At 70.3% G+C, this 53,526-nt stretch carries 59 protein-coding genes (2 of these 59 running past the window's edge); 33 read left to right on the top strand and 26 right to left on the bottom strand.

Translation table 11 applies throughout. The annotated features are described in order from the left end of the window. The 11 genes from JMJ56_RS06785 to serS all read left to right on the top strand — a co-directional run. Positions 1-878: the 3' portion of a deoxyguanosinetriphosphate triphosphohydrolase gene (locus tag JMJ56_RS06785; protein WP_202830792.1), read on the top strand. It extends 277 nt beyond the left edge of the window; the window shows 878 of its 1,155 coding nt (coding positions 278-1,155); the start codon falls outside the window, past its left edge; it ends in the stop codon at positions 876-878. Between the two features lie 48 nt (positions 879-926). Beyond that, a complete protein-coding gene (gene argS / locus JMJ56_RS06780; RefSeq protein WP_202830791.1) occupies positions 927-2,693 on the top strand; it encodes an arginine--tRNA ligase in 1,767 nt (588 codons plus the stop codon). After that, complete coding sequence (locus tag JMJ56_RS35225) at positions 2,690-3,454, top strand: SPOR domain-containing protein (RefSeq protein WP_202830790.1); 765 nt, start codon at positions 2,690-2,692, stop codon at positions 3,452-3,454. The genes argS and JMJ56_RS35225 overlap by 4 nt, the downstream gene beginning before the upstream one ends. 7 nt (positions 3,455-3,461) lie before the next feature. Then, positions 3,462-4,460: a beta-N-acetylhexosaminidase gene (nagZ, locus tag JMJ56_RS06770; RefSeq protein ID WP_202830789.1), complete on the top strand. Its 999-nt coding sequence runs from the start codon at positions 3,462-3,464 to the stop codon at positions 4,458-4,460. After that, positions 4,457-5,176 (top strand): site-2 protease family protein, encoded by a 720-nt coding sequence (locus tag JMJ56_RS06765; protein ID WP_202830788.1) that lies wholly within the window; start codon positions 4,457-4,459, stop codon positions 5,174-5,176. Before nagZ ends, JMJ56_RS06765 begins: the two co-directional genes overlap by 4 nt. Further along, entirely contained in the window at positions 5,173-5,937 is a 765-nt protein-coding gene (locus JMJ56_RS06760) for a segregation and condensation protein A (RefSeq protein WP_202830787.1), read from the top strand. The genes JMJ56_RS06765 and JMJ56_RS06760 overlap by 4 nt, the downstream gene beginning before the upstream one ends. Then, a complete protein-coding gene (gene scpB, locus JMJ56_RS06755; RefSeq protein WP_202830786.1) occupies positions 5,921-6,571 on the top strand; it encodes an SMC-Scp complex subunit ScpB in 651 nt (216 codons plus the stop codon). Before JMJ56_RS06760 ends, scpB begins: the two co-directional genes overlap by 17 nt. Continuing rightward, a complete protein-coding gene (locus JMJ56_RS06750; RefSeq protein WP_202830785.1) occupies positions 6,568-7,608 on the top strand; it encodes an ABC transporter ATP-binding protein in 1,041 nt (346 codons plus the stop codon). Before scpB ends, JMJ56_RS06750 begins: the two co-directional genes overlap by 4 nt. Before the next feature lie 66 nt (positions 7,609-7,674). Next, on the top strand, positions 7,675-8,169 hold the full coding sequence (gene tatB, locus JMJ56_RS34790; RefSeq protein WP_202830784.1) for a Sec-independent protein translocase protein TatB: 495 nt from the start codon (positions 7,675-7,677) through the stop codon (positions 8,167-8,169). A 12-nt stretch (positions 8,170-8,181) separates the two neighbouring features. Next, positions 8,182-8,973, top strand: coding sequence for a twin-arginine translocase subunit TatC (tatC, locus tag JMJ56_RS06740; protein ID WP_328702288.1), 792 nt, complete (start codon positions 8,182-8,184; stop codon positions 8,971-8,973). 3 nt (positions 8,974-8,976) lie between these two features. Beyond that, positions 8,977-10,233, top strand: coding sequence for a serine--tRNA ligase (gene serS / locus JMJ56_RS06735; RefSeq protein ID WP_202830783.1), 1,257 nt, complete (start codon positions 8,977-8,979; stop codon positions 10,231-10,233). A 66-nt stretch (positions 10,234-10,299) separates the two neighbouring features. Here serS and JMJ56_RS06730 read toward each other — a convergent pair whose 3' ends face one another. Further along, positions 10,300-11,145: an ATP-binding protein gene (locus JMJ56_RS06730; RefSeq protein ID WP_202830782.1), complete on the bottom strand. Its 846-nt coding sequence runs from the start codon at positions 11,143-11,145 to the stop codon at positions 10,300-10,302. Between the two features lie 113 nt (positions 11,146-11,258). On the opposite strand from JMJ56_RS06730, the gene yajC reads away from it, so the two are divergent. The 3 genes from yajC (at position 11,259) to JMJ56_RS06715 (ending at position 12,786) form a co-directional block, all read left to right on the top strand. Next, the gene (yajC, locus tag JMJ56_RS06725; RefSeq protein ID WP_043364135.1) at positions 11,259-11,591 is read left to right on the top strand and encodes a preprotein translocase subunit YajC; all 333 of its coding nucleotides are present in this window, start codon (positions 11,259-11,261) and stop codon (positions 11,589-11,591) included. Continuing rightward, positions 11,588-12,010: a hypothetical protein gene (locus JMJ56_RS06720; RefSeq protein ID WP_202830781.1), complete on the top strand. Its 423-nt coding sequence runs from the start codon at positions 11,588-11,590 to the stop codon at positions 12,008-12,010. The genes yajC and JMJ56_RS06720 overlap by 4 nt, the downstream gene beginning before the upstream one ends. A 179-nt stretch (positions 12,011-12,189) precedes the next feature. After that, entirely contained in the window at positions 12,190-12,786 is a 597-nt protein-coding gene (locus tag JMJ56_RS06715) for a cysteine hydrolase family protein (RefSeq protein ID WP_202830780.1), read from the top strand. Positions 12,787-12,843: 57 nt separating this feature from the next. On the opposite strand, the gene JMJ56_RS06710 is transcribed toward JMJ56_RS06715, so the two are convergent. After that, on the bottom strand, positions 12,844-13,482 hold the full coding sequence (locus JMJ56_RS06710; RefSeq protein WP_202830779.1) for a superoxide dismutase: 639 nt from the start codon (positions 13,480-13,482) through the stop codon (positions 12,844-12,846). 108 nt (positions 13,483-13,590) lie between these two features. Here JMJ56_RS06710 and JMJ56_RS06705 point away from each other — a divergent pair, with 108 nt between their 5' ends. The 4 genes from JMJ56_RS06705 (at position 13,591) to JMJ56_RS06690 (ending at position 16,722) form a co-directional block, all read left to right on the top strand. Next, positions 13,591-14,418, top strand: coding sequence for a squalene/phytoene synthase family protein (locus JMJ56_RS06705; RefSeq protein ID WP_202830778.1), 828 nt, complete (start codon positions 13,591-13,593; stop codon positions 14,416-14,418). Positions 14,419-14,564: 146 nt separating this feature from the next. Further along, positions 14,565-14,807, top strand: coding sequence for a hypothetical protein (locus JMJ56_RS06700; RefSeq protein ID WP_202830777.1), 243 nt, complete (start codon positions 14,565-14,567; stop codon positions 14,805-14,807). 54 nt (positions 14,808-14,861) lie between these two features. Next, positions 14,862-15,353 (top strand): cupin domain-containing protein, encoded by a 492-nt coding sequence (locus tag JMJ56_RS06695; RefSeq protein ID WP_202830776.1) that lies wholly within the window; start codon positions 14,862-14,864, stop codon positions 15,351-15,353. Between the two features lie 55 nt (positions 15,354-15,408). Further along, positions 15,409-16,722, top strand: a complete 1,314-nt coding sequence (locus JMJ56_RS06690) for a GDSL-type esterase/lipase family protein (protein ID WP_202830775.1) — start codon at positions 15,409-15,411, stop codon at positions 16,720-16,722. On the opposite strand, the gene JMJ56_RS06685 is transcribed toward JMJ56_RS06690, so the two are convergent. Both JMJ56_RS06685 and JMJ56_RS06680 read right to left on the bottom strand, forming a co-directional pair. Next, positions 16,719-17,270: an NUDIX domain-containing protein gene (locus JMJ56_RS06685; RefSeq protein WP_202830774.1), complete on the bottom strand. Its 552-nt coding sequence runs from the start codon at positions 17,268-17,270 to the stop codon at positions 16,719-16,721. The two genes, JMJ56_RS06690 and JMJ56_RS06685, sit on opposite strands and share 4 nt — an antisense overlap. Before the next feature lie 4 nt (positions 17,271-17,274). Further along, positions 17,275-17,598, bottom strand: a complete 324-nt coding sequence (locus JMJ56_RS06680) for a 2Fe-2S iron-sulfur cluster-binding protein (protein WP_202830773.1) — start codon at positions 17,596-17,598, stop codon at positions 17,275-17,277. Between the two features lie 72 nt (positions 17,599-17,670). On the opposite strand from JMJ56_RS06680, the gene JMJ56_RS06675 reads away from it, so the two are divergent. Both JMJ56_RS06675 and JMJ56_RS06670 read left to right on the top strand, forming a co-directional pair. After that, the gene (locus JMJ56_RS06675; protein ID WP_202830772.1) at positions 17,671-18,456 is read left to right on the top strand and encodes an SDR family NAD(P)-dependent oxidoreductase; all 786 of its coding nucleotides are present in this window, start codon (positions 17,671-17,673) and stop codon (positions 18,454-18,456) included. Between the two features lie 11 nt (positions 18,457-18,467). Then, positions 18,468-19,256 (top strand): cyclase family protein, encoded by a 789-nt coding sequence (locus JMJ56_RS06670; protein WP_202830771.1) that lies wholly within the window; start codon positions 18,468-18,470, stop codon positions 19,254-19,256. Here the strand turns inward: JMJ56_RS06670 and JMJ56_RS06665 are convergent, their stop codons facing one another. The 3 genes from JMJ56_RS06665 to JMJ56_RS06655 are packed head-to-tail and all read right to left on the bottom strand — an operon-like array spanning position 19,257 to position 20,759. Continuing rightward, on the bottom strand, positions 19,257-19,643 hold the full coding sequence (locus JMJ56_RS06665; protein WP_202830770.1) for a RidA family protein: 387 nt from the start codon (positions 19,641-19,643) through the stop codon (positions 19,257-19,259). A gap of 4 nt (positions 19,644-19,647) precedes the next feature. After that, positions 19,648-20,619 (bottom strand): Bug family tripartite tricarboxylate transporter substrate binding protein, encoded by a 972-nt coding sequence (locus tag JMJ56_RS06660; protein WP_202830769.1) that lies wholly within the window; start codon positions 20,617-20,619, stop codon positions 19,648-19,650. Continuing rightward, positions 20,616-20,759, bottom strand: a complete 144-nt coding sequence (locus JMJ56_RS06655; protein WP_202830768.1) for a hypothetical protein — start codon at positions 20,757-20,759, stop codon at positions 20,616-20,618. Before JMJ56_RS06655 ends, JMJ56_RS06660 begins: the two co-directional genes overlap by 4 nt. A gap of 98 nt (positions 20,760-20,857) precedes the next feature. On the opposite strand from JMJ56_RS06655, the gene JMJ56_RS06650 reads away from it, so the two are divergent. Further along, positions 20,858-22,060 (top strand): Zn-dependent hydrolase, encoded by a 1,203-nt coding sequence (locus tag JMJ56_RS06650; protein WP_202830767.1) that lies wholly within the window; start codon positions 20,858-20,860, stop codon positions 22,058-22,060. On the opposite strand, the gene hpxZ is transcribed toward JMJ56_RS06650, so the two are convergent. From hpxZ to JMJ56_RS06610, 8 genes are all read right to left on the bottom strand, one after another. Further along, positions 22,057-22,428 (bottom strand): oxalurate catabolism protein HpxZ, encoded by a 372-nt coding sequence (gene hpxZ / locus JMJ56_RS06645; protein WP_202830766.1) that lies wholly within the window; start codon positions 22,426-22,428, stop codon positions 22,057-22,059. The two genes, JMJ56_RS06650 and hpxZ, sit on opposite strands and share 4 nt — an antisense overlap. Continuing rightward, complete coding sequence (atzF, locus tag JMJ56_RS06640) at positions 22,428-24,206, bottom strand: allophanate hydrolase (protein WP_202830765.1); 1,779 nt, start codon at positions 24,204-24,206, stop codon at positions 22,428-22,430. Before atzF ends, hpxZ begins: the two co-directional genes overlap by 1 nt. Beyond that, positions 24,206-25,048, bottom strand: a complete 843-nt coding sequence (locus tag JMJ56_RS06635) for an alpha/beta hydrolase (protein WP_202830764.1) — start codon at positions 25,046-25,048, stop codon at positions 24,206-24,208. The genes atzF and JMJ56_RS06635 overlap by 1 nt, the downstream gene beginning before the upstream one ends. An 11-nt stretch (positions 25,049-25,059) precedes the next feature. After that, positions 25,060-25,851 (bottom strand): ABC transporter ATP-binding protein, encoded by a 792-nt coding sequence (locus JMJ56_RS06630; RefSeq protein WP_202830763.1) that lies wholly within the window; start codon positions 25,849-25,851, stop codon positions 25,060-25,062. Then, entirely contained in the window at positions 25,844-26,644 is an 801-nt protein-coding gene (locus tag JMJ56_RS06625; protein WP_202830762.1) for an ABC transporter permease, read from the bottom strand. The genes JMJ56_RS06630 and JMJ56_RS06625 overlap by 8 nt, the downstream gene beginning before the upstream one ends. Further along, positions 26,641-27,588: an ABC transporter substrate-binding protein gene (locus JMJ56_RS06620; protein ID WP_202830761.1), complete on the bottom strand. Its 948-nt coding sequence runs from the start codon at positions 27,586-27,588 to the stop codon at positions 26,641-26,643. The genes JMJ56_RS06625 and JMJ56_RS06620 overlap by 4 nt, the downstream gene beginning before the upstream one ends. Positions 27,589-27,705: 117 nt before the next feature. Further along, the gene (locus tag JMJ56_RS06615) at positions 27,706-28,683 is read right to left on the bottom strand and encodes a D-2-hydroxyacid dehydrogenase family protein (RefSeq protein ID WP_202830760.1); all 978 of its coding nucleotides are present in this window, start codon (positions 28,681-28,683) and stop codon (positions 27,706-27,708) included. A 12-nt stretch (positions 28,684-28,695) separates the two neighbouring features. After that, positions 28,696-29,145: an acyl-CoA thioesterase gene (locus tag JMJ56_RS06610; RefSeq protein WP_202830759.1), complete on the bottom strand. Its 450-nt coding sequence runs from the start codon at positions 29,143-29,145 to the stop codon at positions 28,696-28,698. Between the two features lie 203 nt (positions 29,146-29,348). Here JMJ56_RS06610 and minC point away from each other — a divergent pair, with 203 nt between their 5' ends. Genes minC through minE form a run of 3 tightly spaced genes read left to right on the top strand, consistent with a single transcriptional unit; the run spans position 29,349 to position 31,246 of the window. Further along, positions 29,349-30,101, top strand: a complete 753-nt coding sequence (gene minC / locus JMJ56_RS06605) for a septum site-determining protein MinC (RefSeq protein WP_236037432.1) — start codon at positions 29,349-29,351, stop codon at positions 30,099-30,101. A gap of 33 nt (positions 30,102-30,134) precedes the next feature. Further along, entirely contained in the window at positions 30,135-30,956 is an 822-nt protein-coding gene (gene minD / locus JMJ56_RS06600) for a septum site-determining protein MinD (RefSeq protein WP_043364100.1), read from the top strand. After that, positions 30,956-31,246 carry a cell division topological specificity factor MinE gene (gene minE, locus JMJ56_RS06595; protein ID WP_202830757.1) on the top strand — a complete coding sequence of 97 codons (291 nt, stop codon included), beginning with the start codon at positions 30,956-30,958 and terminating at the stop codon, positions 31,244-31,246. Before minD ends, minE begins: the two co-directional genes overlap by 1 nt. 17 nt (positions 31,247-31,263) lie before the next feature. On the opposite strand, the gene JMJ56_RS06590 is transcribed toward minE, so the two are convergent. Continuing rightward, positions 31,264-32,181: an FkbM family methyltransferase gene (locus JMJ56_RS06590; protein WP_202830756.1), complete on the bottom strand. Its 918-nt coding sequence runs from the start codon at positions 32,179-32,181 to the stop codon at positions 31,264-31,266. 121 nt (positions 32,182-32,302) lie between these two features. Between JMJ56_RS06590 and JMJ56_RS06585 the strand changes: the two genes are divergently transcribed. Then, positions 32,303-33,346, top strand: coding sequence for a serine hydrolase domain-containing protein (locus JMJ56_RS06585; protein WP_202830755.1), 1,044 nt, complete (start codon positions 32,303-32,305; stop codon positions 33,344-33,346). Positions 33,347-33,574: 228 nt separating this feature from the next. On the opposite strand, the gene JMJ56_RS06580 is transcribed toward JMJ56_RS06585, so the two are convergent. The 5 genes from JMJ56_RS06580 to JMJ56_RS06560 form a co-directional block, all read right to left on the bottom strand. Then, positions 33,575-34,006: a DoxX family protein gene (locus JMJ56_RS06580; protein WP_202830754.1), complete on the bottom strand. Its 432-nt coding sequence runs from the start codon at positions 34,004-34,006 to the stop codon at positions 33,575-33,577. 59 nt (positions 34,007-34,065) lie between these two features. Further along, entirely contained in the window at positions 34,066-35,601 is a 1,536-nt protein-coding gene (locus JMJ56_RS06575; RefSeq protein ID WP_202830753.1) for a SpoVR family protein, read from the bottom strand. Continuing rightward, positions 35,598-36,902 carry a YeaH/YhbH family protein gene (locus tag JMJ56_RS06570; protein WP_202830752.1) on the bottom strand — a complete coding sequence of 435 codons (1,305 nt, stop codon included), beginning with the start codon at positions 36,900-36,902 and terminating at the stop codon, positions 35,598-35,600. The genes JMJ56_RS06575 and JMJ56_RS06570 overlap by 4 nt, the downstream gene beginning before the upstream one ends. A 30-nt stretch (positions 36,903-36,932) precedes the next feature. Then, complete coding sequence (locus JMJ56_RS06565; protein WP_456318782.1) at positions 36,933-38,870, bottom strand: PrkA family serine protein kinase; 1,938 nt, start codon at positions 38,868-38,870, stop codon at positions 36,933-36,935. A 413-nt stretch (positions 38,871-39,283) separates the two neighbouring features. Beyond that, a complete protein-coding gene (locus tag JMJ56_RS06560; protein WP_202830750.1) occupies positions 39,284-40,075 on the bottom strand; it encodes an SDR family NAD(P)-dependent oxidoreductase in 792 nt (263 codons plus the stop codon). 199 nt (positions 40,076-40,274) lie between these two features. Here JMJ56_RS06560 and JMJ56_RS06555 point away from each other — a divergent pair, with 199 nt between their 5' ends. Beyond that, positions 40,275-41,024: a tyrosine-protein phosphatase gene (locus JMJ56_RS06555; protein WP_202830749.1), complete on the top strand. Its 750-nt coding sequence runs from the start codon at positions 40,275-40,277 to the stop codon at positions 41,022-41,024. Here the strand turns inward: JMJ56_RS06555 and JMJ56_RS06550 are convergent, their stop codons facing one another. Together JMJ56_RS06550 and JMJ56_RS06545 are read right to left on the bottom strand one after the other, a co-directional pair. Beyond that, positions 41,025-41,762: an SDR family NAD(P)-dependent oxidoreductase gene (locus JMJ56_RS06550; protein WP_202830748.1), complete on the bottom strand. Its 738-nt coding sequence runs from the start codon at positions 41,760-41,762 to the stop codon at positions 41,025-41,027. Between the two features lie 44 nt (positions 41,763-41,806). Next, positions 41,807-42,805 (bottom strand): TRAP transporter substrate-binding protein, encoded by a 999-nt coding sequence (locus tag JMJ56_RS06545; RefSeq protein ID WP_202830747.1) that lies wholly within the window; start codon positions 42,803-42,805, stop codon positions 41,807-41,809. Positions 42,806-42,921: 116 nt separating this feature from the next. Here JMJ56_RS06545 and JMJ56_RS06540 point away from each other — a divergent pair, with 116 nt between their 5' ends. Genes JMJ56_RS06540 through JMJ56_RS06520 form a run of 5 tightly spaced genes read left to right on the top strand, consistent with a single transcriptional unit; the run spans position 42,922 to position 48,277 of the window. Next, on the top strand, positions 42,922-43,689 hold the full coding sequence (locus tag JMJ56_RS06540; RefSeq protein ID WP_202830746.1) for an SDR family NAD(P)-dependent oxidoreductase: 768 nt from the start codon (positions 42,922-42,924) through the stop codon (positions 43,687-43,689). Positions 43,690-43,703: 14 nt separating this feature from the next. Then, positions 43,704-45,017 (top strand): histidinol dehydrogenase, encoded by a 1,314-nt coding sequence (gene hisD, locus JMJ56_RS06535; protein ID WP_202830745.1) that lies wholly within the window; start codon positions 43,704-43,706, stop codon positions 45,015-45,017. Then, complete coding sequence (locus JMJ56_RS06530) at positions 45,017-46,249, top strand: amidohydrolase family protein (protein WP_202830744.1); 1,233 nt, start codon at positions 45,017-45,019, stop codon at positions 46,247-46,249. Before hisD ends, JMJ56_RS06530 begins: the two co-directional genes overlap by 1 nt. Before the next feature lie 4 nt (positions 46,250-46,253). Continuing rightward, complete coding sequence (locus JMJ56_RS06525; RefSeq protein ID WP_202830743.1) at positions 46,254-47,123, top strand: isocitrate lyase/PEP mutase family protein; 870 nt, start codon at positions 46,254-46,256, stop codon at positions 47,121-47,123. 56 nt (positions 47,124-47,179) lie between these two features. Continuing rightward, on the top strand, positions 47,180-48,277 hold the full coding sequence (locus tag JMJ56_RS06520) for an alpha-hydroxy acid oxidase (RefSeq protein WP_202830742.1): 1,098 nt from the start codon (positions 47,180-47,182) through the stop codon (positions 48,275-48,277). On the opposite strand, the gene JMJ56_RS06515 is transcribed toward JMJ56_RS06520, so the two are convergent. After that, a complete protein-coding gene (locus tag JMJ56_RS06515; RefSeq protein ID WP_328702285.1) occupies positions 48,274-49,929 on the bottom strand; it encodes a gamma-glutamyltransferase family protein in 1,656 nt (551 codons plus the stop codon). The genes JMJ56_RS06520 and JMJ56_RS06515 overlap by 4 nt on opposite strands. After that, the gene (locus JMJ56_RS06510) at positions 49,902-50,903 is read right to left on the bottom strand and encodes a VOC family protein (protein WP_202830741.1); all 1,002 of its coding nucleotides are present in this window, start codon (positions 50,901-50,903) and stop codon (positions 49,902-49,904) included. Before JMJ56_RS06510 ends, JMJ56_RS06515 begins: the two co-directional genes overlap by 28 nt. A gap of 261 nt (positions 50,904-51,164) precedes the next feature. Between JMJ56_RS06510 and JMJ56_RS06505 the strand changes: the two genes are divergently transcribed. Together JMJ56_RS06505 and JMJ56_RS06500 are read left to right on the top strand one after the other, a co-directional pair. Then, positions 51,165-51,428: a hypothetical protein gene (locus JMJ56_RS06505; RefSeq protein WP_202830740.1), complete on the top strand. Its 264-nt coding sequence runs from the start codon at positions 51,165-51,167 to the stop codon at positions 51,426-51,428. A 9-nt stretch (positions 51,429-51,437) separates the two neighbouring features. Next, a complete protein-coding gene (locus tag JMJ56_RS06500; protein ID WP_202830739.1) occupies positions 51,438-52,022 on the top strand; it encodes a hypothetical protein in 585 nt (194 codons plus the stop codon). 195 nt (positions 52,023-52,217) lie between these two features. On the opposite strand, the gene pepN is transcribed toward JMJ56_RS06500, so the two are convergent. Then, positions 52,218-53,526, bottom strand: partial view of an aminopeptidase N gene (gene pepN / locus JMJ56_RS06495; RefSeq protein WP_236037431.1) — the 3' end only. The gene runs 1,313 nt beyond the window's last position; only the last 1,309 of its 2,622 coding nucleotides appear in the window; its start codon lies off the right edge, out of view; its stop codon occupies positions 52,218-52,220.

Here is a 53,526-nt window from a genome sequence, read left to right as displayed (position 1 = left end):
TGGCGCTCGCCCACGACCTCGGCCACCCGCCCTTCGGGCATGCGGGTGAGGAGGCGCTCGACAGCCAGATGCGTCCCTATGGCGGCTTCGACCACAACGCCCAGTCGCTGAAGGTCGTCACCACCCTCGAGGCCCGCTATGCCAGCTTCGACGGCCTCAACCTGTCCTGGGAGACGCTGGAAGGCCTCGCCAAGCATAACGGGCCCCTCCGCCGCCCCTCGGCCTTCATCGCCGAGTACGACCGCCGCCACCCTCTCGACCTGCTGACCCATGCCTCCGCCGAGGCCCAGGTCGCCGCCCTGTCCGACGATATCGCCTACAACAACCACGACCTCGATGACGGCATCCGCGCCCGCATCCTCACCGTCGAGGAGATCGCCGGCCTTCCCTTGGTCGGCGACGCCTATCGCGAGGTCCTTGCCCTCCACCCCGGAATCGCCCGCGACCGCCTGGTGACCGAGACCGTCCGCCGCGTCATCAACCTGATGATCCAGGACGTGGTGGAGGAGGCGACCCGCCGCATCGCCGCCCTCGGCCCGCGGAGCGCTGACGACATCCGCGCCGCCGCCGAGCCGGTGATCGCCTTCTCACGCCCCATGGCCGAGGCGAACCAGGTGATCCGCCACTTCCTCTTCACCCGCCTCTACCGCCACTGGCGGGTGAACCGGGCGATGCAGAAGTCGAAGCGGGTGAGCCAGCTCCTTTTCCAGCTCCTCCACGGCGGCCCGCAGATGCTGCCCGACGACTGGCGGGAGCGGGCAGGGGAGGCGGGCAGCCCGACCTGCGCCCGCGTCGTCTGCGACTACATCGCCGGCATGACCGACCGCTATGCGCTGGAGGAGCACCGCCGCCTGACGGACCCGAACATCCCCGGGTGACGCCGGTGTTTCCACTCAGGACGATCGCAGGCTAAACCGCAGCGCAGCATGACCAGCACCGACATCTTCGCGGCCCTTCGCGCCCGCGCCATCGCCGCCCTGCGGGACCTTCTGCCGGAACTGCCCGAGGACGCCTTCGCCAAGGTGCAGATGGAGCCGCCGCGCGACCCGAGCCATGGCGACATGGCGACCAACGCCGCCCTCGTCGTGGCCAAGCCCGCCCGCCAGCCCCCGCCGAAGCTGGCCGCCGCCCTCGCCGAGCGCCTCGCAGCCCTGCCCGAGGTCGAATCCGCAGCCCCCGCCGGCCCCGGCTTCGTCAACCTCCGCCTGCGCGAGGGCTTCCTCCGTGCCCAGCTCCCGGTGATCCTGGAAGCCGCCGAGGCCTATGGCGACAGCGCCATCGGCGCCGGCCGCAGGGCCGACGTCGAATACGTCTCCGCCAACCCGACCGGCCCCATGCATGTCGGCCATTGCCGCGGCGCCGTGGTGGGCGACGCGCTCGCCAACCTGCTCGACAAGGCCGGCTGGGCGGTGACCAAGGAGTACTACATCAACGATGCCGGGGCGCAGGTGCAGGCCCTCGCCTGGGCCGCCTACTGGCGCTACCTCCAGGCCCTCGGCACGATGCTGACCGAGGAGGAATACGCCGCCAACATCCCCGGCGGCCTGCAATACCGCGGCGAATACCTCATCCCCGTAGGCGAGGCGCTGAAATCCCGCTACGGCGACGCCCTCGCCCCCGGCGCTCTCCCGGCCGACCCGGCGCTCTGGCTCGACACCGTCCGCCCCTTCACGGTCGAGGCGATGATGGCCGAGATCCGTCAGGACCTCGCCGCCCTCGGCGTCCGCCACGACGTCTTCGTCAGCGAGGCGGAGCTGGTCCGCGCCGGCGTCGCCGACCGCGCCATCGCCACCCTCGCCGAGCGCGGCCTCGTCTATGAGGGCGTGCTCGAGCCCCCCAAGGGCAAGACGCCGGACGACTGGGAGCCGCGCCCGCAGACCCTCTTCGCCTCCACCCGCTTCGGCGACGACGTGGACCGCCCGCTCCGCAAGTCGGACGGCAGCAACACCTATTTCGCCAACGACATCGGCAACCATGGCGACAAGCTGGCCCGCGGCTTCGACGAGCTGGTCCATGTCTGGGGCGCCGACCATGGCGGCTACATCAAGCGCATGCAGGCCGCCGTCTCGGCCCTCTCGGCCGACCGCCCGGTCCCGCTCGACGTGGTGCTGACCCAGATCGTCAAGGTGATGAAGGGCGGCGAGCCGGTGCGGATGAGCAAGCGCGCCGGCACCTATGTCACGCTGGCCGACCTCATCGAGGAGGTCGGCCGCGACGCCGTCCGCTTCACCATGCTGACCCGCAAGGCCGATGCGCAGATGGAGTTCGACCTCGACAAGGTGGTCGAGCAGTCGCGCGAGAATCCGGTCTTCTACGTGCAGTATGCCCATGCCCGTTGCCGCAGCGTCCTCCGCAGCGCCGGCGACCCTTCTGATCTGGCCGAGGCTCCGCTCGATTCGCTGGCCGATCCGGCCGAGCTGGCCCTGATCCGCCGCCTCACCGCCTGGCCGCGCACCGTGGAATCCGCCGCGCTGGCCCGCGAGCCGCACCGCATCGCCTTCTTTCTCCATGACTTGGCCGGCGATTTTCACGTATTGTGGAACAGGGGACGAGAGGACACGACCCTCCGCTTCATCCGGGGGGATGAGCCGGAGGCGACGCGGGCGAGGCTCGCGCTGGTTGCCGCGACGGCGACGGTCATCCGCTCGGGCCTCAGGGTGATGGGGGTCACGCCCGTCGAGGAGATGCGGTGAGCGATATCACGGTTCCATCCTGGCGCGCCCGGCCGGCCGAGCCGGGCCCCAACTGGCGCATGCTGGCGGTCGCGGGCGGGTTGCTCGGCACCGTCGCCGTGGGCGGCGCGGCCTATTGGGGCATCTCCCGCATGGGGCCCCGGGTCGTGCCGACCATCGAGGCGGATGCGCGCCCGGTGAAGATCAAGCCGGACGCCCCCGGTGGCCTCGTCGTGCCGAACCAGGACCAGCTGGTGCTGGAGCCGCCCTCGGTCCGCCGCGCCGCCGAGCGCAGCGTGACGGCGACCTCCCGCCTCGATCGCGGCCCGGAAAGCCCCGCGCTCGACCTGCTTCGCCAGCAGGCCGCCCCGCCGGCGCCTACGCCCCAGGCCGCGGCACCGGAACCCGTCCCGCCGCCCGTCGCCGCCGCGCCCGTACCTGCCCCGGTCGTCGCCGCACCGATGGCGCCACCTGCGCCGCCGCGTCCTGCGCCCGTCGCCGCACCAGCCAATCCGGCCATCGCGCCGGCGGCCAATGGCCGGGCTATGGTCCAGCTTGCCGCCCTCAGCTCCGAGGAATCCGCTCGCGGCGAGTGGGAACGCCTGCAACAGCGCATCCCCGAACTGGCCGCCTTCCAGCCGGTGATCTCCCGCTTTGACCGCGATGGGAAGCCGCCTCTCTTCCGCCTTCGTGCCGGCGGCCTCGCCAATGCCGCTGCCGCCCGCGCCCTTTGCGCCGCGGTGCAGGCCAAGGCCGCTCCCTGCAACCCCATCGGGGGCTGACCTACGCATGACCCGGCCGCGCGCCGCCATCATCGGCCTTTCCGGCCATGTGCTGACGGAGGATGAGCGGGCAGTGCTGCACGCCACGCCCCCGCTCGGCGTGATCCTCTTCGCCCGTAACATCGTCGATCCCGCGCAGCTCCGTGCCCTCACGGCCTCCATACGCGAGGAGCTGGGCGAAGCCGCCCCCATCCTGGTCGACCAGGAGGGCGGCCGCGTCGCCCGCCTTCGCGCCCCGCATTGGCCCGACTTCCCGCCCGCCGCCCGCTTCGAGGGCGCCCCGGCCGAGGCCGCCCGCGCCAACGCCGCGCTCAACGGGCTGGTTTGCCGCGAGGCCGGCTTCGACGTGGTCTGCGCCCCGGTGCTCGACCTGCGGATGCCCGGCGCCCATGGCATCGTCGGCGACCGCGCCTTCAGCGACGACCCGGAGGAGGTCGCCCGCCTCGGCCTCGCCTGGGCCGAGGGCCTCCAGCAGGCCGGATGCATCCCGGTGGTGAAGCACATCCCCGGCCATGGCCGTGCCATGGTCGACAGCCATTACGAGTTGCCCCGCGTCACCGCCCCGCGCGAGATGCTGGTCGAGGATTGCGGCCCCTTCGCCGCCCTGGCCGACATCGCCGCCTGGGCCATGACCGCGCATATCGTCTATGAGGAGCTGGACCCGGAGCGCCCGGCCACCCTCTCGCCGCTGGTCATCGGCCAGGTAATCCGCCGCGCCATCGGCTTCCAGGGCGTGTTGGTCACCGACGACCTCTGCATGAAGGCGCTGGAGGGCGAGCCCGGCGAGCTTGCCGCCGCCTCGATCACCGCCGGCTGCGACCTCGTCCTCCACTGCAACGGCGTGCTGGAGGACAGCGCCGCCGTCCTCGCCGGCTGCCCGGCGCTTAGCGATGCGGCCGAGGCCCGGCTGGCCGAGACCCGCGCCCGGGTCCTGGCCACCCGTCAGTCCCTCGATCCCGCCGGCCTGCTCGCCCTCCGGGACGCCCGGCTCACGGCCGCCGCGTGACCGAGGGCTTCGGCTGGCTGCCGGAGCTGGTGGCCGCGGTGCTCGCCTCGGTCCTGGCGATCACCCTGCACGAGGCGGCGCATGGCTATGCAGCGCTTGCGCTCGGCGACCCGACGGCGAAGCTGGCCGGGCGCCTCAGCCTCAACCCGCTCCGCCATGTCGACCCGGTCGGCACCGTGCTGCTTCCCGGCATCCTGCTGCTCGGCCAGTTGCTGACCCTCGGCCGCGTCGAGTTCATGTTCGGCTGGGCGAAGCCGGTGCCGGTGAACATCCGGGCGCTGCGCCACCCGCGGCAGGGGATGATGCTGGTGGCCGCCGCCGGCCCGCTGATGAATTTCGGCCTGGCCCTCATTGCCGGCCTGCTGATCCACCCGCTGGTCGCGCTCGACGGCACGGCGCCGCGCGAGGCTCTCTTCGCGGGCCTGCGCTTCGTGCAGTATGCGATCCTCGCCAATCTGGTCCTCGGCCTGTTCAACCTGCTGCCCATCCCGCCGCTCGATGGCGGGCGGATCGTCACGGGCCTGTTGCCCCGGGCCCTGGCGCTGCCCTACATGCGGCTGGAGCGCTGGGGCATCCTCATCGTACTCTTCGCCGTCTTCCTGCTGCCCCGGGTCGCGGAAGGCTACGACCCGGTCGGCTGGGCACTGCGCCATGTCGTCGCCCAGGCCTTCGACCTCGTGCTGACGCTCACGGGCAATGGGGGAGGGGGCGAATGACCCAGCCGGTCCTGCATCTCCGCCTCGACGGATTCGAAGGGCCGCTCGACCTGCTGCTCGATTTGGCACGGGCGCAGAAGGTCGATCTCGAGAAGATCTCCATCATCGCCCTCGTCGACCAGTTCCTCGCCGTGCTGGAGCAGGCCCGCCGCGTCCGCCTGGAGCTGGCCGCCGATTGGTTGGTGATGGCCGCCTGGCTCGCCTGGCTGAAGTCGCGCCTGCTGGTCCCGCCCGACCCGGCCGAGGAGGTCGATGCCGAAGCCCTCGCCTCCGCGCTCACCGACCGCCTCGCCGAGCTGGAGCGGATGCGCCTCGCCGCCGCTTGGCTCGCCCGGCGCGACCAGCTCGGCCGCGAGGTCTTCGGCCGCGGCGCCGCTGAGCAGCTTCGCATCGAGGACCGCAGCGGCATCAACGCCGACCTGCCCGCCCTGCTCCAGGCCTATGCCGCCGCCCGCCGCCGGGCGCTCGCCCGCCGCCCCTACACGCCGAAGCACCGTAAGCTCTGGACGGTGCAGGATGCGCTCGCCCGGCTCGGCCGGCTGATCGGCGCCCTGCCGGACTGGGCAGTGCTGCACCGCTTCCTTCCCGAAGGCCTGACCGATCCCGTCGAGCAGCGCGCCGCTCTCGCCAGCACCCTCATCGCCGCCCTTGAGACCGCCCGCGGCGGCGCCATCGAATTGCAGCAGGACCGGGCCTTCGGCCCCATCCTGGTCCGCCGCGCCGCCCCGACCGAAGCGATCCCCGATGTCCGAGCCGCCTGAGCCCGCCGAGCCTTCAGCCGAGCCCCCGGCCGAAGCCTTGCCCGAATCCCTGGCCGAACCCCTGGCCGAACCTACCGCCGAGCCGGTTGCGGAGGCGGACCCGGCCCTCTTCGCCCATGCGCTGCGCATCGCCGAGGCGCTGATCTTCGCCAGCGACCGCCCCGTCGCGCCCGCCCGGCTGGCCCAGGCCCTACCCCCTGGCATCGACCCCCGTGCCGTCATTACCTCGTTGATGGCGACCACCGCCGGCCGTCCGGTCGGATTGGTCGAGGTCGCCGGCGGCGTCGCCTTCCGCACCGCGCCCGAGCTGGCGCCCGCGATCACCAAGGTGGTCGAGGTTCCCCGCCGCCTGCCACGGGTGGCGATGGAGACGCTCGCCATCATCGCCTACCACCAGCCCGCGACCCGCGCCGAGATCGAGGAAATTCGGGGCGCTTCCCTCTCGCAATCGACGCTTGAAGCCCTGCTGGAGATGGGGTTCATCGCCCCACGCGGCCGCAAGGAGGTCCCCGGCCGCCCGAGCCTCTGGGGCACCACCCCCCGCTTCCTCGAGCAGTTCGGCCTGAAGACGCTGACCGACCTGCCGCGCCGCGAGGAGTTAGTGAGCGAGCCGGCCCCGCCGCTCTCCGCATGAGCCTCCGCCTCAGCGGCATCCGCCACGCCTATGGGGCGCGGAAGGTCCTGCGCGGCATCGACCTGGAGGTCGCAGCCGGCGAGATCCTCTGCCTCCTCGGCCCCTCGGGTGACGGCAAGACGACGCTGCTCCGCCTCGTCGCCGGGCTTGAGCCGCTCCAGGCCGGGCGCATCGCCCTGGACGACACCCAGCTGGCGGAGCCGGGCCGCGAACTGCCGCCCGAGGCCCGGCGGGTCGGCTTCGTCTTCCAGGACTACGCGCTCTTCCCCCACCTGACCGTCGCCGGCAACGTCGCCTTCGGCCTCGGCGCCACCCCGCGTGGCGAGCGCGCCTGGCAGGTGGCCGAGGCCCTGGCCCGGGTTGGGCTGGAGGCGCTCGCCAACGCCTATCCCCACACGCTCTCCGGCGGCCAGCAGCAGCGGGTGGCGCTTGCCCGGGCGCTCGCCCCCCGCCCGCGCGCCCTGCTGCTCGACGAGGCCTTCGCCAGCCTCGACGCAAGGCTCCGCGAGCAGGTGCGGGACGACACGCTGCATGTCCTGCAATCCGCCGGCATCCCCGCCCTCATCGTCACCCATGACGCGGAGGAAGCGATGTTTCTCGCCGACCGCATCGCCATCATGCAGGAGGGCAGGGTGGTCCAGCTCGGCACGCCGGAGGATCTCTATCTCCGCCCCGCCAACCCCTTTGTCGCCACCTTCCTCGGCGAGGTGAACCGCCTGCCCGCCCAGGTCCGCGCCGGCCGGGCCGAGACCGCCCTCGGCCCGCTTCCCTGCACCATGCCCGATGGCCCGGCCGAACTCCTCCTCCGCCCCGAAGGCCTCTGCCTCGGCGCTGCCGAAGGCCCCACGGCCCGCATCGAGGCCTGCCGCCTGCTCGGCGCCACCAGCCTCGCCCATCTCGCCCTGCCGGACGGGGCGGGTGGCACGCTCCATCTGCATGCCCGGCTGCCGCCCGGCCTGTGGCTCCGGCGTGGAGAGGAGGTGAAGCTCGCGTTGGATCCCGAACGGGCCTTCGTATTCCCGGCCCCCGCTCCCTAGATTGGCGTGGCCGGGCTATCCTGCTAACGGAGGCGGCCCGCGCGACGAGGCGGAGCCGGAGACACGATGTTCGATCTAGCCTGGTCCGAGATTGCCCTGATCGGCGTGGTGGCGCTCGTCGTCATCGGCCCGAAGGACCTGCCCGAGGCCATCCGCGGCATCGCACGCGGCATCGCCAAGCTGCGCCGCATGGCCAGCGAGTTCCAGGGCCAGGCCGACGAGCTGGTCCGCGAGGCCAATCTCGACGAGGTGCGGCAGTCGATCAACGAGATCCGCCGCTTCAACGTCCGCGACGAGCTCACCAGGGCAGTGGACAAGGACGGCTCCATCCGGAAGACCTTCACCGAGGACCCGCTGAAGCCGAGCTACACGCCGCCGCCAGCGCCAACTCCGGCGCCGGCCGCCGAGAGCTTCGGCCCGCCGGCCCCCGAGCCGCCGCGCCCGGCCGCCCCGGCCTTCATCCCGCCGGGTGCCGTGCCCACGGCCGCTGCGCCGCCGGCCCCGCCCGCCTTCGTGCCGCCGGCCGACCCGGCCCCGGCCCAACCGCCCCAACAGAGCTGAGCACCCACGCCCGTGCCGCGCGACCCGGACGATTCCATCGACGACAAGCCGATGCCGCTGCTCGATCACCTGATGGAGCTGCGCACGCGGCTGCTCTGGTCGGTCGGCGCCTTCGCCATCGCCTTCGCCGTCTGCTACTACTTCTCTGCCCAGATCTACGGCTTCCTCGCCCGCCCGCTCGCCGACATCCTGCAGAACCAGGGCGGCGGCGAGCGGCGGATGATCTTCACCGCCCTCTACGAGGCCTTCTTCACCTATCTGAAGGTCGCCTTCTTCGGCGCGGTCTTCTTCAGCTTCCCGATGTGGGCGACGCAGGTCTGGCTGTTCGTGGCACCTGGCCTCTACCGTAGCGAGAAGCGGGCGATCACGCCCTTCCTCGTCGCCTCGCCCTTCCTCTTCGTCATGGGCGCGGCGCTGGCCTACTACTTCATCTTCCCGCTCGCCTGGCACTTCTTCATCACCTTCGAGACGCCGCCGGGCGAGGGTGCGCTGCCGATCCAGCTCGAGGCCAAGGTCAGCGAGTACCTCTCGCTGGTCATGCAGATGATCCTCGCCTTCGGCATCGCCTTCCAGCTGCCGGTGCTGCTGACGCTGCTCTGCCGTGTCGGCATCCTGAGCGTCGAGACGCTGAGGAAGGGCCGCCGCTACGCCATCGTCGGGATGTTCGTGTTCGCCGCGGTGATCACGCCGCCCGATGTCATCAGCCAGATCGGCCTCGCGGTGCCGATGATCGCCCTTTACGAGATCTCAATCCTCGCCGCGACCTGGATGGGGCGAAAGAAGGACGGCGGGACGAAGACCTGACCCATGCATGACATCCGTGCCCTTCGCGCCGACCCGGCCGGGTTCGACGCCGCCATGGCCCGCCGGGGCCTCGCCCCGGTGAGTGCCGAACTCCTCGCCCTGGATGCAGTCCGCCGTGAGGAGCTGACGCGCCAGCAGGAGGCACTTTCCCGCCGCAACGAGCTGGCGAAGCAGATCGGCCTGCGGAAGCGCAAGGGCGAGGACACCGCCGCGTTGGAGGAGGAGGCCCGCGACCTACGCCAGCGCCTCGAAGCCTTCGAGACCCAGCGCTTCGAGATCGACGACCGCCTCGCCTCCCTCCCCGGTATCCTCGATGCGGACGTCCCCGATGGCCGCGACGAGTCGGACAACGTCGTCCTGCACCAGCATGGCGAGCCGCCACGGCCGAATTTCACGCCGAAGCAACACTTCGAGCTGGGCGAGGCCCTCGGCCTGATGGATTTCGCCGCCGCCTCCAAGCTGGCCGGCGCCCGCTTCACCGTGCTCCGCGGCGCCCTCGCCCGGCTGGAGCGCGCCCTCGGTCAGTGGATGCTGACGCTCCATGCGACGGAGCACGGCTATACCGAGACGTCGGTGCCGTATCTCGTCAACGCCGCCAGCATGTACGGCACCAGCCAGCTGCCGAAATTCGAGGAAGACCTCTTCAAGACGACCGATGGCCGCTACCTCATCCCGACCGCCGAGGTGCCGCTGACCAACCTGGTCCGCGACGAGATCGTCCCCGAGGCGGCGCTGCCCTTCCGCTACACCGCGCTCTCGCCGAGCTTCCGCTCCGAGGCCGGCAGCGCCGGGCGGGACACGCGCGGCATGCTCCGCCAGCACCAGTTCCACAAGGTCGAGATGGTCTCCGTCACCCGCCCCGAGGACAGCGCCGCCGAGCATGAGCGGATGACACGCTGCGCGGAGCGGGTGCTGACCGAGCTTGGGCTTACATGGCGCCGCGTGGTGCTATGCGCCGGCGATACTGGCTTCAGCGCGGCGAAGACCTATGACCTCGAGGTCTGGCTGCCGGGCCAGGGGGCGTGGCGGGAGATTTCCTCCTGCTCCAATTGCCGCGACTTCCAGGCCCGCCGCATGAACGCGCGCATGAAGCCGAGCGAGGGCAAAGGCAACGTCTTCCTGCACACGCTGAACGGCAGCGGCGTCGCCGTCGGCCGCGCGCTGATCGCGGTGATGGAGACGCACCAGCAGGCGGATGGCAGCGTTGTCATCCCCGAGGTACTGTGCCCCGGAATGGGTGGCCTGGACCGCATCTCTTGACTCGTGGTTTCCAAAAGCCTTTCGGCCTTTGGTGAGGGAGCTTGAGGGGGCAAGGCCCCCTCAAGCTCAGGCCGCGACGCCCATCCTCCCCGCCAGATCCTGGATGAACTGCCAGGCCACCCGCCCCGACCGCCCGCCGCGCGTCACCGACCACTCATTCGCCTGCCGCCTGATCTCCTCCTCACCGACCTCGAGCCCCAGCGCCCGCGCATAGCCCTCGACCATGGCGAAGTAGGTCGGCTGGTCGCAATTGTGGAAGCCGAGCCACAGCCCGAACCGGTCGCTGAGCGAGACCTTCTCCTCCACCGCCTCGCCCGGGTTGATGGCGGTGCTGCGCTCGTTCTCGATCATGTCTCGCGACATCAGGTGGCGCCGGTTGCTGGTCGCGTAGAACAGCACATTCGCCGGCCGCCCCTCGATCCCGCCATCGAGCACGCTCTTCAGCGCCTTGTAGTCGGCATCCTCCCGCTCGAAGGAAAGGTCGTCGCAGAAGACGAGGCAGCGTCGCGCCTGCCCGCGCAGGATATTCAGCAGCGCCGGCAGGCTGCGGATATCCTCCCGCTGGATCTCGATCAGCGCGAGGCTCCCTGGCCGCTCCGCCAGCGCCGCGGCATGGGCGGCCTTGACGAGGGAGGACTTCCCCATCCCGCGCGCGCCCCAGAGCATCACGTTGTTGGCCGGGAAGCCGCGGGCGAAGCGCAGCGTGTTCTCGAGCAGGATGCCCTTCTGCCGGTCGACGCCCTGCAACAGCCCGATCTCGACCCGCGCCACCTTTGCCACCGGCGCCAGCCGCGCCACCGGCTCCGGATGCCAGACGAAGGCATCCGCGCCCTCCAGCGAGGGCGCGGGCGGCGGCGGCGGCGCCAGGCGCTCCAGCGCTTCGGCGATGCGGGCGAGCAGGGCGGTGTCCATGGGGTATTCCAGTCAGGAGGGGCCGATACGGGGAAGGCTTGACGGGCGGGGGGCGAAAGCTAGTTTGCGCCCGCCGCATACGGCAAGCCGGCCCAACAAGGAAATCGCCCGGGATGCTGATCTCCCCCGCCTATGCCCAGGACGCCGCCGGCGCCGTTGGGCTTGTCACCCAGCTCGCGCCGCTGCTGCTGATCTTCGGCGTTTTCTACTTCATGCTGATCCGCCCGCAGCAGAAGAAGCAGCGCGAGCACCGTGCCCTGCTCGCCTCGCTCAAGCGCGGCGACCGCGTGCTGACCGCCGGCGGCATCATCGCCAAGGTCGTCACCGTGAAGGAGGGCGTGGACGAGGTGGAGGTGGAGATCGCCCCCAATGTCCGCGTCAGCGTGCTGCGCCAGACCATCGGCGACGTGCTGAAGCCGATCGGGGCCGAGGCGCCCAAGGCGTGATCCCGCGCCGGGCGCTGGCGGCGCTGCTGCTGCCCGCGCCCGGCCTCGCGGCCGAGCCTGGCGTGCGCCGCGCCGAGGGCGGCACGCTCGTCCAGCTCGCCGCCGAGCCCGCCGTTTCTCTGTCCTTGCGCGGTGCCGCCCGCGGCCGCCAGCAATCGGTCTACGAGGGGCTGCGCCTGCCGGGACCCCCGGTCACCCTGGTCGCCGAACGCTGGCTGGTCGGCTGGGGGAGGGATGGTGATCGCGGCCTCTTCCTCGCCTTCGACTGGCAGGCCGAGCAGCTCTTCCTCCTGCTGTTGATCGACGGCGAGGCGGTCTATCTCGCCCCCTCCCGTCACTCCCGCTGGCCCGAGGGGCTGGCCGAGCCCTTTGGCCGCTTCGCCCCCGGCCTTGCCCGGCCTCCGGCATTCGCGGACTAAAGCAGCCTCCGTTCAGGTCGAAGCACCTAAGCGGAGTTTGCTCGCTCAAACAGCAGGCTAGATCGGGGTCCGTGAGCCGACGCAAACGGAATCCGCTCCGTGGGAGCCGTCCCGCGCCCTCGGCAGAGGTCAGGCCCGCCCCATTTTGGCATGGTCGCCCAACAACCGAGGAACCGCCGATGTCCGACCCCAAGACCCTGCTGCAGATGGCGGGCGCCCCGCTCGCGCCACCGCCCCTCGCCGAGGCCGTCCTCGTCGTCGTCGATGCCCAGAGCGAGTACCGCACCGGCAAGCTTTCGCTGGAGGGCATCGAGCCCGCGCTCGAACGCCTCGCCGCCCTGCTGCGCGCTGCCCGTGCCGCTGGCACGCCGGTCATCCACGTCGCCCATAAGGGCCGCGCCGGCAGCCTCTTCGATCGCGAGGCGGAAGGCGGCGCCATTGTCGATGAAGCCGCGCCGCAGGCCGGCGAGCGGGTGATCGAGAAGCCCCTGCCGAACGCCTTCGCCCAGACCGGCCTCGGCGAGGCGCTGGCCGCGCTCGGCCGCCGCGAGCTCGTCCTCGCCGGCTTCCAGACCCATATGTGCATCAGCAGCACCGCCCGCGCGGCACTCGATCTCGGCTACCGGGTGACGATCGCGGGCGATGCCGCGGCGACCCGCCCCCTGCCGGACCCGCTCGGCGGCCCCGCCCTCAGCGGCGCCGAGATCCACCGCATCGCGCTCGCCGAACTGGCCGACCGCTTCGCCGTGGTGGTGCCGGTCTCGGCGCTGGGCTGAGACCGGCAGAGCCTTCCGCGGCATGCCGCGGAAGGTACGCCCGCCCGATCTGCGGCGTTACGCGCTCTGGCCGGACTTCAGGCCACCATTCTTCAGCAGCGTCTCGACCACTTCCCAATCGACGAGCTTGTTGAGGAAGTTGTCGAGGTAGTTCGGTCGCACGTTGCGGAAGTCGAGGTAGTAGGCGTGCTCCCACACGTCGACGCCGAGGATGGGCGTGCCCTCGCCGGTGGCGACCGGGTTGGAGCCGTTCGGCGTCTTCGTCACCTTCAGCTTGCCGTCGGCGCCGACGATCAGCCAGGCCCAGCCGGAGCCGAACTGCGTCACGCCCGCCTGCTTGAAGGCTTCCTTGAACTGCGCAAGCCCGCCGAGATCCTGGTCGATCTTCGCGGCGAGCGTCCCCGGCAGCTTGTCCCCGCCGCCCTTCGGCGACATCACCTGCCAGAACAGGATGTGGTTCCAGTGCTGTCCCGCCTGGTTGAGCACCGGCAGCCCGTCGGCCCCGGCCTTGCCCGCCTCGGCGACGATCTGCTCAAGCGACTTGCCGGCGAGGCCCTTGCTTTCGATCAGCCCGTTGAGCGCGGTGACATAGGCGTTGTGGTGCTTGCCATGGTGCAACTCGAGCGTCTCCTGGCACATGCCCTGGGCGGCGAGCGCGCTGGTGTCGTATGGCAGCGGCGGCAGGCTGAAGGCCATTGGATCTCTCCCGTTTATGTGGGCTACGGCACCCGGCAGGTCCGGGAGCTAGGGCGAGAGCTAGGCGGCGGCTTCCCGCCCGTCAAGCAAGCGGGCATGAAGCCTGCGATGCCCGACACCATCCCGCCCCAAGCCCTGTCCCCCCTTGGCGCCTTCGCCCGCGCGCATGACCCGGACCGCTTTCTCTGCGCGCTCTTCGCGCCTGCGGAGCGGCGGGAGGCGCTCTTCACCCTGATCGCCTACAACCACGAGCTGGCCCGGGCGCGGGAGGCCGCCCGCACCCCGATGATCGCCCTGATTCGCCTGCAATGGTGGCGCGACGCGGTGGAGGAGGCGGCGACCGGCAAGCCCCCCCGCCGCCACGAGGTCGCGGGCCCGCTGCATGCGGCGATCACCGCCAACCTGTTGGACCCCGCCGGCCTCCAGGCCATGGCCGATGCCCGCGAGGCCGAGGCGGAGGAGGAGGGCATCCCGACCGAGGCCGCCTTCGCCGCCTATTGCCGTGCCAGCGCCGGCGGCTTCGCCGTCACCGCCGGCCGCCTGCTCGGCGCCACCGGCCCCGTGCTCGCCGCCTTGCAGGAGGCCGGCGCCGCCTATGGGCTCGCCGGCATCCTCCGCAGCACCGCCGCCCTGGCCAGCCAGGGCCGCTGCCTGCTCCCCGCCGACGCCCTCGCCGCCGCGGGGCTCACTGCCGAGGAGGTGATCGCCGACCCGGCCACCGCCACCCCGGTCATCGCCACCCTGGCCGGGAGTGGCCTCCGCCAGGCCCAGGCCCTCCGCGCCCGCCCGCCGCGCCGGGCCATTGCCGCCGCCCTGCCGCTGGTGCTGGCCCGCCGCGACCTACGCCGCCTCGCCCGCGGTCAGACCGTCCCGCCGACCCGAGGCCTCGGCGACCGGCTCGCGGTCACCCTCGCCGGCCTGCTCGGCCGGACCTGACCGGCTTCCAGCGCGCATGGCGGAAACAAGACCGTGCTGCCACGAAACCGTCCCGTCCTGGCCGCGCTCGGGCCATGGTTCCTGTCTTTCATGTCATGCAGGAGGAAGGCTCGCCCCCCAACCGCCAATCCTCCAGGGAGGTCGCCATGGCCCGCCGGTTGATGAAGATTCTGGCCTTGCTTACCCTCACCGGTAGCCTCGGCGGTTGCGTCGCCTATACGGGCGGCTACGGCTACCGTCATCAGGGCTCTGGCTACGGCTACGGCGGTCAGCCGCGCTACGCCTACGGCGGCGGCTACGGCAACCGGGGCTACTACGGCGGTGGTTACGGCAACCGGGGCTATTACGGTGGCGGTTACGGCGGCGGCTACCACCGCGGCTGGCGCTGAAGCGCTGGACGCCCGTCACCGCTCCCTGGATCATGGCGGGGGAGGAGCCCCGCCATGCCCGAGACCGCTGCCCGCCTCGTGATCCGCCAGCCCGGCGAAGCGCCGGGCTTCTGGCAACCCGTCCCTGCCAACGGCTTCGTCCGCTGCCTGCTCGACCCGGCCGTGACCGGAGCCGAGAACCCTTTCGCCATGGGCACCCAGACGGTGGACCCTGGCTGCCACATCCGCGAGCACCTGCACGACGCGCATGAAGAGGTGATCCTGGTCCAGGAGGGAGAGGGCGAGGCTCGCATCGACGGCGCGGCCCATCCGATGCGCCCTGGCACCTGCCTCTTCCTCCCTCGCAACCTGCCGCACAGCTTCCACAATACAGGGCAGGGGCCGCTAACCCTGCTCTGGCTTATCTTGCCCGGCGGGCTCGAGACCTTCTTCGCCCGCATCGGCCGCCCCCGCGCCGAGGGCGAACCGCCACCCGCGCCCTTTCCCCGCCCGGCGGATGTCGCCCGGATCGAGGCCGAAACCGTCTTCGGGCGTCTTCCCGCGTGACTGGACGCACCTCCGGCCGCCCCGCAGACTGGCCCCCACGCCAGGAGAGACCCGGATGCGCCTCGTCGCCGCGCTGCTCGTTGCCATGAGTCTCGCCACGCCCGCGGGGGCCCAAGGCTGGGCCACGAGCTGGGCCGCCTCCGTCCAGGGGCCCTATCCTACCGGCAACCCCTCCGCCCAACCCGACCAGCGCTTCGCCTTTCCCGACCCGGCCCGCGGCGCGAGCGACCAGACCTTACGCCTCGTCCTGCGCCCGAGCCTCTGGGGCAGGGAAGTCCGCCTGCGCTTCTCCAACGCCTTCGGCACCAGGCCGTTGACACTGGACGGCGTCCAGATCGGCCTGCAACTCGGTGGTGCCACGCTGGTCCCCGGCAGCAACCAACCGGTCCGCTTCGCCGGCCGCGACTCGCTCACCCTGCCACCGGGCGACAGCGCCTGGAGCGACCCGGTCGCCCTGGCCTTCGTCCCGGAGGCGGGTGCCGGGACGATGCAGGGGCGCAAGCTCGCCGTCAGCCTGCATGTCGCCGGCGAGAGCGGGCCGATGACCTGGCACGCCAAGGCCCTGCAGACCTCCTACGCCACCCCGCCCGGCGCCGGCTCGGTCGGCCATGAGGAAGGCGAGGGGGCCTTTCCCTTCAGCACGGCGAGCTGGTTCTTCCTCGACGCGCTCGATGTCCGTGCGCCGGCCGGCACGCCCGTCGTGCTCTGCTTCGGTGACAGCATCACCGATGGCACCGCCAGCACGCTGAACGGCGACGACCGCTGGCCCGACGTGCTCAACCGCCGCCTCGTCGCCCGCTTCGGCAACCGCGTCGCCGTGGTCAATGCCGGAATCGGCGGCAACCAGATCGCCGGTCCCGCCGAATACTCGCCGCAGCGGCCCTTCCCCGGCGGCCCCGCCGCGGGCCAGCGGCTGGAGCGCGACGTGCTCTCTCTCTCCGGCGTCACCACGGTGGTCTGGCTGGAGGGCATCAACGACTTCAGCCGCAACGGTAATGCGGAGGTGGGGACGGTGCAGGCCGCCATGCGCGACACCGTTGCCAGGCTCCGCGCCGGCGTCCCCGGCGTCCGGGTGATCGGCGCGACAGTCACCTCCGCCCTCGGCACCGAGGGCCAGGCGCACGGCTTTCGCGAGCAGGACGAGAAGCGCAGTGCTCTCAACGACTTCATCCGCAACGGCGGGGTCTTCGACGCGGTGATCGACTTCGACGCCGCGACCCTAGACCCGGCGACCGGCGGCCTTCGCCCGGAAATGGTGCCGGACAGCACCACCGGCGGCCCCGGCGACCGCCTCCACCCCAACCGCGCCGGCTACCTGGCGATGGGGAACAGCATCGACCTCGGGGCGCTGCTGCCCGGCCTGCGCTAGATCATCCCCTTCGCCCGCAGCAGCGCCACCACGGCGAGCGTCGTCGAGTCGCCGATCTCGCCCTCGCGCAGCATGCGCTCGAACTCAGCGGCCGGGACGCAGCGCGTCACCAGCCCCTGCTCCTCCGCCTCCAGCGCCGCCTCGCCCCGGCTCAAACCCTCGGCGACGAAGACGTGGCAGATCTGCGTCGAGTGGCCGTAGCCCTGGAAGAAATCTCCTGCATGGGTCATCCGGGCGGCGGACAGGCCCGTCTCCTCGCGCAACTCGCCCCGCGCCACCTCCAGGGGATCCGCTGCCGGCATCTGCTCCCAGGCGCCCTGCGGCAGCTCCCAGACTCGGCGCCCGATCGGGTAGCGGTACTGCTCCACCAGATGCACCGCGCCATCCGCTTCCCGCGCCAGGATGGCAGCAAAATCCGCCTTCTCCATCACGCCGTAGATGCCGTGCGAGCCGTCCCGGCGCCGGATCGCATCCTCCCGCACCCGCATCCAGCGATTCTCGTAGACCACCCTGGTGCTGAGGGTGACGATTTCCGGCTCTTCCGCCATCGGTTCAGCCCTGCCGCCCGGGGATTCGGACGACCAGCCCATCCACCTCCGGCGTCACCGCGATTTGGCAGCAGAGCCGCCGCCCCTCAGGCACGCTGCCGATCGTATCCTCGATCATGTCCAGCTCATCCGGCGAGGGCGCTGGCAGCCGCCCGCGCCACGCCTCCGCCACATCGACCATGCAGGTCGCGCAGGCGAGCTGCCCGCCGCATTCCGCCGGCATCCCGGGCAGGTCGTGGCGGATCGCCAGATGCATCACCGTCGGCGCATCCCCCGCTTCCAGGGTCTGCGTGCCCCCACCGGGCAGGAGGAAGGTGATCTGCGGCATGACGGGGCCCTCCTTGGCGCCCCCCGGCAGAGGGTGCAACCTGCGGACCCTATCCCGGGGAGGAAATCCAGCATGGCCTACGCGCCCTTCGACCTGACAGGCAAGGTGGCGCTCGTCACCGGCGGCAATGGCGGCATCGGCCTCGGCCTGGCCGAGGCGCTCGCCCAGGCCGGTGCCGACATCGCCATCTGGGGCACCAACGAGGCGAAGAACGAGGCCGCCCGCGCCCGCCTCGCCGCCACCGGCCGCCGCGTCCTGGCGCTCCGCTGCGATGTCGGCGAGGAAGCCGAGGTGGAGGCCGCCTTCGCCGAAACGCTGGCGCAGCTCGGCCGCGTCGATGGCTGCTTCGCCAATGCCGGCATCTCCGGCGGCCGCTCCGGCCCCTTCACCGAGCGCACGAAGGAACAGTGGGACCGGGTGATCCGTGTGAACCTCACCGGCGCCTTCCTCACCTTCCGCGCCGCCGTCCGTCACATGCGCGCCCGCGGCGAGGCGGGCGACAAGGGCGGCGTCCTGGTCGGCACCGCCTCGCTCGCCGCGATCGAGGGCGCGGCGCGCAACGAGCATTACGGCGCCTCGAAGGGCGGCATGGTCTCGATGATCCGCGCGCTGGCGGTCGAGCAGGCCCGCCAAGGCATCCGCGCCCACGCGATCCTCCCCGGCTGGATCGAGACGGACATGACCGCCCGCTCCGTCGCCGACCCGAAATTCGCCGGCAACGTCCTGCCCCGCGTGCCGATGCGCCGCTGGGGCACGGGCGAGGATTTCGGCGGCATCGGCGTCTACCTGATGAGCGCCGCCAGCGCCTTCCACACCGGCGACAGCTTCGTCATCGACGGCGGCTACTCGCTCTTCTAGGGAGACCTCGCATGCCCCGCCGCTTCATCGACATCTCCGTCCCGCTCAAGGCGGGCATCCGCTCCGACCCGCCGGAGATGCTGCCGAAGATCGAGTATGTCGACCACCACATGTCCGCCCCGCGCATGGCGGCCTATATGGGCGTCCCCGTCTCCGCCCTGCCCAATGGCGAGTACGCCGCCGTCGAGCGCGTCGAGATCAGCACCCACAACGGCACCCATCTCGACGCGCCCTACCACTACTTCTCGCGCATGAACGAGCGCCTGGTGCCCGGCGGCGAGCCCTCCTGGCGCATCGACGAGGTGCCGCTGGAGTGGTGCTTCAACCCCGCCGTGAAGCTCGACTTCCGGCACATGGAGGACGGCTATGTCGTCCAGCCCGGCGATGTCGAGGCGGAGCTGAAGCGCATCGGCCACGAGTTGAGGCCACTCGAGATCGTCGTCGTCAACACCGCGGCCGGCATCCGCTATGGCGAGGATGACTACATCGACCGCGGCTGCGGCATGGGCAAGGCGGCAACCCTCTGGCTGCTGGAGCAGGGCATCCGCCTGGTCGGCACCGATGCCTGGTCCTGGGACGCCCCCTTCAGCCACACGAAGCGCAAGATCGCCGAGGGCGGCGACGCCTCGCTCATCTGGGAAGGCCACCGCGCCGGCCGCGAGGTCGGCTACTCGCACCTCGAGAAGCTGCACAACCTGGAAGCCCTGCCCGCGGACGGCTTCCAGGTCGTCTGCTTCCCGGTCAAGGTCCATCGCGGCTCTGCCGGCTGGACGCGGGCGGTCGCCATCATCGACGACTAGCTAGAGAACGGCGATGCACTCGATCTCCAGCAGGAAGTTGGGCCGCGGCAGCGAATAGACGATCGCCGTGGTCCGTGCCGGGTATTTCCCCTCGGGGAAGTGCCCGGCGTAGATCCGGTTCATCTCGGCGAAGTCCTCGCGCCGCGTCAGCAACACGTTGACCTTCGCCACCCGGTCCCAGCCCGCGCCGGCCGCGGCCAGGATGCCGGTGATGTTCGCCATGGTCTGCGTCATCTGCGCGGTGAAGTCGCCGACGGCCAGCGTCCCACCCGCCGCATAGGCCGGGATGCCGGAGACGAAGAGCAGATTGCCGACCTTCACCGCCGGCGAGAGCGGCGCCGGGACCTCGTGCTGTCCCTCGGGAAAGATGTGCTCTAGCGGTTCCATTCCCTTACTCCACCTTGATGCCATTGGCGCGGATCACCTCCGCATAGGTTCTGGTATAGCGCAGGATCTCCTCGCCGAACTGCGCGCCGGGCCGGGCCAGCACGGTGAAGCCCAGCTCCTCCAGCCGCCCCCTCACCTCCGGCCGGTTCAGCGCCTCGATCCAGGCGGCCTCCAGCCGCGCCCGCGCCGGCGCCGCCACGTCGGCGCGCAGGACCAGCCCGAACCAGCTGTCGGAGAGCACCAGCGGGAAGCCGAGCTCCGCCATCGTCGGCACATCGGGAAGCTCCTTGACCCGCGCCTCGGCCGAGATGGCCACGGCCCGCATCTGCCCGAGCTGCGCCGGCTGGATCACGTCCGGCAGGTTGGCGAACATGAATTGCAGCCGGTTGCCGATCAGGTCCGTCGTCGCCTGTGGCGCGCCGTTGTAGGGCACATGCGTCGCGTTGAGCTTCGCCACCTCGCGGAATTGCTCACCGCCGAGGTGGTTCGAGGTGCCGATGCCATAGGAGCCGAAGGCGAAGCCCGGCCCCGGCTTGCGCCCGGCCTCGAGGAAGTTGACGAAATCCCGCGCGACGGAGGGATGCACCACCAGCACATGCGGCACCACGGTCGCCATCACCAGCGGCGCGAAATCCGTCAGCGGCTTGTAGGGCATGCTCGGCCGCAGCGTGACATTCGCCGCGAAGCTGTTGGCGACCATGATCATGGTGTGGCCGTCGGGGGCGGAACGCGCCACCTCCTGCGTGCCGATCACCGTCGCCCCGCCCGGCCGGTGCTCGATCACCACCGGCTGCCCGAGCGATTGCGACAGCAGGTTCTGCACGATGCGCACCACCGGATCCATCGTCCCGCCGGGCGTGAAGGGGATGATCACCCGCACCGGCTGGCTCGGCGCCCAGCCCTGCGCCCGCGCGAGGGTAGGGGTGGCGAGCAACGCGGCGAGCGCGGCGCGGCGCGTCGGGGCGAAGGCGGTCATCGGCGGCTCTCCTGCGGCGATGTGCCGATGGTCGCGGCTGCCCCCGTCCCCGGCAAGGCCGCGGCATCGGGGAAACCGCCGCCACGAGACAGCGCCTGCCCAAGCGGCAGGCAGATGCCCGGCCGAGCCGCCACCGGCATGGTCCATACAAGCTCCTCAGGCGATATCAGCCCTCCTCCGCCCCGTTGCATGCCCCCGGCTCCGGCGCCAGCATGCGGCGCCGCAACCGGGGACCACCATGCCGCAGATCGACGCCGACCGCTTCCTCCGCGACCTCAACGAGCTGCGCAGGATCGGCGCGTACAAAACCGGCGTCCATCGCCCGACCTACTCGCCCGAGGATATGGAAAGCCGCCACTGGCTGATGGAGCGCATGGCGGAGATCGGCCTGGAGCCGAGCATCGACGGCATCGGCAATGTCTATGGGCGCCATCGCGGCCCGGGCCCGCATCTCCTCGCCGGCAGCCACATCGAGAGCCAGAACCAGGCCGGCTGGCTCGACGGCGCGCTCGGCGTCATGGCCGCGCTCGCCCTGGCCCGCGCCGGCCTGCCCGTCGACGTCGCCGCCTTCGCCGATGAGGAGGGGCATTTCGAGGGCGGCTTCCTCGGCAGCAAGTCGATCATCGGCGCCCTTCCGGAGGAGGAGATCGACCGCAGCCGCAGCCGCAACGACGGCACGCCGCTGCGCGAGGCGCTGGCCGCCGCCGGCCTCGCGGGCAAGCCGCGGATGCAACTGGAGCCCGGCCGCCACAAGGGCTTCTTCGAGATGCATATCGAGCAGGGCACGCAGCTGGAGAAGGCCGGCCTCCGCGCCGGCGTGGTCACCGGCATCGTAGCCATCTGGCAGTGGCGCATCACCATCGCAGGCATGCAGGACCATGCCGGCGGCACGACGATGGCCGAGCGCCGCGATGCCGGCCTCACCGCCGTCCGCCTGCTCTCGATGATCGACCAGGAGATGCCCAAGGCCTGCGGCACCCGCAGCACCTGGACCACCGGCCGCATCGCGGTCGAGCCCGGCGCGCCGAGCATCATCCCCGGCCGCGCCGACATCCTCTTCCAGTTCCGCGACATCGACGTGCCAACGCTCGACCGCATGGAGGCCTGCCTCCGCGCCTGCGTGCAGGAGAGCAACCGCCGCGAGCGCTGCGAGGCGACGCTGACCAACATCAGCAAGTCGCTTCCCGCGCCCTGCGATACGGCGATGATGGCCGCCCTCGACACATCGGCCGAGCGCCACGCCCCCGGCCTCTGGCAGCGCATGCCGAGCGGCGCAGGGCACGATGCGCAGTACATCGCCCGCGTCATGCCCGTCTCGATGCTCTTCACCCCCTCCATCGGCGGCATCAGCCACCACTGGGCCGAGGACACCAAGGAGGAGGACCTCGCCCTCTGCTGCCAGATCCTCGCCGACGCTGCTGAGACCTACCTGAAGGGCTAACCTATCAAGGACACATGGGCGGCGACGATCCGCCAGCCATCCTCGGGGAAGCGCACCCAGGTCTGGCTCTGCCGCCCGCGCTTCCCCGCCCGGATGAATTCCGTGTTGGCCACGGCGAAGTCGCGCCCGAAGGTGGTGATGACAGTATTCTCCAGCTCCCGCGCCAGCCCGACCGGCGAGCGCCCGCTGCGGAAGGCGGCAATCGCCTCCCAGCCATAGAGGCATTCCGCCGGCCCATAGCGCAGCGTCCGCCCGTCGCGCCGGAACAGCGCCTGCAGCACCGGCACATCGTTGGTGACGAGCGCCCGTTCGTACTCGGCGAAGGCCGCCTGCATCTCGGCCAGTACATCCGGCAGATCGACTTCCATCACGCTCCCTCCTTCGCTGCCAGGTAAGCCCGCCATCCGCCCATCGCCGAGATGTCCGGCATCCCCGCGACACCTGCCGCCTCGCAGAGGAAGCCGAGCGGCCGCGACCCGTCCGCCATCTCCACCCGCCCGAAGCCGAGCGGCGGCGGAACCTCGGCCAGGAACGGCCCCACAGAAGCGGCCGGCACCGCCCAGACCTCGCCCGCAACCGCGACGCCACCCTCGCCGACCCGCACCATCCCCGGCCGTCCGCCGAGGTCGTGCAACCGATAAACCGCTGCCGTCCGCGCCTCGCCAAGAAACCGTCCGCCATGCCGCACAAGCTGCGGATTGAGCGGCAACCCCCCCATATGCGCGCCGATGGCCAGCAGCGGCAGTTCGTCGGAGGCGAGGGCAGGGGGCTCCGGCGCCGCCGGCACAGCCCCGCCAATGGCGCCGAGCCCCACACCGGCCCCGGCATGCAGCCTGGCCCCCAGCCCCGCCAGCCGCGCCTCGGAAAAAGCCGGCCCCACCAGCGTCACGCCGAAAGGCCGTCCATCCCCGCGGAACCCCACCGGCACAGCGAGCGCCGCCAGGTCGCAGATATTGACGAAGTTGGTGTAGGTCCCGAGCCGGCTGTTCGCCGCCACCGGCTCGGCGGCGAGATCGGCGAGCGCCGGCACCCCCGGCGCCGTCGGCAGCACCAGCGCATCCACACTGGCGAAGAGCAGCCGCGCCAACCGCTTGGCCTCGGCGGCGGCGTGAAAATCCTCCCAGGCATCGACGGTCAGCCTGCCGAGCCCCGCCTCCAGGATGCCCCGCGTCACCGGATGCACGCTCCCCGGCCGCTCGGCGAGGAAGCCCCGCAGCGCCGCCGTCCGCTCCGCCACCCAGGCCCCGTCGTAGAGCCGCCGCGCGACATCGAGGAAGGGCGCGATATCCACCCGTCGCACGGGCCCGAGCCGCGCCAGCGCCGCCTCATGGAGCGCCGCATCATCCCCCGTATCGAAGACCAGCTGCCCCGGCAGCGGCGCTGCCAGCCGCCAATGGGGCTGCCCCACCGGCCCCGCTCGCCAGCCGGCCGGGGCAGGGCGCCCATACCGGTCCCCCCCCGCCACCCCCGCCATCACCTCCAGCACGGCAGAGGCATCCGCGACGGTCAGCGCAAAGACCGAGACGCAATCGAGCGACCGGCAGGCCGGCACCACCCCTGCGGTTGGCACCAGCCCGAGGCTCGGCTTCAGCCCGACGATGTTGCACGCCATGGCCGGCACCCGCCCCGAGCCCGCCGTATCCGTCCCGAGCGAGAAGGCCGCGATCCCTGCCGCCACCGCCGCGGCCGAGCCGGAGGAGGAGCCGCCCGGGATGCAGTCCGGCACCACCGGGTTGCGCGGCGTGCCATGCGGGCTCCGCGTCCCGTTCAGCCCCGTGGCGAATTGGTCGAGATTGACCTTGCCCAGCAGCACCGCCCCCGCCGCCAGCAGCCGGGCGACCGCCGGCGCGTCCGCCGCCGGCGTATAGGCATAGTCCGGGCAGGCCGCCGTCGTCGGCAGCCCCGCGCAATCGATATTGTCCTTCACCACGAAGGGCAGGCCGAAGAGCGGCCGCCCCTGCGGCCCCTCCGCCGCCAGCGCCGCGGCCCGCGCCAGCACGGCCTCGTCCGGCGCCCGCGCCAGGAACAGCGCCGGGTCGTCCCACTCCGCAATCCGGGCGAGCGCCGCCTCTGCCACCGCCACCGGGCTGCCGCCGTTTGCGTAGAACTCGCCGAGCGCCGGAAAGGTGAAGGCCGCCGGCACCATCAGCCGAACCTCAGCAGCTCGTCCGCCGCGCGCAGCAGCTCGCCATCCGACGCCTTCAGCGCCTCGAGGATGCGGAAATGGTCCGCTCCGCTCACCGGGATCAGGGCCCCCGGCGCATGCGCCTCGGCCCTGAGCCCGTGGAAATGCCGTGACTGCCGCCGCAACTCCGGCAGCTCCCCCGTTCCATAGGCGACGGCGAGCGGCTTCCGCACGACCGGCAGCCGCATCGGCGAGAGCGAGGCCAACTCCGCCTCGGTGAGCGACAGCTTCTCGTCGAGATCGGTATCCCGGATCGGCGCCAGCTCGAAGATGCCGGAGATGGCGAGCCCTGCCGAGACCCGCGGATGGTCGAGCGCCATCGCCGTCAGGTGCCCCCCCGCCGACCAGCCGGACAGCACCACCTTCCCCGCGATGCCATGCTCGGCGCCATGCGCGGCGAGCCAGTCCAGCGCCGCCCTGATCTCGCCCACGATCTGCGTCAGCGAGGCCTCCGGCCCCAGCGTGTAGCCCGGCAGCGCCGCAGACCACCCCCGCTCCAGCGCGCCCGCCATGAAGGCGCAGAAATCCTCCCGCCGGTTGCGCTGCCAGTAGCCGCCATGGATGAAAACCAGGCAGGGCGCCGCCGGGTCCTTCGCCGGGAACAGGTCCCAGGCCGTCCGCTCCGTCTCCCCGTAGCGCAGGTCGAGATGCCCCGCGCGCGCCGCTCGGAACGGCGCCGCCTCGGCATTGCGCGCCGCGATCAGCGCCGGGCTGTCCGCGACCGCCGTGCTGTTGTCATAGGCCGCGCTGCGCTCGGCCTTGCTGGCGCCGGCCCAGAAGGGCGGCAACGGATCATTCGCCATGGCGGAAACCCCTAATGATGGCTGCCGAGCAGCCCCGAAAGATGCCGCCTGAGCGCGTTGAACTCCACCCCCGTCGGGTCGCGCGGCCTGGGCAGGGCGATGCGCTCGTCGGCGATGATCCGCCCCGGTCCCGGCGACATCACCACCACCCGGTCGGCGAGGATGATCGCCTCCTCGATCGCATGGGTGACGAAGATGATGCTGAGCTTCGCCCGCGCCCAGATCTCCAGCAGCTCCTCCTGCAGCCGCTCGCGCGTCATCGCATCGAGCGCACCGAAGGGCTCGTCCATCAGCACCACCTCGGCATCGTTGGCGAGCACGCGGGCGATGGCGACGCGCTGCTTCATCCCCCCCGAGAGCTGGTGCGGATAGGCGTCGGCGAAGCGCGTCAGCCCCACCATCTCGACGAAGCGCCGCGCGGTCGCCGCCGCCTCCGCCTTCGGCCGCCCACGCGCGATGGGCCCGAAGGCGATGTTCTGGCTGACCGTCAGCCAGGGAAAGAGCCCATAATCTTGGAACACCATTCCCCGGTCTGGCCCCGGCCCGCTGACCGGCTTGCCCCACATCAGCAGCGCGCCGGCGCTCACCGTCTCGAACCCCGCGACCATCCGCAGCAGCGTCGACTTGCCGCAGCCCGAGGGCCCGATCAGGCAAACGAACTCCCCCTTGTCGATGCGCAGCGTCGCATCCGAGAGCGCCGTGATCGTCTCCGCCCCGAAGGCGAAGCGTTTGTCGACATGCCGGATGTCGAGGATCGGCAGTACGGTTCCCGCCGTCGCCGGCCGCTCCAGCACCTCACCCATGTTGCGGACTCCAGCGCAGCAGCCGCTGCCCGAGCAGCTGCACCATTCGGTCGGAGAGGAAACCGAGCACCCCGATCGTCACCATCCCCGAGATGACGATCTCCGTCCGCGAGAGCTGCCGCGCCTCCATGATGATGGCGCCGAGCCCGGTCTGCACCCCCGTCATCTCGCCGACGACGATGACGACCCAGGCAAAGCCCAGCCCCAGCCGCAACCCGGTGAAGATGGAGGGAAGGGAGGCCGGCAGCACCACCTTCCAGAACACCGCCTGCCGCCCGACGCCGAGCATCGCCGCCGCCTCGAACAGCCGCCCTTCGACGCTGCGCACGCCGAAGACCGTATTGAGCAGGATCGGGTAGAAGGCGCCGAGGAAGACCAGGAAAAAGGCGCTCCTCGGCCCGATGCCGAAGACGATCATGGCCAGCGGCAGCCAGGCAGTGACCGGGATCGGCCGCAGGATTTGCAGCGACGGGTCGAGCAGGTCCCGCACCACCGCAATCCGCCCGATGAGCATCCCCATCGGCAGCGCGACAAGCGCGGCCAGCGCGAAGCCGCCATAGACCCGCCCGAGGCTGGCCATGGCATGCGTGAAGAGCGTCGCCGAATAGAGATCGTCCCAGACGCCGCCGAAGGCGAGGTCCCACCACTGCACCGCGACATCGGCGGGCGGCGGGATCAGGTGATAGCCCGGCCCGCTCGTCGTCACATGCCAGGCGAGCAGGCCGAGCACCGGCGCCGCCACCGCCAGCAGCGCCTGACGCGAGGCGGCGGCACGCACCGCCAGCGCCGTCATGCCGCCGTCTTCGCCAACTCGTCCGAGAACCTCGCATCGAAGAAGCCGGCGAAATCCGGCATCGCGCGGATCTGCTTCAGGCTCAGCATCTGCTCGGCATAGGTCTTCGCCCGCGTCACCATCTCGGGCGTCATCTGCCAGTTCAGCTCGACATTCGGCAGGCTGACCTCCAGCGCGTCCCGCCGCATCCCAAGCTTCGCCACCGCCGTCTCGATGGTGACGTCGCGGTTCGCCATGCCGAACTCGCTCGCCTGCCGGTGCACCTTCAGCATCGCCCGCACGAGGTCCGGCCGTTGCGCGACGGTCTCGGGGTGCGTCGCGAAGATCATGTTCAGCGAGCCCATCGGCGTCGAATAGGGATACTCGACGACCTTCCCGACGCCGGAGGCGATGGAGACGCCCGGCCCCGGCTCCGCCCCGACATAGGCATCGACATCGCCGCGGGCCAGCGCGATCGGCATCTCGGAGAAAGAGACCCGCACCGACTGCACGTCGCGGATGCTCATCCCCTCCATCCTGAGCCGCTCGAGGATGAAGACCTCCTGCGTCGAGCCCGGCCAGATGCCGACGCGCTTGCCGCGCAAATCGGCCAGCTTGTCGATTCCCGAGTCCTTCTTTGCCACCACCGCCATGCCGCGGTCGCAGCAGGAGCCGACCACCGTCACCGGCTCCCGCGCCGCGGCGCCGAGGATGCCGGCCGCGATGCCGAAGGCGCCGAAATCGACCGACTTCGTGACGACGGCATTCTTGCCCTCGGTCGGGCTCTCGAAGGGAATGACCTCGATCCGCATCCCCACCGGCTGGAAGCGCTCATAGAGATAGGGCGCGATGGAATGGATCAGCCGCAACGCCCCCATCCTCACCGTGACGCCTTGCGCTTGCAGCGCCGGGGCAGCGAGGGCAGCGGACGCGGCGCCAAGCAACGCGCGACGGGCAATGGCCATAAGGCGATCCTCCGGGGACGGGATGTTTCGCCCGCCCATGCAACGCCCATGCCGCCGCCGCGCGCCGCCTCGACTCTCATCCCCGGACCCGGGTTGCCACCGAAAGCGGCAACCTGTTCAGCCTGTGCGCAGCTCCCGGATCGGCCGCCCCGCCAGGAAGGCCTCCACCGCCTCGACGGCGCCCAGGAAGTATTGCGCGTAATTCTCCTCGGTGACGTAGCCAAGATGCGGGGTGAGCACCGTGTTCGGCGCCGCCAGCAGCGGATGCCCGGGTGGCAGCGGCTCCCGATCGAAGACATCGATCCCGGCGCCGGCGATCCGCCCTTCGGTCAGCGCGGCGACCAGCGCCTCCTGCTCGATGAGCGGCCCCCGGCTGGTATTGACGATGAAGGCGGAGCGCTTCATCCGCCCCAGCTCCTCCGTCCCCACGATTCCCCGCGACCGCTCGGAGAGGATGAGATGAAGGCTCACCACATCCGCCTCCTCCATCAGCCGCTGCTTCTCGACCAGCCTCGCTCCCGCCGCCGCCGCCTTCTCGGCCGTGAGGTTCTGGCTCCAGGCGATCACCTCCATCCCGAAGGCCTGCCCCACCTTGGCAACCCGGCTGCCGAGATTGCCGAGCCCCATCACCCCGAGCACCTTCCCCTCGAGCGTCGAGCCGATGCTCCCCCCGGGTGCGATCTGCCACCCGCCCGCACGCAGCGAGGCCTGCTGCTCCGGGATGCGCCGCATGAGCGAGAGGATCAGCCCCCAGGTCAGGTCGACGGTCGGATGCCCGAAACTCGGCGTCCCGCAGACCATCACCCCCCGCTCGGCCGCCGCCTCCAGGTCGACGCTTCGGTTCCGCGCCCCGGTGGTGACCAGCAGGCGCAGATTCGGCAGGCGCTCCAGCAGCGCCCGCGGGAAGGGCGTGCGCTCCCGCATGATGAGGATGGCGTCGAAGGGCAGGAGCCGCGCCACCAGCGCCTCCATGTCGGTGACGGTATCCCGGAACACCTCGATCGTCAGCGCCTCGGGCAGCCGGTCCCAGGGGCCGCGCGTCAGCGCCACCCCCTGGTAGTCATCGAGGATGGCCAGGCGGCTCAATCCAGGCATCGGTACTCTCCCTTATCTGTTCGGCGGCAGCAGCAGCCGCGTCGCCGCCTCGCGCAGCCGGGCGGGGAGGGGCACGCTCCGCCCCTGCTCGGCCCGTGCCACATAGACATGGACGAAATGCGCCTCGGCGCTCGCCCGCTCCTCCGCATTGCGGAAGATGCCGACCTCGTAGCGGATGGAGCTGGTCCCGAGCCGCCCGCACCGCACCCCGCAGGTCACGGAATCGGGGAAGGCGACCGGCGCGAAGTAGCGGCAGCCGGTATCCACCACCAGCCCGACCTCGCTACTGGCCTTCAGGTCGAGCACGCCCTGTTCGATCAGGAACTGCGCCACCGCCGTATCGACCCAGCTGTAGTAGGTGACGTTGTTCACATGGCCATAGACATCGTTGTCCATCCAGCGGGTCGGGATGGCGGTGAACCAGCGGTAGTCCGCGCGGGTGCCGATGGGCGGCCGGCTCATGCCGTGACCCCGTCGAGTCGGCAGGTTTCGGTGAGGACAGAAGGCGGCACGTCACGCTCCCGGATTGCCCCGGCATTATGAACCGGCCAGCCGCCGCGCCAATCCGTGATGCTTCGGCGTATTCGGGCTTCGCCCCTCGCCGCCGCGCCGCTATAGACGTGAGGAACCGCAACCTCCACGCCGCAGCCAGGTCCAAGAGCGCCTTGAGCAGCCAGACGCTTCCAGAAGCCTTCCGCCTCCGGGCCGGCAATTTCAACCTGCTCGTCCTGCGCCTGCTGGACCCGCGGCCGGAAGCCGTGCTGCCCGCGCTCGGGGACCAGTTCCGCCGCGCGCCAGGCTTCCTCCGCTTCGCCCCCATCGTCATCGGCCTCGCCGATCTCGAGGCGGCGCCGGAGGAGGTGAATTTCCGCGGCCTCGTCGAGGGGCTGCACAAGTTGGAGATTGTGCCCATCGGCACCTCCGGCGGCAGCCAGGCGATGAAACAGGCCGCGCAATCCGCCGGCCTCCCCCCCCTCCGCGCCGTCGGCGGCGTCGATGCCGAGCCTGCCGCCCCGCCGCCCGAGGTCGCCGCCACGCCGCCAGCTGCGGTCGAAGCCGCCCCGCGCCCCGATTTTTCCGGCTCCGGCCGCGCCGCCATGCTGGTCACCGAGCCGGTCCGCTCAGGCCAGCGAATCTACGCCCAGGGCGCCGACCTCATCGTCACCGCGACCGTCAATCCCGGTGCGGAGATCATTGCCGACGGCAACATACATGTATACGGAGCACTCCGCGGCCGCGCCGTCGCCGGCGCCGCGGACGATGCGACGGCGCGGATCTTCGCGCTGAATTTCGACCCGGAGCTCGTTGCCATCGCCGGCTTCTACGCGGTGCGCGAGGGGCTCACCGACGCGCCCATCGGCAAGCCGACGCAGGTGCGGCTCGAGGGCGAGGAGATGCGGTTCGCGCCGCTCGGGTGATGGGATGACTATGGGGATGAGGGGGATGCGTCCATGGCGCAAGTGATCGTTGTCACCTCCGGCAAGGGAGGCGTCGGCAAGACCACGACCAGCGCCGCCTTCGCCACCGGCCTCGCGCAGCGGGGCAAGAAGACGGTGGTGATCGATTTCGACGTTGGCCTGCGCAACCTCGACCTCATCATGGGCGTCGAGCGGCGCGTGGTCTTCGACATCGTCAACGTCATCCAGGGCGAGGCACGCCTCAACCAGGCGCTGATCCGCGACAAGCGCGTCGATACGCTGGCGATCCTCCCCGCCAGCCAGACCCGCGACAAGGACGCGCTGACCCGCGAGGGCGTCTCGACCATCATCGAGGAGCTCTCGGCCGACTTCGACTACATCCTCTGCGACAGCCCCGCCGGCATCGAGAAGGGCGCCCTCCTCGCCCTCTACTTCGCCGACCAGGCCATCGTCGTCACCAACCCGGAAGTCTCCTCGGTCCGCGACAGCGACCGCATCCTCGGCGTGCTGCAATCCAAGTCGAAGCGCGCCGAGGAGAAAAAGGACAAGGTCAAGGAGCACCTCCTCGTCACCCGCTACGACCCGAACCGGGTCGAGCGCGGCGAGATGCTGAAGCTCGAGGACGTGCGGGAAATCCTCGCCATCCCCCTGCTGGGCGTCGTCCCCGAGAACGAGAGCGTGCTGAAGGCGTCCAACACCGGTACGCCGGTCATCATGGATACCGAGAGCGTCGCCGGCCAGGCCTACAAGGATGCGGTCGGCCGCTTCCTCGGCGAGGACCTGCCGCACCGCTTCCTGGAGCCTGACAAGAAGCCCGGCCTGTTCAGGCGCCTGTTCGGGGGGAGGGCTGCGTGATGAGCTGGCTCGATTATTTCCGCGCCGCCCGCAAGGAGGAGGCGCCTCCCAGCGCCTCCGCCGCCAAGGAACGCCTGCAGATCGTGCTCGCCCATGAGCGCATCGGCCGCACGCGGGAGGATTTCCTGCCGAGGCTCCAGCAGGAGCTTGTGGCAGTCGTCGCCCGCTACGTGGCGATCGACCCGGGCAAGGTGAAGCTCGACCTCGACCGCGGCGGCGACATGTCGACGCTGGCCATCGAGATCGAGCTGCCCGCGCCGTCCCCCGGCCGCCAGGCCGCCGCGAGCTGACAACGGACTTGGCGCAGCTAGCGCGCCAGGTAGAGCATCACATCCCCCCCGCCCATCGCCTCGGCGGGCGTGCAGTCCTGCGCCTCGCCCTGCGCCGTCAAGCGCCGCAGCCGGAACTGCCCCGCCAGCCGCGCCAGGAAATCCGCCGGCGCCGCCGACCGCACCGGGTTGAAGCAGAGCAGCACCTGCACCGCAGGATTGGCCTCGATCACCCCCTGCATGCCGTCGAAGGCCGCCTCCTCCGCCCCGCAGAGGTCGAGCTTCACCACATCCGGCTTCACCCCGTCATGACCGTCGAGCGGCCGCGTCGGCACCAACGCCATTCCCGGGCCGCACATCGTGCCAAGCCCGCTCCCGCTGCCCGCCAGATCCTCCGGCAGCAGATGCGCGTTCATCGGGCTGCCCTCAGGCAGGGCGAAGCGCATCACTTGGCCCGCATTCGCCCCGGCCAGCGCCACCTCCTCCACCTGCGCCCGGCCTTCCAGGCCATTGAGCGCCAGGTTCCGGCGCAGCAGCCCCGCCGAGCGCGGATGCGGCTCGAAGGCGAGGACCTTTCCCGCCGGCCCAACCAGCTCCGCCGCCAGCAGGCTGAAATAACCGTAGCAGGCCCCGCCATCGACGAAGACCTGCCCCGGCTTCAATCGCTCCGCCAGGAAGCGCGTCGTCCACCACTCCCAGAACCCGTCCATGGCGAGGTGCGGCGCATGGGTGAAGTCGCCTGCATCGACCAGCATCTTGTGCCGCCCGAGCGTGCGGCAGAGCAGCGTCTCGCCCGCCATCGGCACTGCCTGGGCGAGGGCACGAACCGCCGCCTCCGCCGGCCCCGCCCGCCCTGCCAGCCGCGCCACGGGCACCAGCCGCCGCCGCGGCCTCAGCCATTCCGCGACTCGGACGAGGGTGGAGTTCGGTGCGGCGGCGGCCTGGCCCTGCGGCATGCGTAATCTCCGGTGGCGCGCCTCGCGCGACGCAGGGCCATGTACAGGAGATCACGCCGCCGTGGGAACGCGTCTCCGGCCCCCTGGCGCCCTATCCGGCAGGGCGTGATACCTTCACCGCATGCCAACCCTTCCTGCCTTCGCCCCCGCCGTCGACTTCGCCCTGTCGCACGAGTCCCCCTGGCCGCGGGACATCCGCGCCCATCTCGAAGCGGGGTTCTTCGAGCCGCCGCCGGACAACGCCATCATCGGCCCCGTCGCGTCCCGCGGTGCCCCCAACGGGCTGATCCTCCATCACGGCCGCCGCGTCGCCGAATGGGGCGACACCAGCCGCGTCGACATGACCTTCTCGGTGGCGAAATCCTACCTCGCCCTGCTCGCCGGCCTTGCCCAGGCCGACGGCCTCATCCCCGACCTCGACGCACCGGTCCGCGATCTGGTCGATGATGGCGGCTTCGACGGCCCGCAGAATGCTCCCATCACCTGGCGCCACCTGTTGACCAACACTTCCGAATGGGAGGGCACGCTCTTCGGCAAGTCCGACCTCATCGATCGCGGCCGCAACCTCGGTGTGGAAGGGCAGGGGCGGAAGGGCATCCTCCGCCCGCTCAACAAACCTGGCGAATACTGGGAATACAACGACGTCCGGGTGAACCGCCTCTCCCTTGCCCTGCTCCGCGTCTTCCGCCGCCCCCTGCCGGAGATCTTCGCTGAGCGCATCATGCGCCCCATCGGCGCTTCGCAGGAGTGGCGCTGGCTCGGCTACGAGACGTCCTGGGTCGAGGTCGAGGGCCGCCGCGTCCAGAGCGTCTCCGGCGGCGGCCATTGGGGCGGTGGCGTGTTCATCCATGCCGAGGACCAGGCGCTGATCGGCCAGCTCACCCTCCAGGACGGCATCCGGGAAGGCCGCCGGCTGCTGCCCGAAGGCTGGGTCGCCCAATGTACCATGCCCTGCGCCCTCAATCCGCATTACGGCCTGCTCTGGTGGCTGAACACCGGCCGCACCCGCTGGCCTTCCGCCAGCGCGCGCAGCTGGTGCTTCTCCGGCGCCGGCGGCAACGTCACCTGGGTCGACCCGGAGGCAGGAATCACCGCAGTGCTGCGTTGGGTCGATCAGACGAAGCTCGACGGCTTCATGGCGGCGACGCTGGCCGCATTGGGTTGAGGGGGGCCCGCTCCTCCTGAACCCGCCTCACAAGGGCCGATGGGCCCCTCGAGTCCAGGTCGGCTCCTGTCTTAGCCACCACCGCCCCGGTCATGTGGACTGGGAGGAGGCCCACAGACTCTGGGCGGGCGGGTTGCTCCACCTGCAGTGATTACCACCAGGGCTTGGTGCCAGCCGGTGAACCCGTGCAGACCCCGGGCTGATACGGCCCGGAGCCGCACCATCCGCTCAGGGCCTCGGCTGCACCGCATACTGCCCCGGCCCGATCCAGGCGAGCATCAGCAAGCCGCCGCACATCGCCAGGTTCTTGAAGAAGCTGAAGATCTGGCCCATCTGCGCCGGCCCTTCGAACTCCCAGAACCGGTGCGCGATGGCGCTGGTCCCGAGCGTATAGAGGATCAGACCGAACGCCGCCCAGCGTGTCCACAGGCCGAGGATGATGAGCAGCGGCAGCAGCGTCTCCGCCAGCACCGCCAGCACCCCGCCGAGATAAGGCAACGGCGCTCCCTGCTGCGTCAGCGTCGTGACGATGCCGGGCCAGCCGATGATCTTGAAATAGGCGCTGATCGGAAACAGCACGACCATTGCAATGCGAGCGACCAGCAGGACGACGTCGAGGTCGCCGCTCCGGGCAACGCCAGGGCTTGTATAAGCGGACATGGAAGACTCCGATGCAGGGACGGCGACGCTACCGGCACCCCTGCACCCGCCACAAGCGCCTACCGCGGCGGCGAGACTGCGTGCTCCCTGAGGCTCGCCCCCGTCGCAGGGTCGATCTCACGCAGCAGCACATCGTAGCTCCAGAGACTCGCCAGGTGCCGGAGCACCTGCCGCGCCTCCTGCTCCTCCAGCAGCCGCCCGTCCTGCACCCGGTGTTCCAGGATCAGCCGCCGGTCGCCGGCGAGGTCCACATCCACCACCTGGATGTCGGGGTCCATCCAGGCCGGGTCGTACTGCTTCGCCAGCGCCCGCCGCAGCCGTCGGTAGCCGCGCTCGTCATGCATGGCATCGACCCGTAGCACCGGCTGCGCCGCATCGTCCTTCAGGTGGAAGAACTTCATCTTCCGCATCAGGTGCGGGCTGAGGAATTGCAGGATGAAGCTCTCGTCGCGGAACTCGGACCAGCCGTAGCGCAAGGTCGGCATCGGGTCTCCGCTGCCGGCGAAATCGGGGAACCACACCCGGTCCTCCTCCGTCGGCTCGCGGCAGATCCGCTCGATATCCTCCATCATGGCGAAGCCGAGCGCATAAGGGTTGATCCCGGAGTAGCGCGGGTCGTCGAAATCCGGCTGCATGATGACGCTGGTATGCGAATGCAGCGCCTCCAGCAGCGCCCCGTCGCTCAGCTGCCCCTCGCGGTGCAGCGTGTTGAGGATGCGGTGGTGCACATAGGTCGCGCACCCCTCGTTCATCATCTTGGTCTGGCGCTGCGGGTGGAAATACTGCGCCACGTTGCGCACGATGCGGATGACCTCGCGCTGCCAGGCCGCGAGCCGAGGTGCCGACTTCTCGAGGAAGTAGAGGACATTCTCCTGCGGCAGCTGAAGCATCGCCCGCCGCTTCTCCACCTCGTCGGCGCCGATCGCATGGCTGGCCCGCTCCGGCAGCGTGCTCCACAGCACGTTGTACATGCGCTCGTCATGCGCCCGGCGCTCACGCACCCGCTGCTCCTCGGAGCGCAGGTCGATGGTTCGCCGGTGATGCCGGTGCACGCCGTAATTCATCAGCGCATGCGCCGAGTCGAGCACCCGCTCGACCGCGATCTCACCGTACCTGTCCTCGCACTCCGCGATGTAGCCCTTGGCGAATTCGAGGTAATCGAGAATCCCCTTGGCATCCGTCCACTCGCGGAAGATGCGGTTGTTCTTGAAGAAGTGGTTATGCCCGAAAGCCGCATGCGCGATCACCAGCGCCTGCAGGGTCGCGGTGTTCTCCTCCATCACGTAGGAGAGGCAGGGATCGGAGTTGATGACGATCTCATAGGCGAGGCCGCGCAGCCCCTTGCGGTACAGCGCCTCGTGCTGGGCGAATTGCTTGCCGAAGGACCAATGCCTGTAGAACAGCGGCAGGCCCGTGCTGGCATAGGCATCCAGCATCTGCTCGGCACTGATGATCTCGATCCGGTTCGGGTAGAAGTCGAGCCCGAGATCGCGGACTGCCACCTCCTCGCAGGCATCGTGGATGCGCATGAGGGTGGAAAAGTCCCAGTCCGCCCCCTCGTAGAGCAGGCCGGGCGTCGATACGGGCGCGTTCATGCCTTGGCCTCCTCCAGCAAACCGCGCTTGGCGAAGAGCTCGCGGAAGACGGGGAAGATGTCCCGCCGGTTGCGCACCTTCTTCATCGCCATCGGCGCGCCGGCGCTGACCAACTGCTCGTAGGTCCGCCAAAGGTCTGTAGGGCCCCGCGGGAAGCCCGGCATGCCATGCTCGCCGTCGCGCCCGACCTCGATATAGGCATAGTACTGGCAGGCCGGCAGAACCTCGTCGATCAGCAGGCGGGCCGTCCGCTGGCTGTCGCCCGCGGCATTATCGCCATCCGAGGCCTGCGCCGCGTAGATGTTCCAGTCGGTCGGCGGGTAGCGGTCCGCCACCACCTTCCGCATCTCCTCAAGCGCGGTCGAGACCAGCGTGCCACCAGTCTCCCGGCTGTGGAAGAAGGTCTGCTCGTCCACCTCCGCCGCCTCATGCGTGTGGCGGATGAAGACGATGTCCACATGCTTGTAGCGCCGCTGCAGGAAGATATAGAGCAGCGTGTAGAAGCGCTTGGCGAGGTCCTTCATGTCCTCGGTCATGCTGCCCGAGACGTCCATCAGGCAGAACATGACGGCGCGGGCCACCGGGCGCGGGACAGGCTCGAACCGCCGGTACCGCACGTCGATCGGGTCGATCCAGGGGATGCGCTGGCTGCGCCTGAGCTGGATCGCCAGTTCCGCCTTCAGCTTGGCGACCTGCTCCTCGCTGCCCGGCTGCCCCTCCAGCGCGGCGATCTCCGCCTCCAGCGCCGCCACCGCCTCGGGCTTCGGCCGCTTCAGCGCAATGCGACGCGACAGGCTGTTCCGCATGGTCCGGGCCAGCGACAGGTTCGAGGGCGTCCCCGCCACCGAGTAGCCCGCCCGGTGCCAGGCCGGATCCGCCCCTTCGACCAGCCTTCGCTTGGCGAGGTCGGGCAGTTCCAGGTCGTCGAGGAAGAGCGACAGGAACTCCTCCCGCGTAAGCACGAAGCGGAAGGCATCCTCTCCCCCGCCCTCAGGCGAACCCTCGGAGCCACCGCCGCCGCCGCCGCTCGGCGGCCGCTGGATCTCGTCGCCCTCGCGGTACTCCTTATTGCCCGGCAGCACATGGTCGCGGCTGCCGCCGGAGCCATGGTGGAAGCTCGGCTCGCGGATGCCATGGAGGGGGATCGAGACCTCCCCCCCCTCATCGGCGCTGCGGATATCCCGCTTCGCCGAGGCGTCCCGCACCGCCTCCTGCACCAGGGATTTCGCCCGGCGCAGGAAGCGCTGGCGGTTGGGCAGGCTACGGCCGCTTGGGTTCAGGCGGCGATCCAGGATCTGCATCGAGCAGGCGCCTCGCGGTCCAGTTCTGGGTCAGCCGGCCTGCTTCACACGCATGTACCACTCAACAAGCCGGCGGACCTGTCTTTCGGTATAACCCCGGGAGACCATGCGTTGCACGAACTCCCCGTGCTTCTTCTCGCTCTCGCCATCCTTCTTTGAGCCGAAGGAGATCACCGGCAACAGGTCTTCCACCTGGCTGAACATGCGCCGCTCGATCACCTCGCGGATCTTTTCGTAGGAGGTCCAAGAGGGGTTGCGCCCGCCCCGGTTGGCCCGGGCGCGTAGGGCAAACTTCACCACCTCGTTACGGAAATCCTTGGGGTTGGCGATGCCGGCCGGCTTCTCGATCTTGGTGAGCTCCTGGTTCAGCAGCTCCCGGTTCATCATCTGGCCGGTGTCGGGGTCCTTGAAGTCCATGTCCTCGACCCAGGCGTCGGCATAGGCGACGTAGCGGTCGAAGAGGTTCTGGCCGTAGTCGTTGTACGACTCGAGATAAGCCTTCTGGATCTCGTTGCCGATGAACTCCGCGTAGCGCGGCGCAAGCTCACCCTTGATGAACTCGAGGTAGCGCTTCTCCGTCTCGTCCGGCAGCTGCTCGCGCCGGATGGTCTGCTCCAGCACGTACATCAGGTGGACGGGGTCGGCCGCGATCTCGGTCGTGTCGTAATTGAAGGCCGCTGCCAGCACCTTGAAGGCGAAGCGGGTCGAGGCCCCCTCCATACCCTCGTCGGGCCCGGCCGCGTCCCGGTACTCCTGCAGGTTCTTCGCCCGCGGGTCGGTCTCCTTGAGCGACTCGCCGTCGTAGACCCGCATCTTGGCGTAGACGTTGGAATTCTCGTGCTTCTTCAGCCGCGAAAGCACCGTGAACCGCGCCAGCATCTCCAAGGTCGCCGGGGCGCATGGCGCGGCCGACAGCTCCGAGGAGGAGACCAGCTTATCGTAGATCTTCTGCTCCTCGGTGACCCGAAGGCAGTAGGGCACCTTGATGACGTAGATGCGGTCGATGAAGGCTTCGTTGTTCTTGTTGTTCTTGAAGCTCTGCCACTCTGACTCGTTGCTGTGGGCCAGAATGATGCCCTGGAAGGGGAGGGCGCCGATATTCTCGGTGCCGATGTAATTCCCCTCCTGCGTCGCGGTCAGCAGCGGGTGGAGCATCTTGATCGGCGCCTTGAACATCTCGACGAACTCCAGGACGCCCTGGTTCGCCCGGTTCAGCCCGCCCGAGAAGCTATAGGCATCAGGATCGTTCTGCCCGAACATCTCGAGCTTGCGGATGTCCACCTTGCCGACCAGCGAGGAGATGTCCTGGTTGTTCTCATCGCCCGGCTCGGTCTTGGCGATGGCGATCTGCCGCAGCCGCGACGGCCTGACCTTCACCACCCGGAACTGCGAGATGTCGCCGCCGAAGGCATCCAGCCGCTTCAGTGCCCAGGGGCTCATCAGCCCCGTCAGGCGCCTGCGGGGAATGCCATAGCGGTCCTCCAGCATCGGCCCCATCCGCTCCGGGTCGAAGAGGCCAAGCGGGCTTTCGAAGACCGGGCTCATCTCGTCGCCGGCCTTCAGCACGTAGATGGGCTCCTGCTCCATCAGCGCCTTCAACCGTTCGGCGAGCGAGGATTTGCCACCGCCCACCGGCCCCAGCAGGTAGAGGATCTGCTTTCGCTCCTCCAACCCCTGGGCAGCATGGCGGAAGAAGCCGACGATCCGCTCGATCGTCTCTTCCATGCCGTAGAATTCGGAGAAGGCGGGATAGACGCGGATGGTCCGGTTCAGGAAGATTCGCCCGAGCCGCACGTCCTTCGCGGTATCCACCACGGTCGGCTCGCCGATTGCCTTGAGGATACGTTCGGGGGCACTGGCGTAGTAACCCGGATCCTTCCGGCAGCCTTCCAGATATTCCGAAATGGACATGTCTGTTTCGCGCCGGGACTCATAACCCCGGGCATAATCGGCGAAGATGTCCTGCATGCTGTTCATCGGCCGCCCCTGCAAGCGCTGCCAGTTAGATGGCAACGCAGACAGTGTGCGGAATGGGCCAGCCGATTGCGGTAAACTTTTATTGCTGCGGCGCACCGCGCCCCTGTAGACTGCAAATCACGGGAAGGGGAGGGCAGGGGTTAGCCCCTCCCGGGACCATTGCCAGAGGGCTCCGCCAAGTCAAAGGCGGCGCTCGTCGCGGCTGCGGCAAATCGCCATGGGCAATGGTGTCTGTGACACTTCATGACATGGTGCCCATGGTATGAAGCCACGATTCATCAAGCTCTCGCAGGCAGCGGCAACATTTCGAAACTGAGTCGCGCTACGCCAGTCAAGGCAACCCGGCACGGTGCCTCCCGCCGCGGGGACCGCCAGGCCTGACCTAGCAATCCCCGCGCCAACCGCTAGTCTTCCGCGTTTGCCGGAGACCCGCAGGTCACCCCGCCATCGATGATCATGCTCTGCCCGGTCATGAAGCTCCCCGCGGGCGAGGCGAGAAAGACCGCCGCCCCCGCGATCTCGTCCGGCTCGCCGATCCGCTTCAGCGGCGTGTCCCGCGTCCGCTTCTTGTAGTTCGCCGGGTCCTCCCACAGCGCCCGGGCGAAGTCGGTCCTGACCAGGCCAGGTGCGATGCAATTCACCCGGATGTTCTTCGGTCCCCATTCGCAGGCCAGGTTCCGCGCCAGCTGCAGGTCCGCCGCCTTGGTGATCGCATAGGCGCCGAGATTGACCGAGCCCCGGTATCCCCCGATCGAGGAGATGATGACGATCGCGCCCCCGCCCCGCGCCTCCATGCTCGGGATGCACATATGCGACAGCCACATGTTCGACTTGATGTTGGTCGCCATCATCTTGTCGAAGACCTCGTCGGGAATGCCCATCGCCGGCCCGAAATGCGGGTTGATCGCCGCATTGCAGACCAGGATGTCGACGCCACCCCAACGGGCGATGGTCTCGTCCGCCAGCGCTTGCAGCTCCGGCTTCCGCCCGATGTTGCAGGCCATGGCGACCGCTTCGCCCCCCTTGGCCGTGATGCCGTCAACCACGACCTGGCAGGCATCGAGCTTGCGGGAGGAGACGACCACCTTCGCCCCGTGCTCCGCCATCCGCTCGGCGATGGCCCGGCCGATGCCGCGCGACCCGCCGGTGACGATGGCGACCTTGCCGCTGAGGTCGAACAGTGATGATCCGGGCATGGGCGTTCCTCCTGGTTGTTGAAGGCGAGTGTCCCTGCCGCTTTCGCCTGGCGTCAACCGCCCTTGAAGCGACATGGGAGGCAATGCCTCCAATTCCCTCGAACTCCCCACCAAAGGCCGCAGGGCCTCTCGCTGGGGAGGGGCAAGGCCCCATTCGAAACCTGCTACAACCATTCCCAACGCTGCCGAGGAACCCCCGATGACCGAAGACCTCCCCATCTCCATCCCCCTCGACGGCGCCTCCAACCTGCGCGACCTCGGCGGCTGGCAGATGGCCGATGGCCGCCGCCTCCGCCTCGGCCACCTCTACCGCTCCGCCACCCTTGCCCACCTCACTGAGCGCGACGTGGACACCATCGCCAGCCTCGGCCTGCGCACCGTCTGCGACCTCCGCGGCATCGAGGAAGCCGCCCACCGCCCCTCCCGCCTGCCAACGGGTGCCGAGCGCATCCACCTCCCCATCGAGCCGACGGTCGGCGCCTCGCTCGCCGACCTCATGCAGCGCGAGTTGTCGACGGGAGAGGATGTGGTCGACCTCCTCCGTCGCGCCTATCTCGACTACGGCACCCGCTTCATCGGCGCCTATCGCGGCCTCTTCGACCTGCTGCTGGAGCCGGAGCGACACGCGCTGCTCTTCCACTGCTCCGCCGGCAAGGACCGCACCGGCCTCGCCGCCGCGCTGATCCTCACCGCCCTCGGCGCCAGCCGCGACACGGTGATGGAGGACTACCGCGCCACCGACCGCATCTGGCGCCGCGATTTGGCGCTGCCCCCCGGCACGCCCAAGCCCCTCGCGGATGCGCTCTACGCCACCCATCCCGAACTGCTGGAAGCCGCCCTCGACGCCGCCGTGGAGGCCCATGGCGGCGCGATGCCGCTGCTGCTGGAGCGCGGCCTCGGCCTCACCGCTTCGCGCCTGGAGCGCCTCCGCAACCTGCTGCTGGAATGATCACGGCATGTAGCCGCCGCCATTGACGTGATAGACCTGCCCGGTGATCCACCCCGCTCCGGGCGAGGCCAGGAAGACGGCCATGTCGGCGATATCCTCCGGCCGCCCCAGCCGCCCGAGCGGCAGCGCCGCCCCCATCGCCCGCACTTCCTCGTCGCTGTTGCCATGGCGCGGCTGCGCCGTATCGGTCAGCCCCGGCGCAATCGCATTCACCCGGATGCCATGCGACGCCAGCGCCAGCGCCATCGACCGGGTGATGCCCACGACGCCGTTCTTCGTCGCGCTGTAATGCACCCCGACCGGCGTTCCCCGCACGGCGGAGGAGGCGAGGTTGACGATGCACCCCTTCACGCCCGCCGCCACCATCCCCCTTGCCGCCGCCTGCGCACAGAACACGCTGCCCTTCAGGTTGACGGCGAAGACCTGATCCCACTGGCCTTCCTCCATTTCGAGGAACTCGGCCCGCGGAAAGATCCCCGCATTGTTGACCAGCACCTCGACCGTCCCGAGCGCCGCCGAGGCGGCCTCGACCAGCGCCGCGCAGGCCCTGGCCCCCGCGCCGACATCTCCCTGCACGAGGGCGGCCTTGCGCTCCGCTGCCCGCACACCCTCTGCGACGGCCTCCGCCGCCGCCCGGTCATCGAGCCAGTTGATGGCGACATCATGCCCCGCCGCCGCAAGGGCGAGGGCACAGGCCCGCCCGATTCCCTGCTGCGCACCCGTCACCAATGCCACCATCGCCCGATCCTCCACCGATGCTGCGCCGCACTATGCGGCCCGACTCACCGGCTGAGTAGGGCGCGATACCGCTCCAACATCTGCCCGCCCTCGCTCCCAGCGCGGCCGAGCCATTCCCGCGTCTGCACCTCGCCGATGGCCCGAAGCTGCGCCTGCATCGCCGGCGCCACCGCGGCCACCTGCACGTCATGGCTGCGGAGCTTGCCCATCATCTCCACCTCCGCCTCCCGCGTATACCCGGCCCCGCGTGCCTCCGCCCGCTTCGCCGCCTCCATCACCGCCGCCCGCTGCGCCGCATCGAGCGTGGCCAGCGCCCGGCTATTGGCGAAGACCGCATTCCGCGGCCGCATCCCGCCCACATCGGTGAAGTGGCGCGCGAAGTCCCAGGCGCTCGCATCCACCCCCGTCTGCGCCGAGGTGAAGAGCACATTGACCACGTTGGTGGCAAAGGCCTGCGGGATCTCCGGCACCTGCACGGTGACGGGCTGCGCCCCCAGCAGCTCGGCGAAGCGGAAGGTCAGGTTGTTGAAGGCCCGCATCCGCGTCCCCTTCAGCGCCTCGACGGATTGCAGCGGCTCCCGCGTATAGAAACCCTGCCCGGTCCAGTTGACCATGTAGAGCAGGGTCAGCCCCTGCCGCTCGAAGCGCGCCCGGATATAGGGCTCCGTCGCCCGGTGCAGCGCACCCGCCGCCTCGACGGTATCGGCGAGGAAGGGCACGCTATCCACCTCGAAGAACGGGTCCTCGTTGCCATAGGCCGAGAGCAGGATCTCGCCGAGCTGCACCTGCCCGGTCTGCACCCCGCGCTTGATCTGCGGCATCGCCAGCAGCGTCCCGTTGTGGTGCGCCTGCACGGCCAGCCGCCCGCCCGTCGCCTGCTCGATATCGGCCAGGAAGGCGCGGACGTTACGCGTGTGGAAATTCGCCTCCGCATAGGGTGTCGCCATCACCCAGCGCGTCTGCGCCAGGGCGGGTGGAACCAGGGCCGATGACGCGAACAGGCCAAGCGCTGCGCCCGCGAGCGCGCTGAACAGGCGATTCATGACGACGTTCTCCCTTCGCCGCCTTATGCCGCGGCCTCGGAACGAAAGCTGTCCCAGCGCGGCCAGTCCTGGCAAGGGGGCCTGGACCGCGCCGCCGCTCGGTGTAGCCTGCCCGGATGACCGCTCTCCCCGACACCCCGAGCTTCCGCCTCGACGGTCGACGCGCTCTCGTCACCGGTGCCGGCCGCGGCATCGGCCTCGCCGCCGCCGCCGCGCTGGCCGGGGCAGGGGCCTCGGTGACGCTGGCCGCCCGCACCGGTGAGGAGATCGAAGCCGCCGCCGCCGCCATCCGCGCCCGGGGCGGTCAGGCCGAGGCGCTGGTGCTCGACATCGCCGACACCGCCGCCGTCCAGGCCGCCATCGCCGCACGCCCGGCCTTCCACGCCTTCGTCAACAATGCCGGCACCTCCCGCCACGCCCCCTTCCTCGAGGTGACGGAGGCCGATTTCGACACCGTGCTCGCCCTCAACCTCCGCGGCTGCTTCTTCGCCGCTCAAGCCGTCGCCCGCCGCATGGCCGAGGAGCGCATCCCCGGCTCCATCATCAACATCTCCTCGCAGATGGGCCATGTCGGCGGCCCCAACCGCAGCGTCTACTGCGCCAGCAAATGGGCGATGGAGGGCTGGACCAAGGCGATGGCAATCGAGCTCGCCCCTCTCGGCATCCGCGCCAACACCATCGGCCCCACCTTCATCGAGACGCCGATGACCCGGCCCTTCTTCGAGCGCCCCGAATTCGCCGACTGGGTGCTGGGCAAGATCAAGCTCGGCCGCCTCGGCCAGGTGCAGGATTTGATGGGTCCGGTCGTCTTCCTCGCCTCCGACGCCTCGGCCCTGATGACGGGCTCGGCGCTGCTCATCGACGGCGGCTGGACCGCAGAATAAGGGAACGTCTCAACATGGCCCGCTGGCTCAAGCAAAGCATCTCCGCCGCCGACAAGGCCGATGCGGACACCAAGGTCCGCGGCATCGTCGAGGGCCTCCTCGCCGACATCGCCGCCCGCGGCGACGCCGCCGTGCGCGAGTATTCGGTGAAGTTCGACGGCTGGGACCGCACCGACTACCGCCTCACCGATGCCGAGATCCGCGACTGCCTCGACCAGCTCTCCGGCCAGGACCTTGAGGACATCCGCTTCGCCCAGGCCCAGGTCCGCAACTTCGCCGAGCACCAGAAGGCGGCGCTGAAGGACATCGAGGTCGAAACCCTCCCCGGCGTGGTCCTCGGCCACAAGAACATCCCGGTGAACTCGGTCGGCTGCTACGTCCCCGGCGGCAAGTACCCGCTGCTCGCCTCCGCCCATATGTCGGTGGTGACGGCGAAGGTCGCCGGCGTCCCCCGCATCGTCACCTGCGCGCCTCCCTACAAGGGCAAGCCGGCGCCGGCCATCGTCGCCGCCCAGCACCTGGCCGGTGCGGACGTGATCTACTGCCTCGGCGGCGTCCAGGCCGTCGGCGCCATGGCCCTCGGCACCGAGAGCGTCGCCCCGGTCGACATGCTGGTCGGCCCCGGCAACGCCTTCGTCGCCGAGGCCAAGCGCCAGCTCTTCGGCCGCGTCGGCATCGACCTCTTCGCCGGTCCCACCGAGACCCTCGTCATCGCCGACGAGACGGTGGACGCCGAGCTCTGCGCCACGGACCTCCTCGGTCAGGCCGAGCACGGCCCGACCACCCCCGCCATCCTGCTGACCGACTCCGAGAAGCTGGCCCGCGAGACCATGGCCGAGGTCGAGCGCCTGCTGACCATCCTCCCGACGGCCGAGATCGCCCGTAAGGCCTGGGAGGACTACGGCGAGGTCATCGTCTGCGACGGCCTCGACGAGATGGTGCGCGAGGCCGACCGCATCGCCTCCGAGCATGTCCAGGTGATGACCCGCGACGACGACCACTTCCTGCGCCACATGACCAATTACGGCGCCCTCTTCCTCGGCCCCCGCACCAACGTCTCCTATGGCGACAAGGTCATCGGCACCAACCACACCCTGCCGACGCAGCGGGCGGCCCGCTACACCGGCGGCCTCTGGGTCGGGAAGTTCCTGAAGACCGTGACCTATCAGCGCGTCCTCACCGACGAGGCCAGCGCCATGATCGGCGAGGCCTGCTCCCGCCTCTGCATGCTGGAAGGCTTCGCCGGCCATGCCGAGCAGGCCAATATCCGCGTCCGCCGCTACGGCGGCCGCAACATCCCCTACGCCACCGCGGCGGAGAAGCTTTGATGGGCTTCGACCTCCTCCTCCGCAACGCCCGCCTGCCCGACGGCACCGCCACCGATATCGGCGTGAAGGACGGCCTCATCGCCGCCCTCGCGCCGAACCTCCAGGCCGATGCCGCGGAGGTAATCGACTGCGCCGGCCGCCTCGTCTCCCCCGGCTTCGTCGAGACGCATATCCATCTCGACAAGACCTGCACCATCGACCGCTGCGCCTGCGAGACCGCCCGCTTCCCGCACCACGCGATGGAGCGCACCAGCGCCATCAAGCACACCTTCAGCGTGGAGGACGTGACGGACCGCGCCCGCCGCACGCTGGAGAAATGCATCGGCCACGGCACCACGCTGATGCGCACCCATGCCGAGGTCGACCCCAAGGTCGGCCTGCGCGGCTTCGAGGGCGTCAAGGCCCTGGTCGATGCCTACAAATGGGCCATCGACATCGAGATCTGCGTGATGCCGCAGGAGGGGCTGCTCAACAACCCCGGCACCGACGAGCTGATGGTGGCCGCGCTGCGCAACGGCGCCCGCGTCGTCGGCGCCGCCCCCACCTATGACAGCGACCCCGCCGGCCAGATCCGCCGCGTCTTCGAACTCGCCCGCGAATACGACGCCGACATCGACATGCATGTCGACAGCGGGTCGTCGGCCGCCCATCTCGACACCCGCCTCGTCTGCGAGCTGACCGAGCAGTACCGCTGGGGCGGCCGCGTCGCCTGCGGCCACCTAACCAAGCTCTCCGTCATGCCGCTGCCGGAGTTGGACGAGATGGCGAAGCGAATGGCCGATGCCGGCGTCGCCCTCACCGTCCTGCCGGCGACCGACCTCTATCTCGGCGGCCGCGACAAGGACCACCGCATCGAGCGCAGCGTGGCCGACGCCAACCGCCTGCACCGGCAGGGCGTCACCTGCTCCATCTCGTCCAACAACATCCTGAACGCCTTCACCCCGATGGGCGACGGCCAGCTCATCCGCATGGCCAATCTCTACGCCAACGTCACCCAGCACGCGATGCCGGACGACCTGCGCGACACCTGGTCGATGTTCACCACCGAGTCAGCGAAGCTGATGCGCCGCCCGGACTACGGCATCGCCGTCGGCAACCCCGCCGACCTCGTGCTGATCGACGCGCCCGATCCGGTCGCCGCCATCCGCGAGGTCGCCCCCGTCCTCGCCGCCTTCAAGCGCGGCCGCCGCAGCGCGACGCGCCAGCCCGTCACGCTGCACCGCCCGGAGTAGCCGCATGTCCAGCATCACCGACCGCCGCCAGCGCTTCCGCGCCGTGCTCGCCGGCCCCGCCTGCATCCATCCCGGCTCGGTTTTCGACCCGATGTCGGCCCGCATCGCCGAGGATCTCGGCTTCGAGGTCGGCATGTATGCCGGCTCCACCGCCTCGCTGACGGTGCTCGGCGCGCCCGACCTCATCGTCCTGACCCTCAGCGAGTTCGCGCAGCAGGCCCGCCGCATCTGCCGCGCCGTCCGCACCCTGCCGGTGCTGGTCGATGCCGATCACGGCTACGGCAACGCGCTCAACGCCATGCGCACGGTGGAGGAGCTGGAGAATGCCGGCGTCGCCGCCATGACGTTAGAGGACACCGTCCTCCCGCGCCCCCATGGCGACGGCCGCGTGACGCTGATCTCGCTGGAAGAAGGCCTCGGCAAGGTAAAGGCGGCCCTCGCCGCCCGCGACGACCCCTCCTTCGTCATCGTCGCCCGCAGCGGCGTCGTCTCCGTCAACGGCGTCGAGGATGCCGTCGCCCGCACCAAGGCCTATACGGCCAGCGGCGCCGACGCCCTGTTCTACACGGGAATCAAGACGCGCGCCGAACTCGACGCCGTCGCCGCCGTTGCGACGCTCCCCATCATCCTCGGCGGCATCGAGGGCACCGAGCTGAAGGACCGCGACTACCTCGCCGCCCGCGGCGTCCGCATCGCGCTGCAGGGCCACCAGCCCATCATGGCCGCCCAGCAGGCCGTCTACAACACGCTCAAGGCGCTGCGCGAGGGCGTGCAGCCCGCCGACCTGCAAGGGGTCCCGGGCGCCGACTTCATGGGCCGCGTCACCCGCGACGCCGATTACAAGCGCTGGACCAAGGAGTTCCTGGGGGGCTGAGCCCGCCACCCCATCCAGCCCTGCCGCCTGACACACGCCTTCGGAGGAAACCGACAATGTCCCAACCGGAAGACAGCCCCTTCCAGACGCTGCATGAATTCGTCAAGGAGGCGAAGGGCCGCCTCAGCCCCGGCAATTGGGATTACCTGGTCGGCGCCACCGAGACCGAGACGACGATGATGCGCAACCGCGCCGCCATCGACAGCCTCGCCTTCCGCCCCCGCGTCCTCCGCGACGTCTCGAAGATCGATGTCTCCGGCCGCTTCCTCGGCAAGCCCATCACCCTGCCGGTGATGCTCGCCCCGGTCGGCGGCCTCGAGAATTTCGACCCCGAGGGCGGCGCCCCCGCCGGCCGCGCGGCCGGGGAATACGGCGTCCCCATCATGGTCTCCTCCGTCTCCATGCCGGGGCTGGAGCCGATGGCGAAGGCGGGGCAGGGGCCCAAGGTCTTCCAGCTCTATGTCCGCGGCGACTGGAACTGGATCGAGGAGGTCAGCCAGCGCGCCATCGGCGCCGGCTACGACGCCTTCTGCCTGACGGTCGACACGGCGATCTACAGCCGCCGCGAGCGCGACATCGCCAAGCGCTTCGTCAAGCCCTGGCGCGTCCGCGCCACCGGCCAGCATTTCCAGGCCGCGCTGAACTGGGACGACGTGAAGCGCTGGAAGGACCGCTTCCCCAACACCCCGCTCGCCCTCAAGGGCATCGCCACGGCCGAGGATGCCGTCATCGCCGTCGAGCACGGCGTCGAGGTGGTCTATGTCTCGAACCATGGCGGCCGCCAGCTCGACCACGGCCGCGGCTCCCTCGCCGTGCTGCCCGAGGTGGTGAAGGCGGTCGACGGCCGCGCCAAGGTCTGGATCGACGGCGGCTTCGTTCGCGGCAGCGATGTCGTGAAGGCGATCATCCTCGGCGCCGAGCTGGTCGGCATGGGCCGGATGTACTGCTACGCGCTCGCCGCCGCCGGCGAGGCCGGCGTCGCCCGCATGTTCCGCATCCTGCAGGACGAGGTGCATGGCGTGCTTGGGCTGCTCGGCGTGACGAGCTTCGGCCAGCTCGACGGCAGCTACCTCCACCCCGAGTCACCGGTGGTGCAGCCGCATGTCCACAGCTCCTTCCCGCTGACCAACCTCAGCGATCCTGGCTACCGCTAGACGCCAGCCGCATACCCATCCCGCTGCGGATCGGCGCCGCCCTCGGCGGTGCCGTCCCAGACGGCGATGCCGTGGACGCCTGCGAAGGCATAGCTCTGGTAGCTCCGCTTCGTCGCATAGCCCATCGCCTGCAGGGCCCGCTCCGTCGCGCGGGGGATGCGGTTGGACAGGTCGATGGTCTCGCTCGTCGCGGAGAAGCGCGGCGCCATCACCGACTCCTGCATCCCCATGCCCCAATCGAGAAGGTTGAGCAGCACCTGCGCGACGCCGACGGTGATCCAGGCCCCGCCCGGCGCCCCGAGCGTCGCGACGGGCTTGCCCTCCCGCAGCACGATCGTCGGCGTCATCGACGAGTAGCGCCGCTTCCCCGGCGCGATGGAGCCCGCCCGCCCCGGCCGCGGGTCCATCCAATTCATCGCCCCGTTCAGCATGAACCCCATCCCCGGCACGATGAGGCCGGAGGGCACGGCGAGGGTATGCGTCATCGATACCATCATGCCGTCGGCATCGACGCAGGAGACATGCGTGGTGTTCGGCGCATCGCTCCCCGCCCGGGTGAGGCTGGCCCGCTCCCCCCGCCGGATGCGCGCCGCGCACTCCTCGGCATAATCCTCCGAGAGCAGCCGCCCGACCGGGACCTCCTGGAAGGCCGGGTCGCCGACATGTGCTTCCTTGTCGATGCCGGCGATCTTCATCGCCTCCGCCACCACGGCGATGTAGTCCGGCGTGTTGTACCCGAGCGCGACGAGGTCGAACCGCTCGAGGATGCGCAGCATCTCGCCGACGACGACGCCGCCCGCCGGCGGCCCCGGCAGCGCCAGCTCATACCCGCGATAGGGCACGCGCAGCGGCGCCCCCTCCGCCACCCGAAACCCCTCGAGGTCCCCGGCCGAGATCAGCCCGCCCCGCGCCTCCATCGCCGCGACGATCGCCCGCGCGATCCGCCCCCGGTAGAACTCCTCCGCCCCGCCCTCGGCCAGCACCCGCAGCGTCGCCGCCAATTCCGGGTTGCGCACCACCTCGCCCAGCCGCTTCGGCGTCCCGTCCTCCCGCAGGTAGAGCCGCCGCCCGTCCTCGGTGTAGCCGAGCTTCTCCGGATAGCTCATCCGCCCGTAGGGCCGCTCATCGAGGCTGAACATCGCCTGCACATGCGGCCGGATGATCCAGCCCTCCGTGGCGAAGCCGATCGCCGCCTCGAACAGGCTGGCCCAAGGCTTCCGCCCCAGCCGCCCATGCGCCTCGGCGAAGACCCGCACCGCCCCCGGCACGGTGACCGCCTTCGCCCCGCACTCGTTCTCATAGCCCCGCACGCGGTAGCCGAACCCGTCGGGGCACTCGCCGAGGAAATCCGCCGCCCACATATCCGGCCGCGCCGCGCCCGGGCAGGTCCCCAGCCCGTTGAGCACGGTATGCGTCCCGCTCTTTGGGTCGAGGACCTGCAAGGTGGCGATCCCGCCGATGCCGCACATCATCGGGTCGACGACGCCCTGGGCGATCGCGCAGGCCAGCGCCGCATCCAGCGCATTGCCGCCGGCGGCGAGCATCGCGGCCCCCGCCTCCACCGCCTCCGGCTGAGGCGCCACGACCATGGCGCGCCGGGAGGGGAGGCGACGCTCCGGCCGCATCACTCCGCCGCCCTCAGCTGATCCCACCAGGCGCATTCCCCCGGCATGAGGGTGTGGTTCCCCGGCAGCACCTGCACCGGCGCCCGCTCGCCCTCCGCCGCCGCCTTCAGCCGCATCCGCCGCGCTTCCTCCCGCATCTCCGGCGGCCCCCAATGCCGCTCATGCCCCCAGAGGCTCGGCCCCGAGATCATCTCCACCGCCTGCCAGGAGGTCGGGTCGATCACTCGCCCGCCCCAGCCATATTCGACAAGGGATCCTCCCGGCGTCCGCGCATAGAAGCTCGTCATGAAGTCATTGGTATGCCGCCCGAGACTGGTGGCAACCCGCCCCTCCACCACCATCGCCAGATCATATCCCTGACCCACATCGTCGAGGCTGAACAGTTCCAGCATCAGGTGATGCAGTCCGGCCGCGCCGGTTTCGATCAGCGCCAGCGAATGATGCCGGGGATTGACGTGCAGGAAGGTCGCCCGGAAGGGATGGGTGACGAAATCGGAGACGCCGAAGCCCATCACATCCCGGTAGAAGGGCAGCACCGCCTCCATCCGCGGCACGGTCAGCACCGCATGGCCCATGCCGAGCGGCCCGGTGCGGAAGCCGCTGATGCAGCGCCCCGGCCGGAAGGACTCTGCCGTCACCTCCGCCCCGTGCACGATTTCCAGCCTGTTGCCGAGCGGATCCTCCGTGACGACCAGCTCCGCGACGCGCCGCTGTGCCGCCAGCCCACGATCCCCCCGCGCCACCGGCACGCCCGTCCCCTCCAGCCGCGCGGCCAGGGCATCGAGCGCCGCCCCATCCGCCACTTCCCAGCCGAAGAAACGCGCCCCGTCACCCGCGCCCGGCACCACGAGCAGACGCTGCCTGCGGTCATCCATGCGGAAGGTGAGCTGCGCCACGCTCCGCTCGGCGAGCTGCAGCCCGAGCAGGCCGGTGCCGAAGCCGGCCCAGTCCTCCATCCGGCTCGCCTCGATCCCGACATAGCCGAGCGCCCGGATGGCCATTCCTTCCTCCCATGCTGCACCTCCGGGAAGCATCGCGCCGATGCGGCCATCCGTCACATGAAACCTGCACCGCACCTCGTCCCATGCCGTGGACCGGATTCCACCCAGGTCTCAGGATTTGGATGATGCTGCTCTTTATGAAGAACTGAAAGTATTCCCCCGGAAATATCTCTCACATCGAAGGCAATTTCCCATTATTCGCTCGGATTCACCAATAATCCGAACATGATTGGCGTGGTTGCAAGACAAGGCATCGCCGTCATGCGTTTTGTAGTATTCGGCATCTTCATGGCCGCGCTCCCGCTTGCCCTGAGCCTGCCAGCCGTCGCCGAAACCGCGGCGCCACAGCCCCTGCCGGCCGCCGTCAGCGCCGAGCCCGACATCGGTTTGCCCCGCCCGCCGCGGCTCGACTGCCGCCAAGTCTACGCCCCGGCACCCATGCCCATCGGCCCTGCCAGCGCCCATCCGGAGCAAGCGACCGAAGGCCTGCTCCTCCTCGGCATGGCCTGCAGCCACGCCGATTGACCGACGCCCGTGCGCGACTTCCTGCTGGCCTATCTGGCGCTTCTGGCCACGCCCGGCCCGAACCTGCTCGTGATCGCCGGCATTGCGGCGCTGCGCGGGGTGCGGGGGGCGCTGCCGGTCTGCCTCGGCATCGCGCTCGGCGCCGGAACCCTGAACGCGGCGCTGGCGGCAACCCTTGAAGGTGCCCCGGCCGCCGACGGCTGGGTGGAAACCGGCCGCATCGCTGCCGTGGTCCTGCTGCTATGGGTCGCCCACGCCACCGCCCGCGGTGGTCCGCCCGTCGCCGGCCACCGCGTCCCGGAGGGCCTGTTCGGTGCCGAGTTCGGCGCCGGCTTCTGCACCGCCGTCACCAACCCGATGACCGCCGCCTTCTTCGCCGCCCAGTTCCTCGGCCCGCTCGCCCTGCTCGACGCCAGGCTGCCCCTGGTGCCGCTGGCGGTGACGGCCACCGCGCTCGCCGTCTCCCTCAGCCTTGCCATCCTGCTGGCGAGGCCGGCCTGCCAGCGCCTGGCGCTGGCCTGGCACCGCCCCATCCGCCTCGCGGCGGCCGCCACGCTGGTGGCGATGGCAGCATCGGTCCTCGCCCGGCCATAGCGGGCCCATGCCGTCCTGGCCGGGCTCGATCCTGGCATCCGGCGACACGGCGGATGCGCCGGAACTCCCGCAAACCGCTTCGCGGTCTCGCGCGGTCCCCGGACGAGGTGCCACTCGACGCTCGAAACCCCGCACCACCCTCCGCGCCGAGGCCGTGGAAGGCCACCAGGCAGGAGCGGGGTCCGACCGGTGGCCCTAGGCCAGTGCTTTCGACGCCTTCTCGAAGGTCCCCTTGCTGAGCTTCGGAACCGCCAGCACCCGTTGCAACTCGCGCCGCATCAGCGCCGCCCGCCCCGGCGCCTGCCGCCGCCACTGGCCGAGCGGACCCACCATCCGCGCCGCGATCGAGCCGTTGATCGGGTCGAGCGCGACCACCGCATCCGCCAGGAACCGATACCCCTCGCCATCCTCCCGGTGGAAGTGCAGCGGGTTCCCCGAGGCGAAGGCGCCGATCAGCGACCGCGCCCGGTTCGGGTTGCGCAGGTCGAAATCCGCATGCCCGTAGAGCGCCCTGACCGCCGCCATCGCATCCGCCCGCGAGGACATCGCCTGGATCGAGAACCACTTGTCGAGCACCAGGTCGTCGCCCCGCCAGCGCGCGTGGAAATCGGCGAGCGGCCCCTCACGCGCCGAGCCCTCGGAACCGGCCAGCAGCGAGAGCGCCGCCAGCCGGTCCGTCATGTTGCCTGCCTCCCGGTACTGCGCCTCGGCCAGACCGGTCTCGCCGGCGGCCACGAGATAGGCGAGGCAGGCATTGCGCAGCGCCCGCCGCCCGATGCTGCTTCCGTCGATGCGATACTCGCCTGCCTCCGACAGCGCCTGATAGGCCTCGCGCAGCACATCCCCACAGCGCCGCCCGATCTCGCGCCGCAGATGCTCCCGCACCGCATGCACCGCAGCGGGCTCCGCCACCTCCATCTGGTCGGCGACGAAACCCTCGCCCGGCAACGCCAGCGCCTCGGCAGCGAAGGCCGGGTCCGCCTCCGCCGCGCGCAGCGTGTTGCGCAGCGCCTCCTCCAGCGCCGCATCGAAGCCGAGCGCCTCGCCGCGGAGATGCCCCGCCACCATCCCGAGCATCAGCCCGGCGGCATATTGCAGCCCGCTTTCCCAGCGGACGAAGGGATCGGTGTCGTGCACGGCGAGGAAGCGCAGCCGCTCCGGCGCCACGCCCTTCAGCTTCACCGGCGCCGAGAAGCCGCGGAGGAGGGAAGGGACGGGCGGCCCGTCCACATCCTCGAAGATGAAGCTCTGCTCCGCCTGCTCGAGCAGCACCACCCGCGTCCCCGCCTTCGCCTCGTTCTCACCCTCGAGCCGCGTCGGCACTTCCCGCCCGTCCGCATCGAGCAACCCCATGGCGACCGGAACCGGCACCGGATGCTTCACCGGCTGCCCCGGCGTCGCCGGCAGGCTCTGCCGCAGGGTCAGTACCCAACGCCGCGCCTCCGCCTCGTAGCGGTCCTCCGCGGTGAGCTCCGGCGTCCCCGCCTGGTCGTACCAGCCCATG

Origin of the sequence: Belnapia arida (genome assembly GCF_016773205.1) — a bacterium.
GTDB classification, from domain to species: domain Bacteria; phylum Pseudomonadota; class Alphaproteobacteria; order Acetobacterales; family Acetobacteraceae; genus Belnapia; species Belnapia arida.
The sequence above is the reverse complement of the archived record's forward strand: the minus strand, read 5'-3'. Positions and strand labels throughout refer to the sequence as shown.

Bases quoted from the DNA above. Each gene is read 5' to 3' on its own strand.
- argS (WP_202830791.1), top strand. From the start codon at position 927: ATGACCAGCACCGACATCTTCGCGGCCCTTCGCGCCCGCGCCATCGCC.
- nagZ (WP_202830789.1), top strand. From the start codon at position 3,462: ATGACCCGGCCGCGCGCCGCCATCATCGGCCTTTCCGGCCATGTGCTG.
- JMJ56_RS06760 (WP_202830787.1), top strand. From the start codon at position 5,173: ATGACCCAGCCGGTCCTGCATCTCCGCCTCGACGGATTCGAAGGGCCG.
- scpB (WP_202830786.1), top strand. From the start codon at position 5,921: ATGTCCGAGCCGCCTGAGCCCGCCGAGCCTTCAGCCGAGCCCCCGGCC.
- JMJ56_RS06750 (WP_202830785.1), top strand. From the start codon at position 6,568: ATGAGCCTCCGCCTCAGCGGCATCCGCCACGCCTATGGGGCGCGGAAG.
- tatB (WP_202830784.1), top strand. From the start codon at position 7,675: ATGTTCGATCTAGCCTGGTCCGAGATTGCCCTGATCGGCGTGGTGGCG.
- serS (WP_202830783.1), top strand. From the start codon at position 8,977: ATGCATGACATCCGTGCCCTTCGCGCCGACCCGGCCGGGTTCGACGCC.
- JMJ56_RS06730 (WP_202830782.1), bottom strand. From the start codon at position 11,145: ATGGACACCGCCCTGCTCGCCCGCATCGCCGAAGCGCTGGAGCGCCTG.
- yajC (WP_043364135.1), top strand. From the start codon at position 11,259: ATGCTGATCTCCCCCGCCTATGCCCAGGACGCCGCCGGCGCCGTTGGG.
- JMJ56_RS06715 (WP_202830780.1), top strand. From the start codon at position 12,190: ATGTCCGACCCCAAGACCCTGCTGCAGATGGCGGGCGCCCCGCTCGCG.
- JMJ56_RS06710 (WP_202830779.1), bottom strand. From the start codon at position 13,482: ATGGCCTTCAGCCTGCCGCCGCTGCCATACGACACCAGCGCGCTCGCC.
- JMJ56_RS06705 (WP_202830778.1), top strand. From the start codon at position 13,591: ATGCCCGACACCATCCCGCCCCAAGCCCTGTCCCCCCTTGGCGCCTTC.
- JMJ56_RS06700 (WP_202830777.1), top strand. From the start codon at position 14,565: ATGGCCCGCCGGTTGATGAAGATTCTGGCCTTGCTTACCCTCACCGGT.
- JMJ56_RS06695 (WP_202830776.1), top strand. From the start codon at position 14,862: ATGCCCGAGACCGCTGCCCGCCTCGTGATCCGCCAGCCCGGCGAAGCG.
- JMJ56_RS06690 (WP_202830775.1), top strand. From the start codon at position 15,409: ATGCGCCTCGTCGCCGCGCTGCTCGTTGCCATGAGTCTCGCCACGCCC.
- JMJ56_RS06685 (WP_202830774.1), bottom strand. From the start codon at position 17,270: ATGGCGGAAGAGCCGGAAATCGTCACCCTCAGCACCAGGGTGGTCTAC.
- JMJ56_RS06680 (WP_202830773.1), bottom strand. From the start codon at position 17,598: ATGCCGCAGATCACCTTCCTCCTGCCCGGTGGGGGCACGCAGACCCTG.
- JMJ56_RS06675 (WP_202830772.1), top strand. From the start codon at position 17,671: ATGGCCTACGCGCCCTTCGACCTGACAGGCAAGGTGGCGCTCGTCACC.
- JMJ56_RS06670 (WP_202830771.1), top strand. From the start codon at position 18,468: ATGCCCCGCCGCTTCATCGACATCTCCGTCCCGCTCAAGGCGGGCATC.
- JMJ56_RS06665 (WP_202830770.1), bottom strand. From the start codon at position 19,643: ATGGAACCGCTAGAGCACATCTTTCCCGAGGGACAGCACGAGGTCCCG.
- JMJ56_RS06660 (WP_202830769.1), bottom strand. From the start codon at position 20,619: ATGACCGCCTTCGCCCCGACGCGCCGCGCCGCGCTCGCCGCGTTGCTC.
- JMJ56_RS06655 (WP_202830768.1), bottom strand. From the start codon at position 20,759: ATGCCGGTGGCGGCTCGGCCGGGCATCTGCCTGCCGCTTGGGCAGGCG.
- JMJ56_RS06650 (WP_202830767.1), top strand. From the start codon at position 20,858: ATGCCGCAGATCGACGCCGACCGCTTCCTCCGCGACCTCAACGAGCTG.
- hpxZ (WP_202830766.1), bottom strand. From the start codon at position 22,428: ATGGAAGTCGATCTGCCGGATGTACTGGCCGAGATGCAGGCGGCCTTC.
- atzF (WP_202830765.1), bottom strand. From the start codon at position 24,206: ATGGTGCCGGCGGCCTTCACCTTTCCGGCGCTCGGCGAGTTCTACGCA.
- JMJ56_RS06635 (WP_202830764.1), bottom strand. From the start codon at position 25,048: ATGGCGAATGATCCGTTGCCGCCCTTCTGGGCCGGCGCCAGCAAGGCC.
- JMJ56_RS06630 (WP_202830763.1), bottom strand. From the start codon at position 25,851: ATGGGTGAGGTGCTGGAGCGGCCGGCGACGGCGGGAACCGTACTGCCG.
- JMJ56_RS06625 (WP_202830762.1), bottom strand. From the start codon at position 26,644: ATGACGGCGCTGGCGGTGCGTGCCGCCGCCTCGCGTCAGGCGCTGCTG.
- JMJ56_RS06620 (WP_202830761.1), bottom strand. From the start codon at position 27,588: ATGGCCATTGCCCGTCGCGCGTTGCTTGGCGCCGCGTCCGCTGCCCTC.
- JMJ56_RS06615 (WP_202830760.1), bottom strand. From the start codon at position 28,683: ATGCCTGGATTGAGCCGCCTGGCCATCCTCGATGACTACCAGGGGGTG.
- JMJ56_RS06610 (WP_202830759.1), bottom strand. From the start codon at position 29,145: ATGAGCCGGCCGCCCATCGGCACCCGCGCGGACTACCGCTGGTTCACC.
- minD (WP_043364100.1), top strand. From the start codon at position 30,135: ATGGCGCAAGTGATCGTTGTCACCTCCGGCAAGGGAGGCGTCGGCAAG.
- minE (WP_202830757.1), top strand. From the start codon at position 30,956: ATGAGCTGGCTCGATTATTTCCGCGCCGCCCGCAAGGAGGAGGCGCCT.
- JMJ56_RS06590 (WP_202830756.1), bottom strand. From the start codon at position 32,181: ATGCCGCAGGGCCAGGCCGCCGCCGCACCGAACTCCACCCTCGTCCGA.
- JMJ56_RS06585 (WP_202830755.1), top strand. From the start codon at position 32,303: ATGCCAACCCTTCCTGCCTTCGCCCCCGCCGTCGACTTCGCCCTGTCG.
- JMJ56_RS06580 (WP_202830754.1), bottom strand. From the start codon at position 34,006: ATGTCCGCTTATACAAGCCCTGGCGTTGCCCGGAGCGGCGACCTCGAC.
- JMJ56_RS06575 (WP_202830753.1), bottom strand. From the start codon at position 35,601: ATGAACGCGCCCGTATCGACGCCCGGCCTGCTCTACGAGGGGGCGGAC.
- JMJ56_RS06570 (WP_202830752.1), bottom strand. From the start codon at position 36,902: ATGCAGATCCTGGATCGCCGCCTGAACCCAAGCGGCCGTAGCCTGCCC.
- JMJ56_RS06565 (WP_456318782.1), bottom strand. From the start codon at position 38,870: ATGCAGGACATCTTCGCCGATTATGCCCGGGGTTATGAGTCCCGGCGC.
- JMJ56_RS06560 (WP_202830750.1), bottom strand. From the start codon at position 40,075: ATGCCCGGATCATCACTGTTCGACCTCAGCGGCAAGGTCGCCATCGTC.
- JMJ56_RS06555 (WP_202830749.1), top strand. From the start codon at position 40,275: ATGACCGAAGACCTCCCCATCTCCATCCCCCTCGACGGCGCCTCCAAC.
- JMJ56_RS06550 (WP_202830748.1), bottom strand. From the start codon at position 41,762: ATGGTGGCATTGGTGACGGGTGCGCAGCAGGGAATCGGGCGGGCCTGT.
- JMJ56_RS06545 (WP_202830747.1), bottom strand. From the start codon at position 42,805: ATGAATCGCCTGTTCAGCGCGCTCGCGGGCGCAGCGCTTGGCCTGTTC.
- JMJ56_RS06540 (WP_202830746.1), top strand. From the start codon at position 42,922: ATGACCGCTCTCCCCGACACCCCGAGCTTCCGCCTCGACGGTCGACGC.
- hisD (WP_202830745.1), top strand. From the start codon at position 43,704: ATGGCCCGCTGGCTCAAGCAAAGCATCTCCGCCGCCGACAAGGCCGAT.
- JMJ56_RS06530 (WP_202830744.1), top strand. From the start codon at position 45,017: ATGGGCTTCGACCTCCTCCTCCGCAACGCCCGCCTGCCCGACGGCACC.
- JMJ56_RS06525 (WP_202830743.1), top strand. From the start codon at position 46,254: ATGTCCAGCATCACCGACCGCCGCCAGCGCTTCCGCGCCGTGCTCGCC.
- JMJ56_RS06520 (WP_202830742.1), top strand. From the start codon at position 47,180: ATGTCCCAACCGGAAGACAGCCCCTTCCAGACGCTGCATGAATTCGTC.
- JMJ56_RS06510 (WP_202830741.1), bottom strand. From the start codon at position 50,903: ATGGCCATCCGGGCGCTCGGCTATGTCGGGATCGAGGCGAGCCGGATG.
- JMJ56_RS06505 (WP_202830740.1), top strand. From the start codon at position 51,165: ATGCGTTTTGTAGTATTCGGCATCTTCATGGCCGCGCTCCCGCTTGCC.